Below are 45,328 nucleotides of genomic sequence, written 5' to 3' on the forward strand. Positions count from 1 at the left end.
GTAGTTTTCATTGCTTTTTCTATCTCAATTGGAATTGCAAATATATTATTTTTTTGTATATAAGCTAAAACTTTAACAAAATAATTTTTCTGCCGTTACTTTGTTTTTGAAAATTTTGACCTGAAAAATTAATTTGAAGAGCTAAGATGCTCAAAAAAATTGGGTCAGCACATAGATTAAAAGTCCCACCAATCCGCCAACCAACGTACCGTTGATGCGGATAAATTGCAGGTCTTTACCTACTTCGAGCTCTAATTTTTGGCTCAATTCACGCCCTTGCCAATTCCCTACGGTACGGCTTATGAGTCCGCCAACTTCATTTTTGTTTTTTATAATGAATTGATACAGCGTTTTTTGAGTCCACCCGTTGAGTTGGTTTTGTAACTTGGTGTCGGTTTGCAGTTGCGTGGCAAATCGTGAAATATTTTGTTTGAAATAGGTTTTCAAAACCGAATTTTCAGCGGGTTTGAGCAAATCGTCCGAAATGCTTTTTTTGATATATTGCCACAAGGTATCGGAATATTTTTGGAAATTTTCAGACTGCAACAGATTGGCTTTTAAAGCATTCATTTTATCTTGCCAATGAGGTTTGCTTTTCAAATCCGCAGCAAACTTTAAAAGCTCGGTTTCAATTTCTTGACGCACAGGATGTTCTTTATTTTCGGTAATTTCATTCATATAAGCAGCCAAACCGTTTGTGATTTTTTCTGCCAAAATTTTATCCACAAAATCAGGAATGAAAAAGGCGCTTTCCTGTGAAATCCGTTTGTGAATAAAGTCTTTATTTTCTAAAATATACGTTTCAATTTTTAAGGAAATAAAATCAATGATGTTGTGATGTTCTTTTTCTTTTAATAAATATTCTAAAATATTACTTGTTAGTTCATTAAGGTTTATTTCTTCAAGTAATGATTTAGCTTTTTCCGTGATAAAAAGCGAAATTTTTGTATCGTCAATATTTTGAATTATTTCTTGAAGTTTTACTTGAAAGTTGTTTGTTAAATTATTGATGTTCTTCTCTTTATTAATCCAGTTGGCGATAAAATCGGATACATTTATATTTTGAACATACGGACGAATATTTTCGGGTTTTAAAAAGTTTTCCACCACGAAATTCCCCAAATTATCCCCGATGTCTTTCTTGCGGTTTTCAATCAAGTTCGTATGCGGAATGGGCAACCCCAAAGGCTTGTGAAACAGCGCCGTTACGGCAAACCAATCAGCCAAAGCGCCTACCATTGCGGCTTCGGCAAAGGCTTTGATATAACCGGTTAGTTGCCATTCGGGTACTTTTTTTTGTAAGATAACCATCACGACATATAGCAGGGTCATCAGCAAAAACAAGGCTGTGGCTATGCGTTTGTGAAAACGTAGTTTTTTTTCTTTCATTTACCAATAATAAAAAAGAAATCAGCAGTTTAGTAGAATCATCTAAACTACTGATTTTCTATAAATTATAAATCTATTCAACCGTTACGGATTTTGCCAAATTTCGGGGTTGATCCACGTTACATCCTCGTTTTACGGCGATGTAGTAGGAGAGGAGCTGCAACGGAACCGAAGCCAACATAGGCGAAAGTGCTTCGCTAACTTCCGGAATTTCAATCACGTGGTCGGCAATGGCTGCCATTTGTGTATCGCCTTGCGTAACCACGGCTATAATTTTTCCTTTGCGCGATTTAATTTCCTGTGCATTTGAAACGATTTTGTCATAATGCCCTTTGAGAGGCGCAATGAAAATCACGGGCATATTTTCATCAATCAACGCTATGGGACCGTGTTTCATTTCGGCAGCCGGATAGCCTTCGGCGTGAATGTACGATATTTCTTTGAGTTTCAATGCTCCTTCCAATGCCGTTGGGAAATTAAACCCGCGCCCTAAATAAAGGCAATTAGCCGCATTTTTGTAATTTTCAGCAATTGTTATGGCTGTTTGGTGCGTATTTTTGAGCGTTTTTTCAATCAAACTCGGAATATTTGCCAAATCGTGCGTCAAACTTTGGTAAGTTTGTTTGTCAATCGTTCCTTTTCGTTGCCCCAGATGCAAGGCAATGAGTGTCAATACGGTTAATTGAGTGGTAAATGCTTTGGTTGAAGCTACTCCGATTTCAGGACCTGCGTGAGTGTAAGTCCCTGAATGTGTGATTCGTGCAATGGAAGAACCCACCACATTACAAATTCCGTAAATAAAAGCTCCTTTTTCTTTGGCGAGTTTCAAAGCTGCCAACGTATCGGCGGTTTCACCTGATTGTGAGATAGCTATGACGATATCATCTTTACGGATTATCGGATTTCGATACCGAAATTCCGAAGCATATTCCACCTCTACGGGAATTCGGGCAAACTCCTCAAACAAATATTCGCCTACCAACCCCGCGTGCCACGACGTTCCGCAAGCGACAATGATGATGCGTTGTGCGTTTAAAAACGTATCGATATGATTATCAACGCCTGACAGTTTTGTTGAACAATCATCAAGCAAACGACCGCGCATCGTATCTTGAACCGATTTGGGTTGCTCAAAAATTTCTTTAAGCATAAAATGGTCGTATCCGCCTTTTTCAATGGCTTCCAAACTGATTTTCAATTCTTGCATCAGTGGCGTAACCTGCTCATTTGTAATGATTTTACGAACGTTCAACGGTTTATCCAATCGGATAGTAGCCATCTCACCGTCTTCCAAATAGAGTGCGTTTTTGGTATATTCTACAAAAGGCGAAGCATCAGAAGCGATAAAATATTCATTCTCACCAATGCCAATCACAAGCGGACTACCCAAACGCGCCACCACGATTTCTTCCGGACGACCTTCTTCCATAACCGCAATGGCATACGCACCAACCACTTCGTTTAAGGCGTGCCTCACGGCGGTTTCTAATGATGCGTTTTCTTTCTCTTTGAAATATTCGATGAAATTCACCAAAACTTCGGTGTCAGTATCCGATGTAAAGGTAAATCCTTCTTGAATTAACCGCTGTTTGATGCTGTCGTAATTTTCAATGATTCCGTTGTGGATAATGGCAATTTTGCCCGAATTGGACAAATGCGGATGTGAATTTACGTCATTCGGAACACCGTGCGTTGCCCAACGCGTATGCCCCATTCCACAACCGAAAGAAGGCACTTTATCGCCCGCTTTCTTTTCCAAATCAGAGACTTTTCCTTTGGTTTTTACATTGAAAAATTGGTCGGCATTCAAAACAAAGCCGGCACTGTCATAACCGCGATATTCCAATCGCTTCAACCCGTCAATCACAACGGGAAAGGCAGCCCTGCTGCCCAAGTAACCTACGATTCCACACATAATTTTTGATTTTAATGTTTTATTTTATTATTTATCAATGAGTTATAAAACAACTCAAATTCACAAAGTTTTTTCAATAGGTAATTTATATTTTTTCAATTCGGACGCTTTTAGGCACTAAAACGGTGTAATCGCCGTTGTTTCGGATAACGTCGCGTACGATGGACGATGATATGAACGATGTGCCGGCAGCTGTCAATAAAAAAACGGTTTCGATTTTTGAAAGCGTTCGGTTGGTATGCGCAATAGCTTTTTCAAACTCAAAATCAGCCGGATTTCGAAGCCCCCGCAAGATGAATTGCGCATCAATTTCTTTACAATAATCCACCGTAAGCCCTTGATAAGTAGTTACTTTTACCTTGGGTTCATCGGCAAAGGCTTTTTCAATAAATTTTTTGCGTTCTTCAACCGAAAACATATAATTTTTGTCGTTATTCACCCCGATGGCAACCACAATTTCATCAAACAAATCCAATGCGCGATGAATAATGTCATAATGCCCCAGCGTAATAGGGTCAAACGACCCCGGAAATAATGCTCTTTTCATTTGTGCTGTGTGTTTTATCGTTGAAAAGCAAGCTCAATTTCAGAATCTAATAAATCCGAAAACTGCCAACCTTTGTGAACCACCTGTTGCGGAAAAATGCTTTGCGGTGAAAGCCCCGGATTGGTGTTTATTTCAATAAAATACGGAATTTCGTCCATTACAATGTAATCAATCCGCGAGAAACCACTCATATTCAACGCTTCATAAATTTTCACGGAAGTTTGGTTAATCCGTTGCTCAATGGCAGGGGAGAGGCTTGCCGGAGTGATTTCCTTTGATTTTCCTTCGTATTTAGCCTGATAATCAAAGAAATCGTTTTCCGAAATAATTTCGGTATGCCCCACAACAGTCGTTTTTCCGTTAAATTTAAAAACGCCCACCGAAATTTCACGTCCGTTTAAAAACGATTCGATTAAAATTTCGGTATCTACCTCAAAGGCAGTCCGTAAGGCTTGGTCAAATTCTGATGCGTGGTTTACTTTTGAAACCCCCAAACTGCTTCCTGAGCGATTGGCTTTTACAAACAACGGAAGCCCTAATTTTTGGATAACTTCTTCTTTATTAATGGTTTCGTTTTTTGAAGCGTACACCGATTCGGCTTTTTTTATTCCGAATTTTGCCAATACCGAAAGCGTATCGCGTTTGTTGAATGTCAATGCCGATTGATAGAAATCACAACCCGTAAACGGAATTTGGAGCAGTTTCCAATAGGCTTGTAGCTGTCCGTCTTCACCCGGCGTTCCGTGTATGGTATTGACAATCACGTCAAAAGTAATTTTTTGATTATTTTTCTGCACGGAAAAATCGCCTTTTTGAATCGGGAATTTGGTATCGTTTTCAACCAAAAACCAGCCTTCGGGCAGAATATGAACCTCAAAAATATCGTATTTTTGGGGGGCTAAACTATCTAAAATGAGCTGACCACTTCGTAAGGAAACCTCCCGTTCCCCTGAATATCCGCCCATAACAACAGCTACTTTTTTCTTCATTTTCAAATAATTATAAACTCAAAACAATAAATCACAACACAATGTTGTGATTTGCACGAGCCAAAAGTACTATTTTTTTACTTAAAGAAAAGTTAAAAGATAATTTTTTTAAATATACCTTTAATTTAAAATAAAAAAGTGCCTATAAAAATAGTAGGCACTTTTTGATGATTTTTCTGATGTTTTTTATTGATTACCTAAAACTTGTTACACCAAATTTGGCGGCTTCGGCTTTTGCCTGTGGCACCATTCGTTGTAGGTTGGCGATACGTGAGGCGTTTGAAGGGTGGGTGCTGAGCAACTCAGGTGTTGAATTGCCACTCAACGCCTGCATACGTTCCCAAAGTTTGGGTGCTTCTTCCGGATTGTAACCGGCAATAGCCATCAAACGAATTCCGATTTCATCGGCTTCGGTTTCGTGTGAACGGCTGAAAGGCAACATTCCCGCCATGTTGGTTGTCAGTCCGTAAGCCATATTAAATTCATTGGTGTAATTTTTGTATTTGCTGTTTTGAAGCGCCACGTTACCAACAATGGCTCCTAATTGCTGAATGGTACCCGCACTCATACGTTGCGCCCCGTGGTCAGCCAAAGCGTGAGCCACTTCGTGCCCCATCACCACTGCCATACCGGCTTCATTTTGTGTAACGGGCAATATTCCGGTGTAAAAAACGATTCCGCCACCGGGCATACACCACGCATTAACTTGCTTATTATCAACTAAATTATATTCCCATTTGTAATCTTTCAGGTAATCTTTATATCCGTTGGTATCGAGCCATAATTTAGCGGCTTTGGCGATGCGTTCGCCCACCCGTTTTACCATTTCGGCTTCGGGCGTTCCTTTAATTACCTTATTTTCCTTTAAAAAAGAAGAATACTGATTGAACGCCATCGGGAACAACGTGCTGTTGGGCGTGAAATTAAGCGTGCTTTTCCCCGTAAAAGGATTGGTTTTACACGAAAAAATAACTAACAAAAAAATAATCAAGCTTATTTTTCTCATAATTTTTTTTTTTGCAAAAATACTAATTAATTTGAATTTCATACTAAAAAAACAAAAAATAAAAGTCGAAAGTTTGAACATTCAGTACAACTTCCGACTTTTATCACCAAAATTTAATTATTTTATGAAAACATTTCTCTTACTTTTTCAAAAAAGGATTTGTCCGATTTTTGCGGTTGTGGTTTGAAATCGGCATCGTTTAGCATTTCTCTGAAAAATTCTTTTTGTTTTTCGGAAAGATTTTTGGGCGTCCATACATTTACGTGAACGATTAAATCACCTGAACCATAACCATTTAAACTCGGAACGCCTTTTCCTTTTAATCGGAGAATTTTTCCTGATTGAATGCCTTCTTCCAACTTAATGCGCACTTTGCCCGTTGCAGTTTCTATTTCTTTTGAAGCACCTAAAACGGCTTCTGAAAAGCTGATATACAGGTCGTAATGCAAATTTTCGCCTTCACGTTTAAGTGTTTCGTGTTCTTGCTCTTCAATTACTACGAGCAAATCACCCGCAATGCTATTTTTTCCGGGGGCTTCGTTACCTTTTCCGCTGACTTGCAGTTGCATACCTTCCATAATTCCTGCCGGAATTTTTACCGAAATGGTTTCTTCAACCACTTTTAAACCTTGATTATCAGCCTCTTCCGGGCGATGGTCAATGATTTGTCCGCTTCCTGAACAAGCCGAACAAGTGCTTGCGGTTTGCATCACGCCCAGCGGAGTGTTAATCTGGCGAACCACTTGTCCGCGCCCGTTACAGGTGGGGCAACTTTTGTAGGTAACGCCTTCGGCTTGTACTTTTCGTTTTACTTTTAGTTTCTTTTCTGTTCCTTTAACAACGTCTTCCAATGAAACTTTCAGGCGTACTCGCAAATTTTCACCTCGCAGGCGCGTTTGTTGGTGACTGCCGCCACCAAAACCGCCAAAACCTGAAAAACCGGAAAAATGCCCACCGAAAATATCACCGAAATGCGAGAAAATATCCTCCATTGTGGAGTGGTATCCGTGTCCGCCGTTATCAAAAGCAGCGTGCCCAAATCGGTCATACTGAGCACGTTTGTTTTCATCGCTCAGCACTTCATAGGCTTCGGCAGCCAGTTTGAAGTTTTCTTCGGCTTGCTTGTCACCCGGATTTTTGTCAGGGTGGTATTTTATGGCTTGTTGTCGGTACGCTTTTTTAATTTCGGCTGCGGTTGCCGTTTTTGGAACTCCTAATATTTCGTAATAATCTTTTTTCATTGAAAATAACTTACTGTCCTACAACTACTTTGGGGTAGCGAATAATTCTATCGGCTAATTTGTAGCCTTTTTCAACCACGTCAATAATTTTCCCTTTCAACTCATCGGAAGGTGCCGGAATTTGTGTGATTGCCTCGTGGATTTCGCTGTCAAAAGCATCGCCCGAAGCGGCTTCGACTTTTTCCAAACCTTTTGATTTCAAGGTGTTCATCAATTTGTTGTAAATGAGTTCAACGCCTTTAACCAAATTTTCGTCGCCCGATTTTGAAATTTCAACCAAAGCCCGATCAAAATCATCAACGATTGGCAACATTGCTGACAAAATGTCTTGCCCGGCGGTTTTGAACAACTCCATACGCTCTTTTGAAGTGCGTTTTTTGTAGTTTTCAAACTCGGCAAAGAGGCGTAAAAACTTATCTTTTTCTTTTGCCAATTCTTCCTCTAAATTATTTTGAGGATTTTCGTTGGTTTCTTTATTTTCGGATTCAAGCATAACTTCTTCTTTTTGAAGCTCTTCGGTTGTATCAAAAGTTTCGTCTATATTTTTTTTTGTACTCATAATCAAAATAATTAAATTAAAAAATCGCCTTATACACAGAGAAAACTGTGCCATTTTTGCAATTTATGTCAATCTGGCAGTTGAGATTACTCTAAATAAGCCGTGTAATTTCCGTCATCAAACGCCACGCAAACGTGTTCTTGCAATGAGGTTGAGAGCGAAATACCTTTAAAATCAGCCTTTACCGGAAAATTTTTATGATTTCGGTTTACTAAAACGGCTGTTGTTAATTTCTTTAACGGAACTTCTAAAAAATGTTTTACGCCGTAGATGAGCGTTAAGCCTGAATTTAACACATCATCTACCAAAACAACGGTTTTATTTTCGTAATCTGTTGTTTTTATTGAAGTTGTTACGGTTTCCAACGGATTTTTTTTGTTGATGTTTACCTTGCATAAAACCACCTCAATGGGACAAATTTCATCGAGCACGGCTTTTAATTTTTCGGCAAAAAGATAACCGTTGCCTTGAATTCCGGCTAAAATAATTTGAGCTTCATCAGCATTGGTTTCGTAAATCTGATAAGCTATTCGCTTGATTTTATGTTGAATATCTTGATGATTTAATATTAGCGTCATCGTTTTTTATGTTAAAATTCGGCTCAAAGATACAAAAAAGCATCACAAAATCGTAAAAAAAACGAATTATATCAAATTTTATTCGTACCTTTGAGAACTCGAAAAAATTGAAAACAGCAACGGATATGTACATAACGCTTAGCATTCTTTTAGTTTCGGCAGTGTTGTTTATGAGCGGTAAAATTCGCTCTGATTTAGTGGCTTTATGCTCGTTGGTTTGCTTGATTATTTTTGGTATTCTCACCCCCGAAGAGGCGCTTTCAGGCTTTTCTAACTCGGTGGTAATTATGATGATAGGGCTTTTTATTGTAGGAGGTGCTATTTTTCAAACAGGGCTTGCCAAAATGATTAGCAGTAAAATTCTTCAATTGGCGGGCGATAGTGAAATCAAACTTTTAATTTTGTTGATGCTCGTAACTTCGCTCATCGGGGCGTTTGTGAGCAATACTGGAACGGTGGCGTTGATGTTGCCCATTGTGGTAAGTATGGCGATGAGTTCCAACATCAATACGAGTCGTTTATTAATGCCGATGGCTTTTGCCAGCAGTATGGGTGGTATGATGACATTAATCGGTACACCTCCGAATTTAGTTATTGACGGCGTGCTTATAAAAGGTGGCTATCAACAACTTACGTTTTTTTCGTTTACACCCGTAGGCATTGTTTGTTTGGTGGTTGGTGTATTGTTTTTGATTCCCGCCAGTAAATTTTTACTTACAAAAAAAGAAAAATCAGCTTCTGAAAATCGAAAAAAAGGCAAATCACTACACGATTTGGTCAATGAATATCAGCTTTCTAAAAACTTATACCGAATACAAATCCGGAAAAATTCTCCGTTTGAAGGCAAAACTATTAAAGATATCGGCGTTTATGAAAAATACCAAATTTCGGTATTGGAAATTAGGCGTAAATCGCTCACTAACAATCCGTTTTTTAAAACCGGAAATCAAGAAGTGGTAAATGCCGAAACCACTGTTTTTGAGGGCGATATTTTGTACTTGCGCGGTGAATTTGAAAACGTTCAAAAAATGGTTTCAGAAAACGAATTGCTGTTGTTAGACACGCATCAAACCGAAGAAAAACAATCAGATGTGCTTAATTTTCAAGAAATTGGAATTGCCGAAGTGTTGATTATGCCGGCTTCAAAACTTGTAAATCTCCCCATAAAAGCCTCAAAACTCAGAGAACATTTCGGATTAAATATTTTAGGAATACAACGCAAAGACACCTATATATTACAACATCTGAAAGACGAAAAAATGCACTCGGGCGACATTTTATTAGTGCAAGGAACGTGGCAACACATTGCCCAATTGGATGCCGAACGCAGTCAGTTAGTAGTTTTGGGGCAACCGATGACCGAAGCCTCAAAAGTAACACTGACGCATAAAGCCCCCATTGCCGCTCTTATAATGGTAGCGATGGTTGGCGCGATGATGTTTGATTTTATCCCGATAGCTCCGGTAACGGCTGTGTTGATTGCCTCGCTGTTGATGGTGCTATCAGGAGCTTTACGCAATGTGGAATCGGCTTATAAAACCATCAATTGGGAAAGTGTCGTGCTGATTGCCGCTATGCTTCCGATGGCTCTGGCGCTTGAAAAAACAGGTGTTTCTCAATTGGTATCCAATACGTTAGTGAATAATTTGGGGCAACGAAGCCCTTATATACTTCTGGCAGGGATTTACTTTACCACCTCACTGATGACAATGTTTATCAGCAATACGGCAACGGCGGTGTTGTTAGCTCCGATTGCTTTTCAATCGGCAGTTTCACTGGGACTGAATCCGCAAGCCTTTTTGTTTGCCGTAGCTGTGGGGGCGAGTATGTGCTTTGCCTCTCCGTTTTCAACCCCGCCCAATGCACTGGTAATGTCCGCTGGACGCTATACGTTTATGGATTACGTGCGGGTGGGGCTTCCGTTGCAAATCTTGATGGGGCTTGTAATGATTTTTGTTCTTCCTTTATTATTTCCTTTTAAATAATTAATAATCAAATAAATAATATGCTAAAAATAGGCGACCAAGTAACCGACTTTTCATCAACCGACCAAAACGGAAAAACGTTAAAACTTTCGGATTTTCAAGGAAAGAAACTGATTATTTTTTTCTATCCGAAAGCAAGCACGCCGGGCTGTACAACACAGGCTTGTAATTTGCGTGACGGCTATCAACTTTTAAAGGAAAAAGGGTACGAAATTATGGGAATTAGTGCCGATTCGGTAAGTAAACAGACCAATTTCACGACTAAAAACAATCTTCCTTTTGTGTTACTCGCTGATGAAAATAAAGAAATTATCAAACTATTTGGCGTTTGGGGTGAAAAAAAATTTATGGGAAAAATCTTTGACGGAATCCACCGAACCACCTTTATTTTAGATGAAAATCACGTCATTACCCACGTTATACATAAAGTCAAAACCAAAGAACATACCCGGCAAATTCTGGAAATTATTGACAATTAAAAAATGTGAAAAATTGTTATTTTTTTTATAGTGAGTTAAATAAATACTAAATTTAATAGTAATAATTTGGATTTTAGACTTGTAATGTATACATTAGCCGACTAAATTAAAATACATAAAATATGAGAAGAACTATTAATTATGTAGTAATGCTGCTATTAGTGGTGACTACAATTGGTTGTGAGAAAGACAAACAAACAGAAAGTCTTAAAGTTAGTGTTACTAACTTAGAGGTTGAAGCAGATGACAAAGCAACCTTTGAGATTATTTCTGGAAGTGGTAATTATTCAGTAACTGTTACGGATACAAAAATAGCGACCGCTACTTTTTCAGAAACGACTGTTACCGTAAACGGGATTAAAGAGGGCGAAACAACAGTAATTGTTCTTGACAAAATAAGTCATCAACAGGTAGTTGTAAAAGTAAAAATACATCCATATATCCCTCTTTTCATTGATCCGATACCTGTATCTACTTCAAACGAATTTGTTAATAGTTACAGGCATACGGGGGGTGAAATTATAGTTAAAAATGCTATGGAAGAGCTTTACAGACCATATTCTATTTGTATTTTTAATAAAGGTACTGAAAAAGAATATCAATATTCTCACTATCAAGGAGGTAATGCATACAGATCATACGTCATCCTATCAGTTTCTTTGAATTCTTATTATACTTTGGCGTCTATAACCAAGTGGTTAGAAAAAAAATATACTCTTTTAAAAAGTTCTGATACAACAAATTTTTATCGAGTAAAAGACACTACTTTGCTAATTGAAGCAATACTTTCTTACAAAAAGGAAAATAATTCAGTAATTATCGAATTTCAGGTACCGTCTTATCCATTTTAATAAAAATAAAAAGAGATGCTTTTACGCACAATACTTCTAGCAGTAGTGGCAACAGTGCTCGTAAGTTGTGAGCAAGACAAACAAACAGAAAGTCTTAAAGTTAGTGTTACTAACTTAGAGGTTGAAGCAGATGACAAAGCAACCTTTGAGATTATTTCTGGAAGTGGTAATTATTCAGTAGCTGTTACGGATACAAAAATAGCGACCACTACTTTTTCAAAAACGACTGTTACCGTAAAAGGGATTAAAGAGGGAAAAAGTTCAGTTATAGTATTTGACAAGAATACGAATGAGCAGGCAATTGTTGAAGTTGATATAACTAAACTAATTCCAAGAATGACTTTTACAACCACTGAGCCCATAGGAAATACGTTAACATTAGGACTTTTTGGTTCCGAATACGAGGGGGGAGAGCTTCCTAATAATGTTTGGATTGACATCAATAACAATGGTATAAAAGAAAAAGGGGAAGACTTATCAGAAATTCAAAGGGAATATGAACATGACTTAGGATATGTTCTCGTAGACTATCCCAGAACTCATATTTACGCTTTTAAATTAGTATCACAAACGGTTACCATCTATGGAGATGTGGTTCATTTGGATTTTTTAAATTTAAGTGAAATTACAAAGCCTTATCATGAAAAAGGAGGCCCTACTATGACCTCTGGTTCTGTATACAAAAAAAAACCTACAAAACTTACCTCATTAGAAGTTAGAAAGAATAAAAAACTTAAAGTACTCCGATGTGGCTTAACAGGAATCTCTACCTTAAATGTAAAAGGAATGAGATTATTGCTGTTAGATTGTTCAAAAAATAACTTAAAATCACTAAATGTTAGTGGTTCAAGCATTTCTGTTTTACGTTGTTCTGATAATCAATTAACATCGTTGAAGTTAGGTCACGTAGAAAAACTTAATTGTAACAACAACCAGTTAACTGATTTAGGTAATTTAGGGTCAGTAAAAAGTCTGTTGTGCAGAAACAACCAACTAACATCTTTGGATTTCAAAGGTAGTTCTATTGAATATTTAGATTGTACTGAAAATAAAATAAATGCAGAGGCTATGACTAATTTGATTAATAGTTTACCTTTGGGAAAAATTGAGTATGAAAGAGTTGGATTGGACGGACTACTTTATCCTATACAAAGCACTATCGTCACAAATTCCAATTCGCCTACTGAAAAAAATCAAATTACGTCAGAAAATATTGCAACTTTGAAAAAGAAACAGTGGAGAGTAGATTGGATTGACTATACCGATGGTGAGAAATTTAAGGAATATTAGTAACTAATTCCCTTCAATTTTACAAACAAAAAATCTTGGTTTTTTCAAGATTTTTTGTTTTTTTTGTGGTTTCAAAATCCGTAATTTTATGAGAACAATTTTTTTTATTTTACTTATAGGTCTGATTTCGTGTAACGATTCAAAAACTACTGAAAATCAGATTAAAAAAACCGAAAACCTAATCGATTTTGTCAATCCGTTTATAGGCACGGACGGTCCCGGTAACACTTTCCCCGGTGCAACGCTTCCTTTCGGAATGGTGCAGCTCAGCCCCGATATCGGCATTCCCGGCTGGGACAGAATCGCGGGATATTTCTATCAAGACAGCATCATTTCGGGATTTTCGCACACCCACCTTTCGGGCACCGGAGCGGGCGACCTTTACGATATTTTGGTAATGCCCACCAACAGCCGATTCAGTGAACGCATCGCCGAGAATTCCTACAAGCCTTTTTCAAAATTCAGTCACGAAAACGAAACGGCTACGGCGGGTTATTACAGCGTTGATTTGCAAAGCTTTAACATCAAAGCCGAACTCACTGCCACCGAGCGGGTCGGTATTCATCGGTACACGTTTCCCGAAGATAGAAACACCAAAATCAATGTAGATTTAGGATTTTCAATGAATTGGGATGCTCCCACCGATACGCATATAAACGTAGTAAGCAACTCAAAAATAGAAGGTTACCGAAAATCAACGGGTTGGGCAAAAGACCAGCGGATTTATTTCGTGATGGAATTTTCAAAACCTTTTTCTGCCTACCTTCTTTTTAATGACGAAAAAGAAACCACCAATCCCACCAGCGGAAAAAACACACGTATTGAACTAATATACAGCACCCAAGAAAACGAACAAATCGTCGTAAAAACAGCCTTATCAACCGCCAATTTGGCAGGAGCTTACGCTTCAATGCAAACCGAAACGGACGATTTTGATTTCGACAAATATCGCAATCGAGCCAAAAATAGCTGGGAAAACGAATTACAAAAAATCAAAATCACAACCAACGACACGAACAAAAAAACGATTTTTTACACCGCTTTCTATCAATCGATGCTGTGTCCCACCTTGCTTAGCGACCCCAATAAAAACTACAAAAGTGCTGACAATCAGGTGAAAAATTCCGGAAAATTTCATCGTTACGATACCTTTTCTCTTTGGGATACGTTTCGGGCTACGCACCCGCTTTTTACCATCACACAACCCGAACGCACCAACGATTTTATTCATTCTCTTTTGGGACATTACCAAGAAACCGGCAGACTTCCCGTGTGGTCAATGCAAGGAAATGAAACCAATATGATGATTGGCTATCACGCTGTTCCTGTGGTAGTTGATGCGTATTTTAAAGGCTTCTCGATGGACTCGGAATTGGCGTACCGAGCCTGCAAAGAAAGTGCGATGGTTGATGAACGTCAAATTGATTTGTACAAAAAATTCGGTTATGTACCTACCGATGAACATCACGAAAATTGGTCGGTTTCAAAAACAGTGGAATATGCGTACGGCGATTGGTGTATCGCAATGTTTGCCAAGGCGTTAGGAAAAACAGCCGATTATGAATATTTTTTGAAACGCAGCGAAAATTGGAAAAATCATTACGATGAAAAATCGACTTTTTTACGTCCGAAAGATAAAAACGGAAAATTCGTAAGTCCTTTTATTCCAAAGGAATACACACCTTATTTCTGTGAAAGCAATGCGTGGCATTATTTCTGGTTCGTACCTCAAAACATTCCGAATTTGGTAAAAACCACCGGCGGCAACGAGCGTTTTGAACAGAAATTGGATTCGATGTTCAGTTATTATCCGCTTCCCGAAGATAAACTCCCGATTTTCAGCACCGGAATGATTGGGCAATACGCACACGGAAACGAACCGAGCCACCACGTGGGATATTTGTACAATTACGTTCAAAAACCTTCCAAAACGCAAGAAATCATACGCCAAATCCTTAAAAGTCAATACAAAAACCAACCCGATGGACATTGCGGAAATGAAGATTGCGGACAAATGTCGGCTTGGTTCGTGCTGTCGTCATTGGGTTTTTATCCGGTGAATCCGGCACAGGGCGTCTATCTATTTGGAACTCCGTATGTTGAAGAAGCAGAAATTCAACTTCCTGAAAACAAAACTTTTAAGATAAAAGCCCGTAATTTTTCGGACAAAAATAAGTATATCAAATCGATTTCTTTAAACGGAAAATCATATAAAAAGCTGTATATCAGTCATAAAGATATCATCAACGGAGGCAAACTTATTTTTGAAATGAGCGACACGCCCAACGACCAAGAACTCGGAACGTACGCCCTTCCGCAAGTAGATAAAATCTATTAAAAGGGCGTTTTGTGCAAACTCTTTTCCATTTTTGCTTAAAAAGAATTATCTTTGCCCACAAAATTAAGAAAATATGAGCGCTATTGTTGCTATTGTAGGTCGCCCAAATGTGGGAAAATCGACCTTTTTTAACCGATTGATAAAACGCCGTGAGGCGATTGTTGATTCCGTGAGTGGCGTTACCCGCGACCGACACTATGGGAAAACTGACTGGAACGGCGTGGAATTTTCCGTTATTGATACGGGAGGATACGTTATCGGGAGTGACGATACTTTTGAAAAAGAGATAGATAAGCAAGTAAATTTAGCCATTGATGAAGCCGATGCCATTATTTTTATGGTAAACGTTGAAGATGGCGTTACGGGTATGGACGAAACCGTAGCCGACTTGCTTCGTCGTGCCAAAAAACCGATTTTCGTGGCGGTTAATAAAGTGGATAGCAACAATCGTCTTGCCGATGCCAATGAGTTCTATGCCTTTGGTTTTGAGAATCTTTACACGCTTTCGAGCATCAACGGAAGCGGAAGCGGTGAACTTTTGGACGATTTGGTAAAAGCCCTTCCGGAGCGTGAAAATCAAACAAATGATGACGAGTTGCCTCGTTTTGCGGTGGTAGGTCGCCCCAATACCGGAAAATCGTCATTCATCAATGCCCTTATCGGGGAAGACAGATATATCGTTACTGATATTGCCGGAACCACGCGTGATGCAATCGACACCAAATACAACCGCTTCGGATTTGAATTCAATTTGGTAGACACAGCCGGAATCCGCCGAAAATCAAAAGTGAAGGAAGATTTGGAATTTTACTCAGTAATGCGTTCAATCAGAGCCATTGAGCATTCCGATGTTTGTATTTTGATGATTGACGCCACCCGCGGATTTGAAGGGCAAGACAGCAACATTTTTTGGCTGGCAGAACGCAACCGCAAAGGCATTGTTATTCTGGTGAATAAGTGGGATTTGGTTGAAAAAAATAACAACACCACTAAGGAATACGAAGCGATTATCCGCAAGGAAATTGCTCCATTTACCGATGTCCCCATTATTTTTGTGTCAGCATTGACCAAACAACGTATTTACAAAGCCATTGAAACAGCGGTTGAAGTTTACAAAAATCGTTCAAAACGTATCCCGACACACAAACTCAATGAGGTGATGTTGCCCATTATTGAGAATTATCCGCCACCGGCTATCAAAGGTAAGTACATCAAAATCAAGTACTGTACGCAATTACCTACGCCAATGCCGCAGTTTGTGTTTTTTGCCAATTTACCGCAATACGTAAAAGACCCGTATCGCCGTTTTGTGGAAAATAAATTGCGTGAAAACTTTGATTTTAACGGTGTTCCGATTGATGTGTATTTTAGGCAAAAGTAATATCCAAATTGTTGCAATTTTAAAATTGGAAAATTATAAGAAAAACATTTAAAGTTTAAAATCATTCAAATTTAAAAAATAACACAATGAGAACAATAAAACTGCAAAACGATATTACGCCAAAGCAATACAAAATGGTAGTTAATCTGTTAAAAGCCGTGAATATAAAAGTAAAAAAACAGAAAAAAGACGATACCAAAATGAGTAAGGAAGCCTTTTTTGCCAAGATTGATAAAGCAAGAAAACAGGAAGGAAAAACAATGAGTATCGAAAGTTTTGAAGCACGTTTTTTGAAATAACTAACAATGGAAGAATATTCACTGCAAGAAACAGAGGAATTTATAGAAGATATTAACAAACATCTGAAATCGGGACAAAAGAAAAACGTTCAAAAAGTAGGCTTGTTTTTAAAGGAGTTAGTTACAAATCCAACCACAGGAACAGGGCAAGTTGAGCCTTTAAAAGGTTATGGAGACCGCTCTGTATGGTCTCGGCGGATTGATAAAAAACACCGCCTTGTTTATGAAATTTTTCAAGATGAGAAAATAGTTAAGTTATTAAGTGCCTATGGGCATTATGACGAATAAATTAAATCAAGAAATTATAAAATAAATCACCTTAAATGCGTATCATTTCAGGAAAGAATAAAGGGAAACATTTGATTGCTCCGGCAAAATTGCCCGTGCGTCCCACAACCGATTTTGCCAAAGAAGCCCTGTTCAATATTTTGAACAATCATTATTATTTTGATGAAATTTCGGTACTTGACCTGTTTTCAGGCACCGGAAACATCAGCTATGAGTTTGCCAGTCGCGGTTGTGAAAATATAATTTCGGTTGATAATCACAAAGGTTGCGTGCAATTTATCACAAAAACGGCTCAGGAGTTGGATTATTCAATAATAGCCCTAAAATCAGATGTTTATGATTATCTGAAACGAACCACTCAAAAATTTGACGTTATTTTTGCCGACCCGCCCTATGATTTTACACAAGAAAAATTCACTGAAATCATCCGATTGGTTTTTGAAAATGAATTACTTACGGAAGAAGGCGTTCTCATTATCGAACATTCAAAACACACGGCGTTAGATGAAAATATTTATTTTTCATACGACAAGAAGTACGGCGGTAATATGTTTAGCTTTTTTGAATTAAACAATTCTGAAAATCAATAAAATATAAACAAAAAAGTTGCTCAAATTGAGCAACTTTTTTGTTATGAAAAAATTCCCATTATGGAAATACGCCTCGTTCTTTGTATACTTGTTCAATTCGTTCCAAAGCAACGATATAGGCTGCCGTTCTGTAATCAGCATTGTAACGCTCGGCACACGAAACTACCGAGTCAAAGGCTACTTCAATTTTCTGGCGCAGTTTGGTAAGCACTTCTTCAATTTCCCAAATTTCAGCGCGCTTGTTTTGAAGCCATTCAAAGTAAGACCCGATTACGCCACCGCTATTGCACAGAATATCAGGAATAATGTTGATACCTTTTTTCAAAAGCACCTCTTCTGCCGCTGCATCGGTTGGACCGTTAGCTCCTTCGGCGATGAGCGTTGCCTTGATGTCATTCACGTTGTCAGTGGTAATTTGATTGCCCAAAGCCGCCGGAACTAATAAGTAACAATCTGTTTTCCAGAATTCTGCATTGTCAATACTTTTAGCTTTGCCATAACCGCCCACGCCTCCTTTGCTTGTTTTGGTGTAAGCCAATAATTCTTCCGGATTGATGCCTTCCGCATTGGAAATTGACCCCGTATGGTCTTGAACAGCAATGAGTTTCGCTCCTAACTTATTAAGGAAATGCGCCGTCCAGTACCCGACATTTCCAAATCCTTGAACAATGTAGGTTTTTCCTTTTAAATCAACGTTGTTTTTCTTTGCCCACTTTTCGATTGAAACCACAACACCGTAGCCGGTAGCTCTGTCACGCCCTTGCAATCCGCCTGAAAGTACGGGTTTTCCGGTAACAACGTGTAAATTCACCGAACGATTGGCCGGCGATTTTGCAGAAGCATATGTATCTGAAATCCAAGCCATTATTTGTGCGTTTGTATTTACATCCGGTGCCGGAATGTCATAGTCAGGACCGATATTGTCTCCTAACGCATACGTGAAACGACGTGTGATTCGTTCCAGTTCGTTTTTTGAATATTTTGACGGGTCAATCTGTATTCCACCTTTTCCGCCACCATACGGAAGTCCTGCAATGGCTGTTTTCCACGTCATCCAAGTGGCTAAGGCTCTGGCAGCATCAATGTCCACCGTTGGGTGATAACGCAACCCGCCCTTGTAAGGACCCAAAGCGTTATTGTGCTGCACGCGATAACCGGTAAAAACCTCAATGGAACCGTCGTCCATTTTTACAGGGAAATGCACCACGATTTCATTTTGTGTGGTAGCTAAAATTTTGCGAACGCCTGCATCTAAATTCATTTTGTCAGCCGCTTTATTGAACTCGTGCATTACGTTTTCATACATACCCGTTCTTTTTTTCTGTTCTGAATTGTTGCTCATATTTGTGAATATAATAAAAATATGGGTAAAAGTATGTATTAAAATTGATATATCCAAAATTTATGCTAAACTTTTTTTTCATATTCGTAAAAATTAATCGGTATTCATCAGATTGTCAGTTGATTATATTTTTGTTTATTCGAAGTAAATCGAAAATAAATATATTGAAAACGAAGTGTTTTTACGAGTTATTTTTTTATTTTCGAAAAGAAATAACGCCTCGTGAATAGAAATAATTTATTTTTTTGCAAAATTTTATGACTTGGGAAGTACAATTTGGTATAGATTTTGCGGTTATTCTCTTATAAAAGAATAATTATATAACTAATAACAAATTGAATATGAAAAATTTAGCATCTTTTATCGCACTTGTATCGGTTGCCTTATTTTCTGTTTCGTGCGCAACTGTTTCGGTAGCAGTAGATTATGACCGTCAAGCGGATTTTTCTACCTACAAATCGTATGCCTTTTTTAAGGAAGGACTTGATCGCGTTCCCATTTCGGACTTGGACAAAAAACGTATTTTGCGTGCCATCGAGCAAAATTTAAACGCAAAAGAAATGAATTTATCCGAAAATCCTGATTTTTTGGTAAGTATTTTCACCAAAGAACGTGAAAATATCAATGTTTACAACAATAATTTTCATTATCACCCGTACTACTGGGGTTGGGGATTTGGCTGGGGACCTTTCTATGGCGGAAATTACTATAACGTGAGTTCAAACACCGAAGGAACGCTTTACATTGAGCTTATTGATGCCAAAAGCAAAGAATTGGTCTGGCAAGGAAAGGGTACAGGATATATTCCTCAAAATGTGAATAATAAGGAAGAAGCGATTGCCAATTTTGTAAATAAAATATTAGAAAAATACCCGCCTATGAAATAATTTATGTCATATTTAATTTAGAAAAATGAGGCAGTTTGAACGTTTCAAATTGCCTCATTTTGTTCGATTACACAACACTAATTTTTGTGATAAATAGGCAAAATAACGAGGAAAATCTCAAATTTATTACTACTTTTGCACTCATTTTAAGATTTAAAGAAAAAGACTAATGATAAAATGGTTTAAAGCGGCATTTTGGACAACCATTGCTCGTTTGATACTGCGAAACAGAATTACGATTCTCACCTCTATAATACTGATTACCATCTTTTTGGCAATTCAATGGAAAAATATTCGCTTCACGTTTACCGAAGCAAATATGTTGCCTAATGACCACCCCGTGAATTTGGAATACAGGGAATTTCTTTCCCAATTTGGCGAGGAAGGGAACCTGATTTTACTTGCCATTAAAGACAAAAATGTTTTCACGCCCGAAGTGCTTAATAAATGGAATGACCTGAGCCGAAAGCTCAACGATTTTCACGAAATTAAGGCCGTTATTTCGGTTGAAAACCTTCCCGTTTTAGTAAAAGACACCGCCTCAGAACGTTTCGTTACACATTCACTTCTGAAGGGAAAAATCGAAACCCAACAACAAGCGGACAGCCTCCAAAATGTGCTTGCCGAAAAACTTCCGTTTTATGAAGGATTGATATACAACAAAGAAACACAAACCTTGCAAACGTTGGTGTATATGGATAAAAAAATCATCAACACCAAAGCACGTAAGGAGTTTATTATCAATGAGTTTATCCCAATAATCAAACGTTTTGAGCAACAAACAAGCCTAAAAGTTCACACTTCGGGAATGCCTTATATTCGTACGTTGAGTGCACAGAGCATCATTGACGAAATCGGGTTGTTCATCGGGGCGGCATTGTTTGTTACTTCGCTGATTTTCTTTTTGTTCTTCCGTTCGTTTCGGGCGATGTTCATCTCAATGACGGTGGTTTCCGTGGGTGTGATGTGGACTTTCGGTTTTCTTGGTTTGTTCGGTTATGAAATTACGATTTTAACGGGACTCATTCCGCCGTTGGTTATTGTAATCGGAATTCCGAATTGTATCTTCTTGATTAACAAATATCAACAAGAAATTAACAAACACGGCAATCAAGCCAAATCACTGCAACGCGTTATCCGAAACATCGGGAACGTAACGCTTCTGACCAATTTGACCACCTCCATCGGGTTTGCCACGTTTATTTTCACGGCAAGCGATTTGCTGAAAGAATTCGGTATAATTGCCTCAGTCAGCGTAATTTCCATATTTTTCTTATCACTGCTCATCATTCCGATTATTTACAGTTTTATGCGGATTCCGAAAGCCAAACATTTGCGTCATTTGCAACGTAATTGGATTGGCGGACTCATTCGCTGGCTTGAAAATACGGTAAAACACCATCGGTTTGCGGTATTTTCGGTGGCGATTGCAATGCTCGTGGCAAGCATCATCGGGATTTATAAAATTAAAATTTCCGGAAGTTTGATTGAAGATATGCCTAAATCGGCGGCTTTTTTTGATGATATTCTCTTTTTTGAAAAGGAATTCGGAGGCATTATGCCATTGGAAATCACCGTTAATACCAAACAGAAAAACGGCGTGATGCGTCTGCCGAATCTCAAACGTTTGGAAACGCTTTGTGAACATATTGATGAGATTCCTGAAATTTCAAAACCAATTTCTGTTTTAGATTTGGTAAAATACGCAAAACAAACCTATTACAACGGAAATCCGGATTATTTTGCCCTGCCAACGGCTCAGGAACAGAACTTTATAATGAGTTATGTTCGCAATTCAAAAGGAAACGCCCAAATGCTTTCGGCTTACGTGGATTCACTGGGACAAACGGCTCGGATTACGACTTTTATGAAGGACATCGGCACAGAAAAAAAGATGCAGGAAATCGAGGAGAGCATTTACACCAAGGCTCGGAAGTTATTCCCCGAAGATAAATACGAAGTTAAAATAACCGGCAAGGCATTTTTATTTTCAAAAGGAACTACTTACTTGGTTACCAATCTTATATACTCGTTATCGTTGGCTATTTTTTTGATTGCTTTGATAATGTCGTATATGTTCCGTTCGTTTAAAATGATTTTGGTTTCATTAGTACCGAATTTGCTTCCGCTGTTGATAACCGCCGGAATGATGGGCTTTTTGGGCATTCCGCTTAAACCTTCTACCATATTGGTTTTCAGCATTGCATTCGGAATTTCGGTGGACGATACGATTCACTTTTTGGCAAAATACCGACAGGAATTGGTTGCCCGCAAATGGAAAATCAGTAAATCGGTATACGCCGCTTTGCGCGAAACGGGTGTGAGTATGTTTTACACTTCAATGGTGTTATTCTTCGGATTTTCAGTGTTTTTACTCTCAGGATTTGGCGGTACGAAAGCCCTCGGTGGGTTGGTTTCCGTAACACTTCTTTTTGCGATGGCTACCAATTTATTACTTTTGCCGAGCCTGCTTTTGAGCTTGGACAGAAGCATCGCCAACAAAGAAACGCTGAAAGAACCTCAGATTGAAATATTCCCTGATGAGGAAGAAGAGGATGAAAAAGTGCGCTAAAACCTTTCATTTTTATTGCCGAAAACTGTTAAAAAAGCATTTCTTGTTTGGTTTTTCGTATTCTTTTGTTACCTTTGGCGGGTAATCAAAATTTAATATACCGGTATGAAAACAAATGCAATAAACAGCAAGAGCATTATGCTCAAAAACGGATTGTATTACGGATTGGCCCTCATTGCCGTATCAGTGGTGGTGTATGCAATGGGCTTAACGTTCAGTGGCGATACTGCCGTTGGGCTTAGTGTAACAGTATTGAGCTTTTTGGTAATGATTCTTTTCGTGATTTTGGGAATTAACCAATATAAATCAGTTAATTCGGGTTATATCACGCTGGGTCAGGCATTTAAAATAGGTGTCGGAGTGGTGCTTGTGGGGGCTCTTGTCTCCGGAGTTTACAATCTTATTTTTATGACCCTTATCGAACCGGATTTTACCGAAAAAATGCTGAATCTGCAACGGGAAAAAATGGCTGAATCGGGCAACTTAACCTCCCAACAAATCGACCAATCCGTTGAAATGATGCGCAAATTTATGTCGCCTTTATCTTCGTTTTTAATGTCAATAGGCGGAACGTTATTTTTCGGTTTTATTATTTCATTAATTGCCGGCGCCGTGATGCAAAAGAAAGAACAATCCTTTTGATTAATAGGCTTTCATTCAGCTATAAATTTAAAATATCCCTTTGTTAGAGTATGTCTTTGGCAAAGGGTTTACTCATTATGATGAAACGATATACAACTGCTACCGACAGTAATTTTCCGGTATGAGCTATGTAGATTTTGTTTTATTTCGTTCTTTTCTGTTGCATTACCTACATAATTACAAAAAACTTCAAGCATTTCATCAAGATGAATGTGCATTTTTGTGCGCTTGGCGCTTCACTGGTAAAAAAGATTTCGGTATTTAAAAGCCGTTACACATAAAAATAAATGGTGCGTTTTGTCATTCAACTTTTTTTCATACCTTTGTCCATTCTAAATTTGATAAAAAAATGTTTGATAATTTAAGCGATAAGTTAGAAAAAGCCCTGCATAACCTCAAAGGGCACGGAAAAATTACCGAAATTAACGTTGCCGAAACACTCAAAGAAGTACGTCGTGCCTTACTTGATGCCGACGTAAACTACAAAATAGCCAAAGACTTTACCAGCAAAGTAAAAGAAAAAGCACTCGGGCAAAGCGTGCTTACCACCTTGCAACCCGGTCAGTTGATGGTCAAAATCGTTAAGGACGAACTCACCGAACTAATGGGGGGCGATGCCTCGGGGGTGAATCTCTCGGGCAATCCGTCGGTTATTTTGATGTCGGGCTTGCAGGGTTCGGGAAAGACAACTTTTTCGGGCAAACTGGCTAACTTCCTTAAAAAGAAAAAAAATAAAAAACCATTACTCGTAGCGTGCGACGTGTACCGACCCGCAGCCATCGACCAGCTTCACATTGTGGGCGAACAGGTGGGCGTGGAGGTCTTTTCCGACAAGGGAAATAACAACCCCGTAGACATCGCCCAAAAGGGAATACAGCACGCCAAATCAAACGGTTACAACGTGGTGATTGTCGATACGGCGGGGCGTTTGGCCGTTGATGAGCAGATGATGAACGAGATATCGAACATCCACAAAGCCATCAATCCGCAAGAAACCCTTTTCGTGGTTGATGCAATGACCGGGCAAGATGCCGTGAACACCGCCAAAGCCTTTAACGATGTGCTTAATTTTGACGGAGTTATCCTCACGAAATTGGACGGGGATACCCGCGGCGGGGCTGCCATCACCATTAAATCGGTGGTGAACAAACCCATTAAATTCATCGGTACGGGCGAAAAGATGGACGCCATCGATATTTTCTATCCCGAGCGTATGGCCGACCGTATTTTAGGGATGGGCGATGTGGTATCGCTCGTGGAACGCGCTCAGGAACAGTTCGATGAAGAGCAAGCCCGCAAGTTACACAAAAAAATTGCCAAAAACCAATTCGGCTTTGATGATTTCTTGGAGCAAATCCAGCAAATCAAACGAATGGGAAGTATGAAAGACCTGCTCGGGATGCTTCCCGGTGTGGGCAAAGCCGTGAAAGACCTCGACATTAACGACGACGCTTTCAAACACATCGAAGCCATTATCTACTCGATGACCCCCAAAGAACGCAGTACGCCTGCCATTATCGATATGAATCGCAAAAAACGAATCGCCAAAGGTAGCGGTCGTGACATTCAGGAGGTGAATCAATTAATGAAGCAGTTCGACCAGATGAGCAAAATGATGAAGATGATGCAGGGCGGCGGCGGCAAAAAAATGATGCAAATGATGCAGGGAATGCGTAGGTAATCGCCTCCAAACAATCCGTTTAAGTAAAACATTAAAATTGTGGCTAAGAATATTTCAATAGTGCTTGAAGATTATTTCAGTGCGTATGTCAATGCACAGATAGAGTCGGGAAAATTCGCTTCGGCAAGTGAAGTCGTGCGGGCTGCCTTGCAATTATTTGAGTATGAAGAAGCCAAAAAAAACGCACTTGTTGCTGAACTCAAAAAGGGAGAGGCATCGGGCTTTGTGGCGGACTTTAATCGGGAAACGTTTTTGAAAGAGCTTCACAATAAACATATTACAAAGTAATGGATTACAAAATAAGCCGAGAAGCTCAAAACGATATGGAGCACATTTGGCTTTATACGCTCAAAACTTGGTCTGCCAAGCAAGCCGACCTTTATTATAATTTGCTAATTGATGCCATCGAGGATTTGGCACAAAATCCCTCGCAGGGAATTGATTACAATCGTGTTCGTGAAGGATATTATAAGGCTAAAATGAAATCGCATTTTATCTTTTACAGAATAAAAGAAGATGAAAATTGCATTGAAATTATCCGAATTCTTCATCAACGTATGGATATTGACACACATTTGCGTAGCGAATAGCCCAAAAAGGAATAAAATTGCGTCGTTCACCAAAACGAATTTGCTCAAAACACCCCAATTTAGTTCATTCGTCGAGGCGAATTTGACAAAAATGCAGATTTTTAACCAATTCGTGCCGACGAATTTCATAAACAGGCTAAATTTTGATGCGTTCGTCGCGACGAATTACTCAAAATAACAAAAAAACAAGCAATTCGTTAAGGCGAATTTGACAAATAAAACATAGGGAGCCAATTCGTCGAGACGAATTCGGCAGGGAGAAAAAATAGAGCAAATTCGTCTCGACGAATTTTGTAAAATAAAAATGAACAGGCAATTCGTGTTAATGAATTGGATAATCTCATAAAGGTTTACATAATTCGTACTGATTTTTTAGTAAATTTTTCTGTTTAGGGGATTATTCGTCCTGTTTATTCTTGTAATTCGGATAAAATATTTGGTTTTATTCCTGCCGAAATTGAAAATTCGTCCGAAAAGGAACTTTATAAGGAACAAAAATGCTAATAGACTCAAAAATAATAGAAGAGCGATACGAACGCTTTGTGGAAAAAGTGGTTGAAACAGGCGTTGTTTACACATTGAAAGACAAAAAAGGCGTTGCCGTTTGTCCGTCAAATCACTTTTTTTACGACGAAGCGGAAGAAGAGGCGTGTCCGACACTGCTTTTTTGGAGCGAGGAGAAGCGTGCCCAACTTTGCCAAGCGGAAGAATGGGCAAAGCATCGTGTTGAGCAAATTCCGTTGGCTGAATTTATGGAACTTTGGTGCTTAGGGATGTATGATGACGGCGTAGTGGTCGGGCTTGATTTTGACCATAATTTATTTGGTTATGAACAACTTCCGATTGATTTAGTAACAGATTTAATTCGCCAAGCAGAAGCTGCCAAAACCCGATTTTCGTTCAGAAATTTTAAATCGCTTGCTGACTTAAAAACCTATTTGGAAGAAATTGAAGAGGAATAGGCGATTTATTTTGAAAAGCGATACAATCGTGAAGACGAAAGAGCAAATTGTTCGGCTTATTTGACAAAAAAGAAGAAAAATGCACACATTTATTCATAAAATACTAGCAACCCAAAAGGTTTTTTACCTGAAAAACAAAAAGGAGGTGGCGGTTTGCCCGTCTAACACTTTTTTTATATAAAGAGAAATATAAAAAATCATATCAAAACAATTATTTAACAATGTATTTGCCTAAATATGCCCTAAGTGCCAGCGAAAAAATGATGACCTTTGAGTTCACAAGTGAAGGAACGAAAGGAGCTATTCGAAAATTGGTCAAATATCAAGAAACAAATCTAAAAGATTTATACAATTTAGCGTTTGGTGATAAAAATATTCAAACGGGTGATATTGATGATACAGTTATTTCAAACAATGGTGATAGTGAAAAAGTTTTAGCAACTGTTGTGGCGACACTTTATGCCTTTACAGATAAATATCCGCACGTTTGGGTCTATGCAACAGGAAGTACCAAAGCAAGAACAAGGCTTTACCGAATGGGAATAACCAAGTTTTTAGATGATGTAAAAAACGATTTTGAAATTTATGGAGAATTAGAAAATGAATGGGATATTTTTAAAGTCGGGGTTGAATATGAAGGTTTTTTAGTGAAACGAAAATGAATATGATTATGAAAATTGAAAAAGAATTAAAACAACGAAAAATACCGATTGTTGCTATTAACAAATCGCTGAATACGTTAGATGAGAAAATTATATTCCCTGACAAACTGGATAAAGCCAACCAAATGTTGAAGCGTATCGGCTTGCCAAAAGTTAAAACGGTAAAGTAGCTTTTTGCCATACAACACATTCACAATATGTTATTCTTTTTGCTGAATGACGTTTCGCAATTAAATAGCAAGTAATTTGAGAGAAAAATGCACACATTTATTCATAAAATACTAGCAACCCAAAAGGTTTTTTACCTGAAAAACAAAAAGGAAGTGGCGGTTTGCCCATCTAACACTTTTTTTATTGAAGAAACGGGACAGCCCATTTCGGTTTTTCCGTTTTGGTCTGACAAAAAGACCGCCGAAAGCTGTATGAAAGAGGAGTGGCAACACTATGCAGTGGACGAAATCACGCTGACGGACTTTATGGAGTTCTGGTGCCTCGGAATGTATGAAGACGGCGTGGCGGCGGGTATTGATTTTGACGAAAATTTGTGCGGAGAAGAGCAAATCCCTACCGAGCTGTTGCTCAAAATTATTGACGAAGCCGAGAAATCAGACACCAAACTGATTTTTAAGAACTTCGTATCGCTCAAACAGCTGAAAAATTATTTAGAAACGGACGAATAATCCCACAAAACTGACAACAAAAAAATAAGAAATATGAGACTATTAGACGGAAAAAAAACATCCGAGCAAATCAAACAAGAAATTGCCGAAGAAGTAAAACAAATTAAAGCCAAAAACGGAAAAGTACCTCACTTGGCAGCCGTTTTGGTGGGCAACGACGGAGCCAGTTTAACCTACGTGGGCAGCAAGGTAAGAGCCTGTCAGCAAGTAGGTTTTGATTCCACCTTGGTAGAGCTTCCTGCTGACATCAGCGAGGCGGAACTGCTCAAAAAAATTGACGAACTCAACCACGATGAAGCCATCGACGGATACATCGTGCAGTTACCGCTCCCGAAACATATTGACAGTCAGAAGGTTTTATTAGCCGTTCACCCCGACAAAGACGTGGACGGGTTTCATCCTGCCAATTTCGGGAAAATAGCCCTTGATATGGAGGCTTTTATCCCCGCTACGCCCTTCGGAATTATGGAACTTTTAAAACGCCACAACGTCGAGACCAAAGGCAAGCACGTGGTGGTGGTGGGTCGCTCGCACATTGTGGGTCGCCCGATGAGTATTTTGCTGAGCCAGAAAGGAAATCCGGGCAACGCTACCGTAACCCTTACGCATAGCTATACGCCTAATCTTAAAGAGATTACCTGTCAGGCTGACATTATCATTATGGCGTTGGGAATTCCTGAATTTTTAAAAGCTGATATGGTTAAGGAAGGCGTAACGGTGGTTGATGTGGGCATTACGCGTCTAAGAGACGAAAATGCACCGAAAGGCTACCGAATTGTAGGTGATGTTGATTTTGAGCAGGTTAAAGAAAAAGCGGATTACATCACGCCCGTTCCCGGAGGTGTTGGCCCGATGACTATTGCGATGCTCTTGAAAAACACGCTTTTAGCAAGAAAATGGAAAGCTGAAAAAGGAATCAATTAATGATATGTGGCAACACATTTTGAAATAAAAAAACGCCTCTTTTAAAGCAAAATTAATGGAAATCAATCGATTAATTTGAATTAATTATTGATTTCCATTGTTTTGCACGATTTTCGGAGGGCATACACAATAAATAAGAAAAAGAATAAAAATGATATATAAATTTAGAGTTATACTTGATGTTAAGGAAGATGTTTTCCGCGACATTGCCATCGAAGGCGAAGCCACTTTGGAAGATTTTCACAACGTGATTGTGCAATCGTTCGGGTTTGAGGGTAGTGAAATGGCGTCGTTTTACCTCACTGATGACGATTGGAATCAGGGCGAGGAAATTACGCTTTTTGACCTCTCGGAAAGCGGTGAAATTCGGTTGATGGAAGAGACTTCCATTGATTCGGTGGTAAGAGAAGAAGAACCTAAGTTGCTGTATGTGTACGACTTCTTCTCGATGTGGACGTTCTTCGTGGAGCTTGTGGAAATTGCCGATACGGAAGATACCACGGCGTATCCGTCTTTGCTTTTTGCACACGGTTCCATTCCTGCCGAAGCCCCCGAAAAATCGTTCATCGCCGATGATTTCAACGAATTTGAAGACGAATTCAATGATTTTGATATGGACGACGAAGATTACGATAATTTCAGAGAAGAGGATTATTATTAATCGTTTTTTTGTGGGATTAGACTAAAAAACTCATTTTCCGTAAAAAAGAATCGTTATCTTTGCAAAAAAATAAAGTTATGAATGCAATTCCTTTAAAGAGAAATTTAAGTTTCAGAGAATATCAATTAGCCGTTAAAGCATTGGAAGATATTGGTATTGAAGTAGCTGAACCTCAATCTGTTTCTGAAATAACGGAAGAAGACGTTCGTTGTATTGAATTGGCTCGGCAAGACATTAAAGAGAAAAAATTGAAAAATAACGAACAAGTTTTTCAGGAAGCAAAATAATATTATGAAAGTTATTTGGTCAAATAGGGCTGAATTTGAGTTTAAGGAAACTCTCAAATATTGGGTAATTCTTAATAAATCAGCAATTTATTATGAAAAAATATACAACGAAACTGAAAAACAATCCGAGAAGTAGAAGAAAATCCGTATTTTTTAGCTCAGTATATTGAAAAGTTGGATGCATATCGAAAAATATTTTTTAAAGGTAAGTTTTCAATTTTTTATGAGATAAAAGACGATGAAATTTATATTTTACGATTCCGAAGTAACGTTCAAGAACCATTACATTTATAATAAAAAATGCTAAATCTTTACACCACACATATTGATAGTTTATCTATCCATCGTATTGGAAATCAGAGTAAAAGCGAGCCTTTGTTTTTGTCACAACAGCCTTATTCGCTCAACGACGAAATCGTAGGATTACTCAAAGAATATTTCTTTAAACCTTTCCGTGAGAAGGAAGAAAATTACTTCCGATTTTCACACGATGCCGACGTGGAGTTTAACGAACTCTATCAGTTGGTTTCCGAAATTTTTGAGAATGAAAACAACATTCATTCCGTTTCCAAAAAAATAGCACAACATCTTTATAATCAGTCCAATCACCCGCATATCAAAAGCGGAGAATTGTACGTTACGTTGTTGCACGACATCTATTTGGACAATGAAAAAGTTACCGCCGTGGGGATTTTCAAATCAGAAATGAAACACAGTTTTCTGCAATTTGAGGAAAACCAAAATCAGCTGGACATTATCATTCAAGAAGGCGTGAACATTCACAAACTCGACAAGGGTTGTATCATCTTCAACGTCAATAAGGAAGACGGATACAAACTGCTTTCGGTGGACAGCAATCGATACGACACCAAATATTGGTTGGAGAATTTCTTGGGCGTAGATGCCTTAATCGACGAGAACTTTTACACTAAAAAATACCTGAAATTCAGTCAAGATTTTGCCAAAGACGTGATTCTTCCTGCCGAAGATAAAAAGCAAGAAGTGATGTTTATGAATCGGGCTATCAATTATTTTGCCAAGAACGATGAGTTCGAGGAAACGGCGTTTATGAACGAAGTAATTGATAATCCGGAACTTATACCCGAATTTAAACATTACAAAGTAGAGAAAGGACCCAAATATCAAATCGAAGACGTTTCAAACTTCCAGATTGCCAACAAAGCGGTTTCGGACGCTCGTAAAAAAATCAAAAACGTGATTGATTTGGATACGAATATTCAAATCCGAATGGATTTCGTAAATCCGGAATCGGCTGAAAAGTTCATCGAAAAAGGCTGGGACGAAGAAAAACAAATGTACTACTATTTGGTGTACTTCAATCGGGAACAGAAAAATTAAGTATTTGATTTTTAAATAAATATACCCCAATGAAATCATTGGGGTATATTTATTATAACACATTTGCAATTATAAATTAAATGCTTTTTTTATGGTATCCACAAAATCTAATTTTTCCCACGTAAATAACTCTACCTCAATGGTTTTTGTTTCATTGTAAGGCGAAGTAAAAACTTTGGTTACGGTTTGTGGCGTGCGTCCCATATGTCCGTAAGCGGCTGTTTCACTGTAAATCGGGTTGCGAAGTTTAAGTCGCTGTTCGATGTCATACGGGCGTAATTTAAAAATTTCTTGAACTTTTTTGGCAATTTCGCCGTCGGTAAGGTTCACTTTTGACGTTCCGTATGTATTGACATACAGCCCCGTAGGTTCGGCAACCCCGATGGCATAACTCACTTGCACCAAAATTTCATCGGCAACTCCGGCGGCTACCATATTTTTGGCAACGTGTCGCATTGCGTACGCGGCACTTCTGTCCACCTTGCTGGGGTCTTTACCTGAAAAAGCGCCTCCACCGTGCGCTCCTTTTCCGCCGTAAGTGTCCACGATAATTTTTCTTCCCGTGAGCCCCGTATCGCCGTGTGGCCCGCCAATAACGAAAATTCCCGTCGGGTTGATGTGATAAATAATGTTATCATCAAAGAAAGGAGCGTACTGCGGATATTTTTTAACAACCCTTGGAATTAAGATAGTTACAATATCGTGTTTGATTTTTTGTAACATTTTTTCTTCCGAATCGAAATCATCGTGCTGAGTTGAAATTACAATCGTATTGATGCGAATAGGTTTGTTATCATCGCTGTATTCCAACGTAACTTGACTTTTTGCGTCGGGGCGAAGGTAGGTAATTTCCTTATTTTCACGACGTAATTCGGCTAATTCTTTCAACAAAGCGTGCGACAGATCCAGTGCCAAAGGCATATAATTTTCGGTTTCGTTTACCGCATAACCGAACATCATTCCTTGGTCGCCGGCACCTTGCTCTTCCGGATTGCCTCGTTCAACACCTTGGTTGATGTCGGGCGACTGCTCGTGAATGGCTGAAAGGATTCCGCAAGAATTTGCTTCAAACATATATTCGCTTTTGGTGTAACCGATTTTACGAATTACGTTGCGTGCAATTTGCTGAACGTCAATGTACGTGTTTGATTTCACTTCGCCTGCCAAAACCACTTGCCCTGTGGTTACGAGCGTTTCACAAGCCACTTTTGAACTTGGGTCGAAGGCTAAGAAGTTGTCAATCAGTGCGTCACTGATTTGGTCGGCAATTTTGTCAGGATGCCCTTCTGATACGGATTCTGATGTAAATAAATATCCCATTTCTATAAAATTATTTTTTAGAAAGGAAGATTTTGATGCTGTGTGCCATTAAAGTAAAAGCAGAAACATTATTAAAATAATGTAAATCACTGTTTTAGCATTTTTTTGGAAGTTCCAAAAAGAGGTTGCAATCAGTCCAAATCTTTCCTCTTGTTAGTAATCGGCTGCAAAGGTACGAAAACAACAAGAAATAGAAAAACAAAATCCTGAAAAAATTATAACCCAATGATAATCCCTACGTTAGGTACAAATCCTGTTGAAAAAATACTTTTATCCTTGTTATACAGCACATTATATGAAAATCCTAATTGCAGATACGAGTTTCCGCCCAAATATTGCATATAACCGCCCCCCACATACAACGCATTTTCATTCACCTTAAACGTATTTCCGCTTCGCTTGTGCTTTTGCGATACGAAATAATGTTCAAATGAGGAACTTACATAAAAATTCCGTTGAATGTAATAGTTGATTGAAGGACCAAATCCGAAAAGGTTATTTCTGTAAAATTCAGTGTTTTGCAAGGTGTAATTCACACTCATAGCGGCTTCTAAATTTTCAGTAATTTTATAACCTACCCGTGGTGTTAGTAAAAAACCCCAACCGTAACTTCCTCCTGAAATACCGATATTTCCGCCAAACGTCCAACGATTCGGAACCGGCGCATTAGGTGCCAAAACGTTGCCTTGTTGAGCGAATGACCACGCACAAATTGAACATAAAATAAATGTTAAAAAAATCTTTTTCATAAACTACCAATTTTTAGGGCAAATGTAATAAAAAAAGGTAACACGGCGTTTTTTTAATCCTTAACTAAATGTTAATTAACATTTTTTTTGGGCAAAATTTTTGTCTATTAAATTATATAAGCATAGCTTTGCAACTCATTTCGCATATTACCATTGAATCCAAACTAATTGATTTATGAACAAAGTATTTTTTCGCATTGCTTGTTTGTTTTTTTTGCTGATTTCAGCCCAACTATCAAAAGCAGAAAACGTTACTACTGATGCTGCCAAAGATTCGGTACGCACAAAAGAGTATGTTTCATTGGCGTTAAAGAAAATGGAAACAAGCATCAGAGATGTTTACGATGAAATTGGGGGAGAAGAAAACAACTTAAATTTTGAGGCTTTCCGATATGCTTACATTGGGTATCAATCACTTCGCAAACAACAACGCTTGAATGAAAAAGAAATTTTTTCGATTATCGATTTTTCAAAAGATTGCGATACAAAACGATTTTACACCATTGATTTAGAAAATAAACGAATCATTTATCACACCTATGTAGCGCACGGAAAGAAAAGTGGCGAGAAAACGGCAACTTCTTTTTCAAACGTTAAAGAATCAAACAAAAGCAGTCTTGGTTTTTACATCACAGGTGATACATATATGGGAAGTAAGGGATTCAGTTTGAGGCTTCACGGCGATGAAAAAGGATATAACAGCAATATGGCTGAACGCGGTGTGGTTATTCACACAGCCGACTATGCAAGTGAAGATTACATAAAACGAAACGGGCGTATGGGGCGTAGTTTGGGTTGTCCGGTGCTTCCGAAAGATATTTACAAAGAAGTTATTCAAACAATTAAAGACAAAACAATGATTTTTGCTTACTACAATCACCCTAAATATTTGAGTACTTCTAAATATCTGAATGTATTGAAATTAATCGAACTTTCGGTTTTCTAAATGTTTCATAAATTTGAAAAGCCTAAACACCAGTGGCGTTTAGGCTTTTTTGTTTACTCATAGCGTTTCAATTCTTTAAGTTGCTCTTGGTCAAAGCCATAGATATCATTCTTAATAATGAGTTTGTCATTTTCATCAACCCAAGCCGTAATGTAGAGAATATTGACCAAATATTTTGTTTTCAGAGCAATACGGCGTTGGTTACGCCCTGATTGCATTGCTTCTTCCACTTTTTCACGCGTCCAATCACCCTCTTGATTTTTTAGAAGTAAATAGGCGAGTTCCACGGGTTGTTCCACACGCACGCAACCGTGACTCAGTGCACGATTTTCCCTTGCAAAGAGGCGGGGCGAGGGCGTGTCGTGCAGATAAATACTCATATCGTTGGTTAAAATAAACTTTACCAATCCCAAAGAATTTCGTGCCGAAGGAGCTTCTACAAACCTGAATGTCCGTTTTTTAATGTCGGGGCTTGACCAATCCACCGTTTTCGGGTCGATTTTTTTGCCGTTTTCATAAAGCGTATAACCTCGTTTTTGGTATTTCTCGGGGTCGGATTGAGCAACCATCTGCGGAATCATTTCATTTTTTATGATGCTTTGCGGAACCGTCCACGTAGGGCGAAATTCAACATATTTAAGCGTATCCACAAAAACGGGAGTTGCCGTATATTCCCTGCCTACAATCACATTCATTTGGTGAATTACCGAATCTTTATGATATACAAACAATTTAAAATCAGGGATATTCACGATGATGTAATCATCTCCTAAATTATTGTTTAACAGCCTGATACGTTCCATATTAAGCCGAAGCAATTCCCGTTGTTGTGAAACGTTCATATTTACGTAATAAAGCGTTGATTTTCCGGGAATTCCGTCGGGGTACAAACCGTTATCTTTTTGAAAATGCATCAAAGCCTTCAACAATGAGTTATCTACTTGATTTTCTGACTTTTCGGCTATTGCTTCATATCCTTTTTTCAGCAAATTATAACGCAAATCACCCACCGATTTATCTTTGTAGCCCATCAAAAATTCTTTGGCATTTTCAATCACAACATTGCGTAAAGTATCGTCAGGCTTGTTTTTCAACGATTTATATTTTTCACTCATTCGCTGATAAAGTGTGTGTTGCGGATGCAGCACGTCCATTATTTCAGATAAATTTTCATCATCTTTCATTTTCAAAAGAATTTCCACATCATCTCGATTTTTTTTCGAGCGCCTCCAAATGTGTTTGCCGTGTGCCAATTTTTTGATACGCCCGCTTTCTAAATGTCTGGTTAATAGCAAAAAAGAAGCCGTAATTTCTTTATCCAATTTTTCAATGGCCGGCAAAGTAGGGGAGGAGGCATAAAGTGAATCTACCTGATTTTTAAGCGATTGATAACGATACGTTTGCGGATTTAGTCCGTAGTTTTCTGAATTTTCCAAAACGTTCATATAATCATAAAACAATTTCGTTGCTTTGCGCTCATACAACCAACGCGTTTGAAAATTGTTTTGTTTGTAAAAACTTTTCGTTTCGGAAATAATCGTTTTTCGGAATACCGAATCTACGATAATTATCTGATTAAAAGACTTTTGTGTGGTATCTGAAATAGAAATCGTTCGGAAATTTTCATACGTTTCTCTTGATTTTATTTCCTCAACCAACTGCTCAGGACTGCCGGTATTTTTACAACTTTGGAAAGCAATCCCTACCAAAAGGACAAAAAAATACTTTTTTGAGTTCATTAACTTGAGTTTCGTAATATAATTATGCATAATTGATTATTTTTTCAATAGAAATACTAAAAAAATTCGTTTTCATTAAAAAATTGTACTGTTTTTTGAATATTTTTCTTTAAAATAGACTCATTTTCGTTGTTTAGGTTTAAAAATTGCATATATTCTTTGATAATATCCGATTCAAAAGTGATTTTTTCTTCCGAAATAAGCAACGTTGCCACAAGAAGTTCTATGGCTAAAATCTGTTCAATATTTTTAATCACTTGACTGCATTTTACAGCAGAACTGCCTCCCATTCCTTTAATATCCGTCATTTTTTCACTAAAAATAGGACTTTCAACACTCACAGGAACAGATAATCGTTTATTTTCAGCCAAAATTCCTTCGGTGATTCGCTGAAAAACGGATAAATCCAGTAAAACCCTTGCATTTTTAGCCATTTTTTCATTATTTAAGGCTGAAATAAGGTAAAATATACGTCGTTCTGAAATATTTCCGAGACTTGTCAGCGCAATTGAAAGAAAATCCAAACCTAATGACAGTGGCAAGGTATGCGAATTTCCGCCCGTGATTACTTGTTTTAAGTGCGGAAACACCAAAAAATTATCGGTTGTTGAATTTACTTCGGTTTTGATAATGCGCCGAACGTATGAAATCGTATCCTTCACTGCCCCGTGAACTTGCGGAATGGCGCAAAAAGCCTCCGGCGCGCAACAAGATGCGTTTTTATCAAAATATTTTTGTAATCGATTGTTTTTTATGATTTTAGATAATTGTTCGGCAGTTTGTATTTGTCCTTTGTGTGGACGAACCACTTGCACTTGCTCTGAAAAATAAAGCGGATTTGTACCGAAAACCTGCACGGAAATAGACGACACAAAATCTGATACTTTGTTTATTTTCAGCGATTTAATTAAATTAAAAACACCATAAGCCGTAGTGAGTTGTGTACCGCCGAGCAAGGCTTCGGCTTCTTTATCCTTCATTTTCAGCGGCTTCCAACCGAATTTACTTTCCAATTCACAAGCCGAAAACACTTTTTTGTCAATTCGTACTTCGCCCTCACCAATGAGCGGTAACGCCAAGTGTGCCAATGCAATACGGTCATCAGGAGCATCTTGTGAATACACCACCGGCAAAACATCATTATTATAAAAATCCAAAAAACGTTCAATAATTTCCAACCGAACGCCACTAAATCCGTAACAAAGCGATTGTATTTTTAAGAACAACATCAATTTCACTATCGTGTCAGGCACGGGATTACCAATGCCACAGGCATACGATTTTAATAAATTATGCTGATTTTCAGAAGCAAAATCAGTTCCCGTTCGGGTTAAAATTTCATCATTTAAAAAAGAACTGCACCTTTTGGCGTTCAAAATAGCTTCTTCCGATAATTTTAGTTTTATATCATTGACTATCAGTGCTTCAATATGTTCTAGCACCAATGTTTCATTTGATATGTAATGAATCATAATTTCGTTGTTTGAATTACAAAGATATGAAAAAAATGAAAAATACCAAATGATTTACCGAGTTTTAGCCAATACAAACCTCGTTGTTTTCAAACGAAATTGTTTTTTTTCGGTAAAAAATCATATATTTGCTCCACCAAACCAGAAATTAACCTTTAAAATGGCGCATTTTCCGCGTGGACATAAAAAACTGCTACGAGCTTGGATTTTTTACGATTGGGCAAACTCGGTGTACAGTTTAACGATTGTTTCGGCTGTTTTCCCGATTTTTTACGGACTTTTATTCAAAATAGCCGGCATCACGCACATTCATCTTTTTGGCATTGAGTTCAAAAACACGGCGGTTATCGCTTTTGTTACGGCATTGGCTTTTTTGGCAGTGGTAATTCTTGCTCCTATTTTAAGCGGAATAGCTGATTATCTGGGTAATAAAAAAACTTTTATGAAGTTTTTTTGTTATTTGGGTGCCATTTCGTGCATCGGGTTGTATTGGTTTTCGTTGGAAAATATATACGTCGGGCTTTTGGCATATTTTGGCGGAGTTGTTGGTTTTTGGGGGAGCATCGTGTTTTACAACTCATATCTTCCGGATGTGGCGCTACCCGAACAATATGATGATGTCAGCGCTAAGGGATTCATAATGGGATATTTAGGCTGTACATTGCTTTTGATTTTCAATTTAGCGATGGTGATGTATCCGTCGTATTTCGGTATCGGAGGCGATGAAGTGGCGGCAACGCAAAAAGCAATGCGAATTTCATTTGTAACCGTCGGGATTTGGTGGATTGCGTTTAGCCAATATTCATTTTGGTATCTCCCGAAATTTGAAAAAGAACGCGGAAAAATCACAAAATCAATCGTATTTAACGGACATAAAGAACTGCGTGAAGTCTGGAAAAAACTCAAAAACTCAAACCGATTGAAAGCCTATTTGTTTGCCTTTTTTGTTTACAGTATGGGAGTGCAAACCGTAATGCTTGTGGCAGCTTATTTTGGCGAACAAGAAGTGCAATGGAAAACCGATGATGAAAAAACTATTGGACTGATAGTAAGCATTTTAATCATTCAATTGGTTGCCATACTCGGCGCCAAACTCACTGTTTTGTGTGTCAAAAAAATAGGAAAAATTCCGGTACTTATCGTTTTAAATTGCATTTGGATAAGTATCTGTATTATAGCCTATTTCGTGATTTTCCCGACGCATTTTTACATCACGGCGGTGCTTGTTGGGCTGGTAATGGGCGGCATTCAAACGCTTTCGCGTTCCACCTACTCGGCATACCTTCCCGAAACCAAAGACACGACCTCTTTTTTCAGTTTTTATGACGTGACCGAAAAAATTGGCATTATTATTGGTATGGGAATATATGGTATCATCGACCAACTGACAAACAGTATGCGAAATTCGGTTGTTTTTTTGATTTTTTTCTTTGCGGCAGGCGTTTTTTTACTCATTAAAGTATTGAAATTAGAGCGTTTGCATAAAAAAAATCAAGAATTACAAACTGAACATAACAATCATTCCGTTTAAAATTTTGAACATTTCAGTAGTATGAAAAAAATATTTTTTACTTTATTTTTCGGATTTTTTGCCACTATGATGGTTTTTGCACAGCCTTTTGAAACCTCCAAAAGGAAAATTCCGGTGGTTGTTCCGCTTGAAGAGGCACCCGAAACTGAAATACCTGAAAATTCGTTTTCAACGCCGTTTTCCATTAAAAAAGACGAAGCCAAACCTTTGTTAAAATTACCCGAAAAAGAAATTAATTTTACCGGAAAAAGCAATTTAGTACGCCGAAAAGTGGATTTTAAACCCAATTACGGTGTGCTGAACGACCATAAACGTGAAGATTACGACGCCCCAAAAGGGAATCAGTTTTTTGGTGATTTTGCAAGTGATGGCGGCTATGTGAATGTGTACTGTCGCGACCATCAAGCCATTGACGGCGACCGAGTTAGCATTTTAATAAACGGAAAAGTGGAAGTGCAAGATGTTTTTTTAACGGGCGAATATCGGGGCTTTCAAATCATACTCAAACCGGGATTTAATAACATAGAATTTTTAGCGCTAAACCAAGGAGAATCCGGTCCTAACACAGCCGATTTCAAGGTTTTAGATGATAAAGGTAGGGTCATCGCCCAAAATCAATGGAATTTGGCGACAGGCTCAAAAGCACAGTTTGTAATCGTTAAAAATGTTCAAAATCAAGAAGAACAAAAATAATTTTTGAATTTTTTCTAACAGAAGTAAAACTCTCTTTATCAGAAGATTCGTTTTTTGATAAAGAGAATTTATTTTAAAAAATATTTACTTCAAATTCCAAATCGATGCCAAATTTTTCTTTTACTGTATTTCGCACAAAATGAGCCACTTCAAGGATTTCTAATCCGGTAGCCTTGCCGTAATTTACCAAAACGAGTGCTTGTTTTTCGTGTACGCCGGCGTCGTCTTTTCGGTAGCCTTTTAGTCCGCAAGTGTCAATGAGCCAACCCGCCGGAATTTTTACAAATTCTTGATTTACTTCATAAAAAGGCATTTGTGGAAATTGCTGTTTAACTTTTTCAAAATCAGCTTGTTTTACAATCGGATTTTTAAAAAAACTACCGCTGTTGCCTATTTTTTTAGGGTCGGGGAGTTTGCTTTCTCGGATAGAAATAACGGCTTGCGAAACATCGGAAGGAGTGGGATTTGTAATTCCTTTTTCGGATAAAACTTTCTGAATATCACCATATTCGGTTCGTAAAATATGATTTTTTTTGGTGAGTTTAAACGTTACCGAAGTGATGATGTAATTTTTTTTTTCTTCGTTTTTAAAAACCGATTCGCGATAGGCAAACTTACAATCTTGATTGGTAAATGCTCGTTTTATATGTGTTTGGATGTCAACGGCTTCACAATTTTCCATAACATCTTTAATTTCAACACCGTAAGCCCCGATATTTTGCACGGGAGCGGTTCCTACGTTTCCGGGAATGAGGGATAAATTTTCAAGTCCGCCCCAACCGTTTTCCAACGTAAAAAGCACAAAATCGTGCCAATTTTCGCCCGCCATTGCCTTAACCCACACAAAATCATCCGTTTGCCTTTCAACAGAAATTCCTTTAAGCCGAATATGAAACACCGGTTTTTCGATATTTTTGGTCAAAAGCATATTGCTTCCGCCGCCCAAAACAAACGGATTCGGATATTTTTTTAACGCCTGCACCAAATCGTTTTCCGAAAGAATCTCTATGTATGTATCAGCTTGAATATCAATTCCAAAAGTGTTGTGTATTTTCATAAAACATTCTTTTTCATATGTAAAACTACATCTGTTTTTTACTCAATTATTATTAATATTACAAAATTGTATAATTCCCCGCAAATATACGATGATTGAAGAAATTACGCCACAATTTGCGGGCAAGAATACAAAAAAATAAACCGTTACTTTTTAATTTTCTGATATACAATTGTTTTTCTGAAAATTGCAACTCACTTTTTGGAATGATTTTTTTTGAAACTTGTTACTTCAAAAAAAATGCTTACTTTTGTCCACACGAAAAATTAAGCAGATATGTTTGGAGACCTTATGGGAATGATGGGGAAACTCAAAGAAACCCAACAAAAAATAGAAGATACAAAACAGCGTTTAAACCACGTTTTGATTGACGAAACATCGCCTAACGGAGCAGTGAAAGTAACCGTGACAGCAAATCGTGAAATAAAATCCATCGAAATTGATGAAAAATTGCTTTCTGATAAGGAAGAATTAGAGGATTATTTGGTACTGACCTTAAACAAAGCCATTGCAAAAGCTACGCAAATCAATGAAAATGAGTTAGCTGCCGTAGCCAAAGAAGGTATGCCGAACATTCCCGGACTTTTTTAAAAAATAAAAACAATCGCACCTCGTATATAATTAATAAAATAGGAAACTTATGGGCAAAATCATTGCTGTTGCAAATCAAAAAGGCGGAGTAGGGAAGACCACCACTTCGGTTAATTTAGCCGCTTCATTGGGCGTACTGGAAAAAAAAGTATTGCTCATTGACGCTGACCCTCAGGCAAATGCAACCTCCGGCTTGGGCATTGATGTCGAGTCTGTTGAACACGGAACATATGAACTTTTAGAGCATACGGTTGATATTACCGATATGATTATCAAAACCGATTCTCCTAATTTGGATTTAATCGCCGCTCATATTGATTTGGTAGCCATTGAGATAGAACTGGTTGATAAAGAGCAACGTGAGTTTATGCTTAAAAAAGCGTTGGAACCCATTAAAGACCAATATGATTACATCTTGATTGATTGTGCACCGTCATTGGGGCTTATCACGTTAAATGCCTTAACGGCAGCCAATTCGGTTATTATCCCGATTCAATGCGAGTATTTTGCACTTGAAGGATTGGGCAAATTGCTCAACACGGTAAAACAAGTTCAAAAAGTTTTCAACCCGAATTTGGACATTGAAGGATTGTTACTGACGATGTACGATGCACGCCTTCGCCTTTCAAATCAAGTAGTTGAAGAGGTTCAGAAGCATTTCAGCGATATGGTTTTCAAAACGATTATCCAGCGTAACGTGCGTTTGAGCGAGGCTCCGAGCTTCGGCGAAACCATTATTAATTACGATGCCACCAGTAAAGGGGCTACCAACCACATCAATTTGGCACAAGAAATTATCGATAAAAATAAAGTTTAAAAACATAAATGGCAAAAGCGTTTAAAAAACAAGCCTTGGGGCGGGGAGTTTCGGCTATTTTCGGGAATAATCCGGAGAATGACATCAATTCGGTCAATGACAAAAATGCCGAAAAGGTTGTTGGCAATATCATTGAGCTGGAACTTGACTCCATTGAAGTAAATCCGTTTCAGCCCCGAACTTCATTTAATGAAGACGAACTAAAAGGATTGGCGTCATCCATTGAAGAATTGGGCGTTATCCAACCCATTACCGTACGCAAAATCGGGTTCAATAAATTTGAATTGATTTCGGGCGAACGCCGTTTCCGTGCATCGAAATTGGCGGGACTTAAAACCGTTCCTGCGTATATTCGTATTGCCGATGACAACGAGTCGCTCACGATGGCTTTGGTGGAAAACATTCAGCGTCAGGACTTAGACCCCATCGAAATCGCCCTTTCATACCAACGCCTTATTGAAGAAATAAACCTCACGCAAGACCAAATGAGTAAGCGTGTGGGCAAAAAACGCTCCACAATCACCAACTATTTGCGATTGTTGAAGTTAGCTCCCGTAATCCAAACCGGAATCCGTGACGGATTCATCACAATGGGGCACGGACGGGCAATCATCGCCATTGAAGATTCGGAACAGCAAGTGGATATTTATCAGCGTATTATATCTGAAAACTTGTCCGTTCGCGATACCGAAGAATTGGTGCGCGACATTCAAAATCCGCAGGCGGTTGTACAAAACCCGACCGTAACGCCTGAAATCGGGAAGAAATCGAATGAAAATTTCACATCTGCTTATATTCAAGAAAATGTGGAAAACCTAAATCGGTTCTTCGGAGCAAAAGTTTCCGTGAAAGTCGCCAAAAACGGAAAAGGAACGCTTACCATTCCGTTTTCATCGGAAGAAGATTTTAAACGCATTCAACGATTGTTACAACAAGATGTTTAAATCGGTTGTTTTCATACTGGCCTGCTTGCTGAACCTGTGTTATTTATACGGGCAGGAAGAGGCACGCACCGATACTTTGCACGTGAAAACAACGGAAGGCAAAACTGCCGAACCGCAAAAAATCACTTGGAATACCGACCCGCTCTCACCGGCAAGAGCGGCTTTCTATTCGGCAATTTTACCCGGACTGGGGCAGGCTTACAACAAAAGTTACTGGAAAATTCCGCTAGTGTACGGTGCTATCGGTACGGGGATTTACTTTTACGTTCGCAACACAAAAGAACTCAATCGATACCAAACCGCCTACAAACGCAGGCTTTCGGGCTTTACCGATGACGAATTTTACGGCAACCGCAGTGACGGGCAACCGCGTTTAAGCACCGACGGACTTCAACGGGCGCAACAGTTTTACCGCCGAAATCAAGAGCTTTCCCTACTGATAACCGTAGGTTTATACGCCTTAAACATCATCGAAGCCAACGTAGATGCGCATCTGAAACAGTTCAACGTGGACGAGCGTCTCTCGGTCGAGCCTTTTTTTAACAGCAACGAAATGAACGCCGCACCGCAGTTCGGTATTTCAATGCGATACAGGTTTTAGTAAACCGCACCGCAATATTAGTCAAAACAGACAGCTAATCAGTACAATAGAAATGAGACCCATAGCCTTACTTATCGTTTTTTTAATCGCTTTTATGCGAATATCTGCTCAGAATAACGAGCCGAAAGTAAAGCGTATTGAAATCATTTACGGCGGGGAGTTCACCATCGACAATGTAAAATACCCCGGCGCCACCATCTTTAAAACAGATGGGAAAAAAGTACAGTTCCGTCACCAAGGGCTGGACGTTTGGTGTGATTTGGCGGTGCTGTACGAAGAAAAAAACGAAGTCATCGCACACGGTGATGTTTTGGTACAGCAGGGCGATACCTTGCAGATGAACAGCCAGTACATTTCGTATAACGGAAACCTCAAAACCGCCATTGCCAAAGAGAGCGTGGTGCTGCGCAACGAAACGATGACCCTCGAAACCGAAGAACTTTTTTTAGACCGAAACACCCAAGAAGCCTACTATAACAATTTCGGAAAAATCACCGACGTTGAAAACGAACTTACCAGCAAAACCGGAAAATACTTCATCGAAAAGAAAAAAAATCAGTTTACCAATTCGGTAAAGATTGTTAATAAAGATTTTGTGGTGGACTCGCAAGTGCTTGATTATTATCACCCGACGGGCAACGCTTACTTCTATGGAGCAACGACCATCACGGGGAAAGATTACAAAGTATACTGCGAACGCGGTTTCTACGACACCCGCCAAGAAGAGGGCTACTTCAAGAAAAACGCCGTCATTGATTACGACCTGAAAACCCTCAAAGGCGATAGCCTCTATTTTGACAAAAAGCGAAATTTTGCATCGGGGACTAACAATATCGTCGTTATCGATACCGTAAATCAAACCATCGTGAAGGGACATTACGGCGAAATCCACAAAGCCAGAGACTCGATGTTCATCACCAAAAAGCCCGTCATCATATCACTCGTTGAGAAGGATTCAATGTATATGCACGGAAAGAAAATACTCGTTACGGGCAAGGAAAAGAGCCGCGTGATACGTGTGTACCCCGATGCGCGCATTTTTAAATCGGATATGCAGGCAAAATGTGATTCCATTCATTCCGTCGAGCTAAACGGACTTACCCAGCTCATCGGCAAGCCCGTAGTTTGGACGGGGGAGAGCCAAATGACCGGCGACAGTATCCATCTGATAGCCAATACCAAAACCGAACAGCTCGACTCGCTCAAAGTGTTTCACAATGCCTTGGTAGTGGAAAAAGATACACTGGGCGACGGTTACAATCAAGTAAAAGGAAAAACACTTTACGGCAAGTTCAAGAAAAATCAGCTTAAACAAATCGATTTTATGCAAAATACCGAATCGATTTATTATGTATACAACGATAAAAACGAGCGTATCGGCATTAATAAGCTCACGTGTAGCCACATAAAATTGTATCTGGACGACAAGCAACAAGTGGAGCAGGTGGTTTTCATCACCCAACCGTCGGGAAATTTATATCCGGAAGACAAACTCGACAAAAACGACCGCAAGTTTCGGGAATTTATCTGGCGGGGCGATGAACGTATCCACAGCAAAGACGAAATTTTTAGTGAGGAAGAAAAAAATCAACCGCTGATAAAAATCCAAGAACCCAATACGCCCGAAGAAAACGATTTGGAAGAGGCAAAACGAAATGCCCAACAAGCCGAAGAAAAATCCACCACGGAAGAATTATAACTTCACGTACGGGCATATTACACCTACCCACTATTTATCCAAAAACGTACTAAAAAACCTTTGTCAAAGTTTTAGAACTTTGACAAAGATTGACGTGCGGGTGAAAAATTTTTCGCCTACATAATTAAAATGCAATCGGGGGCAGGCGTATGCAATACGCCCCTACAACGGGAACGCCACTCGTACGGGCGTATT

Annotated in this window: 44 protein-coding genes and 1 pseudogene; 31 read left to right on the forward strand and 14 right to left on the reverse strand. The window is 38.7% G+C overall.

Features of this window, described 5'->3' with window-relative positions; genetic code table 11:
* Positions 1-150: 150 nt before the first annotated feature.
* The 8 genes from Q4D72_RS07930 to Q4D72_RS07965 form a co-directional block, all read right to left on the reverse strand.
* Positions 151-1,389 (reverse strand): DUF445 domain-containing protein, encoded by a 1,239-nt coding sequence (locus Q4D72_RS07930; protein WP_303077267.1) that lies wholly within the window; start codon positions 1,387-1,389, stop codon positions 151-153.
* Between the two features lie 73 nt (positions 1,390-1,462).
* Entirely contained in the window at positions 1,463-3,304 is a 1,842-nt protein-coding gene (glmS, locus tag Q4D72_RS07935) for a glutamine--fructose-6-phosphate transaminase (isomerizing) (protein ID WP_303077268.1), read from the reverse strand.
* Positions 3,305-3,389: 85 nt separating this feature from the next.
* Entirely contained in the window at positions 3,390-3,851 is a 462-nt protein-coding gene (coaD, locus tag Q4D72_RS07940; protein ID WP_303077269.1) for a pantetheine-phosphate adenylyltransferase, read from the reverse strand.
* Between the two features lie 14 nt (positions 3,852-3,865).
* Positions 3,866-4,840 (reverse strand): D-alanine--D-alanine ligase, encoded by a 975-nt coding sequence (locus Q4D72_RS07945; protein WP_303077270.1) that lies wholly within the window; start codon positions 4,838-4,840, stop codon positions 3,866-3,868.
* Between the two features lie 193 nt (positions 4,841-5,033).
* Entirely contained in the window at positions 5,034-5,846 is an 813-nt protein-coding gene (locus tag Q4D72_RS07950; protein WP_303077271.1) for a M48 family metallopeptidase, read from the reverse strand.
* Between the two features lie 122 nt (positions 5,847-5,968).
* Positions 5,969-7,087, reverse strand: coding sequence for a molecular chaperone DnaJ (gene dnaJ / locus Q4D72_RS07955; RefSeq protein ID WP_303077272.1), 1,119 nt, complete (start codon positions 7,085-7,087; stop codon positions 5,969-5,971).
* Positions 7,088-7,097: 10 nt separating this feature from the next.
* Positions 7,098-7,580 (reverse strand): nucleotide exchange factor GrpE, encoded by a 483-nt coding sequence (locus Q4D72_RS07960; protein WP_303077330.1) that lies wholly within the window; start codon positions 7,578-7,580, stop codon positions 7,098-7,100.
* A gap of 152 nt (positions 7,581-7,732) precedes the next feature.
* Positions 7,733-8,224 carry a phosphoribosyltransferase family protein gene (locus Q4D72_RS07965; protein WP_303077274.1) on the reverse strand — a complete coding sequence of 164 codons (492 nt, stop codon included), beginning with the start codon at positions 8,222-8,224 and terminating at the stop codon, positions 7,733-7,735.
* 125 nt (positions 8,225-8,349) lie between these two features.
* Between Q4D72_RS07965 and Q4D72_RS07970 the strand changes: the two genes are divergently transcribed.
* From Q4D72_RS07970 to Q4D72_RS08010, 9 genes are all read left to right on the forward strand, one after another.
* Positions 8,350-10,209, forward strand: coding sequence for an SLC13 family permease (locus Q4D72_RS07970; RefSeq protein ID WP_303077331.1), 1,860 nt, complete (start codon positions 8,350-8,352; stop codon positions 10,207-10,209).
* Between the two features lie 20 nt (positions 10,210-10,229).
* Positions 10,230-10,688, forward strand: a complete 459-nt coding sequence (gene bcp / locus Q4D72_RS07975) for a thioredoxin-dependent thiol peroxidase (RefSeq protein ID WP_303077276.1) — start codon at positions 10,230-10,232, stop codon at positions 10,686-10,688.
* 122 nt (positions 10,689-10,810) lie between these two features.
* A complete protein-coding gene (locus Q4D72_RS07980; protein WP_303077277.1) occupies positions 10,811-11,539 on the forward strand; it encodes a hypothetical protein in 729 nt (242 codons plus the stop codon).
* 15 nt (positions 11,540-11,554) lie between these two features.
* Positions 11,555-12,829, forward strand: coding sequence for a hypothetical protein (locus Q4D72_RS07985; protein WP_303077279.1), 1,275 nt, complete (start codon positions 11,555-11,557; stop codon positions 12,827-12,829).
* Between the two features lie 88 nt (positions 12,830-12,917).
* Complete coding sequence (locus Q4D72_RS07990; RefSeq protein ID WP_303077281.1) at positions 12,918-15,167, forward strand: GH92 family glycosyl hydrolase; 2,250 nt, start codon at positions 12,918-12,920, stop codon at positions 15,165-15,167.
* 73 nt (positions 15,168-15,240) lie between these two features.
* The gene (der, locus tag Q4D72_RS07995) at positions 15,241-16,548 is read left to right on the forward strand and encodes a ribosome biogenesis GTPase Der (protein WP_303077282.1); all 1,308 of its coding nucleotides are present in this window, start codon (positions 15,241-15,243) and stop codon (positions 16,546-16,548) included.
* An 86-nt stretch (positions 16,549-16,634) separates the two neighbouring features.
* The gene (locus Q4D72_RS08000) at positions 16,635-16,847 is read left to right on the forward strand and encodes a hypothetical protein (RefSeq protein ID WP_303077284.1); all 213 of its coding nucleotides are present in this window, start codon (positions 16,635-16,637) and stop codon (positions 16,845-16,847) included.
* Positions 16,848-16,853: 6 nt separating this feature from the next.
* Positions 16,854-17,135: a Txe/YoeB family addiction module toxin gene (locus Q4D72_RS08005; protein WP_303077286.1), complete on the forward strand. Its 282-nt coding sequence runs from the start codon at positions 16,854-16,856 to the stop codon at positions 17,133-17,135.
* Positions 17,136-17,170: 35 nt separating this feature from the next.
* Positions 17,171-17,725: an RsmD family RNA methyltransferase gene (locus Q4D72_RS08010; protein ID WP_303077287.1), complete on the forward strand. Its 555-nt coding sequence runs from the start codon at positions 17,171-17,173 to the stop codon at positions 17,723-17,725.
* A gap of 58 nt (positions 17,726-17,783) precedes the next feature.
* On the opposite strand, the gene Q4D72_RS08015 is transcribed toward Q4D72_RS08010, so the two are convergent.
* On the reverse strand, positions 17,784-19,067 hold the full coding sequence (locus Q4D72_RS08015) for a Glu/Leu/Phe/Val dehydrogenase (RefSeq protein ID WP_303077289.1): 1,284 nt from the start codon (positions 19,065-19,067) through the stop codon (positions 17,784-17,786).
* A 341-nt stretch (positions 19,068-19,408) separates the two neighbouring features.
* On the opposite strand from Q4D72_RS08015, the gene Q4D72_RS08020 reads away from it, so the two are divergent.
* From Q4D72_RS08020 to Q4D72_RS08085, 14 genes are all read left to right on the forward strand, one after another.
* Positions 19,409-19,954 carry a DUF4136 domain-containing protein gene (locus Q4D72_RS08020; RefSeq protein ID WP_303077291.1) on the forward strand — a complete coding sequence of 182 codons (546 nt, stop codon included), beginning with the start codon at positions 19,409-19,411 and terminating at the stop codon, positions 19,952-19,954.
* A gap of 169 nt (positions 19,955-20,123) precedes the next feature.
* Positions 20,124-22,526, forward strand: coding sequence for an RND family transporter (locus Q4D72_RS08025; RefSeq protein ID WP_303077292.1), 2,403 nt, complete (start codon positions 20,124-20,126; stop codon positions 22,524-22,526).
* A gap of 105 nt (positions 22,527-22,631) precedes the next feature.
* Entirely contained in the window at positions 22,632-23,168 is a 537-nt protein-coding gene (locus Q4D72_RS08030) for a DUF4199 domain-containing protein (protein ID WP_303077294.1), read from the forward strand.
* Between the two features lie 349 nt (positions 23,169-23,517).
* Positions 23,518-24,849 (forward strand): signal recognition particle protein, encoded by a 1,332-nt coding sequence (gene ffh, locus Q4D72_RS08035; protein WP_303077296.1) that lies wholly within the window; start codon positions 23,518-23,520, stop codon positions 24,847-24,849.
* A gap of 39 nt (positions 24,850-24,888) precedes the next feature.
* Positions 24,889-25,137: a type II toxin-antitoxin system ParD family antitoxin gene (locus Q4D72_RS08040; protein ID WP_303077298.1), complete on the forward strand. Its 249-nt coding sequence runs from the start codon at positions 24,889-24,891 to the stop codon at positions 25,135-25,137.
* Positions 25,137-25,439, forward strand: coding sequence for a type II toxin-antitoxin system RelE/ParE family toxin (locus tag Q4D72_RS08045; protein WP_303077299.1), 303 nt, complete (start codon positions 25,137-25,139; stop codon positions 25,437-25,439). The genes Q4D72_RS08040 and Q4D72_RS08045 overlap by 1 nt, the downstream gene beginning before the upstream one ends.
* A gap of 497 nt (positions 25,440-25,936) precedes the next feature.
* Positions 25,937-26,401, forward strand: a complete 465-nt coding sequence (locus Q4D72_RS08050; RefSeq protein WP_303077300.1) for a DUF2750 domain-containing protein — start codon at positions 25,937-25,939, stop codon at positions 26,399-26,401.
* Between the two features lie 221 nt (positions 26,402-26,622).
* On the forward strand, positions 26,623-27,063 hold the full coding sequence (locus tag Q4D72_RS08055; RefSeq protein WP_303077301.1) for a hypothetical protein: 441 nt from the start codon (positions 26,623-26,625) through the stop codon (positions 27,061-27,063).
* Between the two features lie 8 nt (positions 27,064-27,071).
* A complete protein-coding gene (locus tag Q4D72_RS08060; RefSeq protein WP_303077302.1) occupies positions 27,072-27,233 on the forward strand; it encodes a hypothetical protein in 162 nt (53 codons plus the stop codon).
* A gap of 87 nt (positions 27,234-27,320) precedes the next feature.
* The gene (locus tag Q4D72_RS08065) at positions 27,321-27,743 is read left to right on the forward strand and encodes a DUF2750 domain-containing protein (protein ID WP_303077304.1); all 423 of its coding nucleotides are present in this window, start codon (positions 27,321-27,323) and stop codon (positions 27,741-27,743) included.
* 33 nt (positions 27,744-27,776) lie between these two features.
* The gene (folD, locus tag Q4D72_RS08070; protein ID WP_303077306.1) at positions 27,777-28,667 is read left to right on the forward strand and encodes a bifunctional methylenetetrahydrofolate dehydrogenase/methenyltetrahydrofolate cyclohydrolase FolD; all 891 of its coding nucleotides are present in this window, start codon (positions 27,777-27,779) and stop codon (positions 28,665-28,667) included.
* Positions 28,668-28,818: 151 nt separating this feature from the next.
* Complete coding sequence (locus Q4D72_RS08075; protein ID WP_303077308.1) at positions 28,819-29,328, forward strand: hypothetical protein; 510 nt, start codon at positions 28,819-28,821, stop codon at positions 29,326-29,328.
* A 77-nt stretch (positions 29,329-29,405) separates the two neighbouring features.
* Positions 29,406-29,615, forward strand: coding sequence for a toxin-antitoxin system, antitoxin component (locus tag Q4D72_RS08080; RefSeq protein WP_303077311.1), 210 nt, complete (start codon positions 29,406-29,408; stop codon positions 29,613-29,615).
* A 300-nt stretch (positions 29,616-29,915) separates the two neighbouring features.
* Complete coding sequence (locus Q4D72_RS08085; protein ID WP_303077313.1) at positions 29,916-30,974, forward strand: nucleoid-associated protein; 1,059 nt, start codon at positions 29,916-29,918, stop codon at positions 30,972-30,974.
* Between the two features lie 69 nt (positions 30,975-31,043).
* Here Q4D72_RS08085 and metK read toward each other — a convergent pair whose 3' ends face one another.
* Both metK and Q4D72_RS08095 read right to left on the reverse strand, forming a co-directional pair.
* Positions 31,044-32,294, reverse strand: coding sequence for a methionine adenosyltransferase (gene metK, locus Q4D72_RS08090; RefSeq protein WP_303077315.1), 1,251 nt, complete (start codon positions 32,292-32,294; stop codon positions 31,044-31,046).
* A gap of 215 nt (positions 32,295-32,509) precedes the next feature.
* The gene (locus tag Q4D72_RS08095; RefSeq protein ID WP_303077316.1) at positions 32,510-33,043 is read right to left on the reverse strand and encodes a hypothetical protein; all 534 of its coding nucleotides are present in this window, start codon (positions 33,041-33,043) and stop codon (positions 32,510-32,512) included.
* A 175-nt stretch (positions 33,044-33,218) separates the two neighbouring features.
* Between Q4D72_RS08095 and Q4D72_RS08100 the strand changes: the two genes are divergently transcribed.
* Positions 33,219-33,989 carry a murein L,D-transpeptidase catalytic domain family protein gene (locus tag Q4D72_RS08100; protein ID WP_303077317.1) on the forward strand — a complete coding sequence of 257 codons (771 nt, stop codon included), beginning with the start codon at positions 33,219-33,221 and terminating at the stop codon, positions 33,987-33,989.
* A 53-nt stretch (positions 33,990-34,042) separates the two neighbouring features.
* On the opposite strand, the gene Q4D72_RS08105 is transcribed toward Q4D72_RS08100, so the two are convergent.
* Positions 34,043-35,728, reverse strand: coding sequence for a murein L,D-transpeptidase (locus Q4D72_RS08105; protein WP_303077319.1), 1,686 nt, complete (start codon positions 35,726-35,728; stop codon positions 34,043-34,045).
* A gap of 56 nt (positions 35,729-35,784) precedes the next feature.
* Positions 35,785-37,200, reverse strand: coding sequence for an aromatic amino acid ammonia-lyase (locus Q4D72_RS08110; RefSeq protein WP_303077320.1), 1,416 nt, complete (start codon positions 37,198-37,200; stop codon positions 35,785-35,787).
* 160 nt (positions 37,201-37,360) lie between these two features.
* Between Q4D72_RS08110 and Q4D72_RS08115 the strand changes: the two genes are divergently transcribed.
* Positions 37,361-38,731: an MFS transporter gene (locus tag Q4D72_RS08115; RefSeq protein WP_303077321.1), complete on the forward strand. Its 1,371-nt coding sequence runs from the start codon at positions 37,361-37,363 to the stop codon at positions 38,729-38,731.
* A 21-nt stretch (positions 38,732-38,752) separates the two neighbouring features.
* Positions 38,753-39,424, forward strand: coding sequence for a hypothetical protein (locus Q4D72_RS08120; RefSeq protein ID WP_303077322.1), 672 nt, complete (start codon positions 38,753-38,755; stop codon positions 39,422-39,424).
* Between the two features lie 73 nt (positions 39,425-39,497).
* Here Q4D72_RS08120 and murB read toward each other — a convergent pair.
* Positions 39,498-40,496 (reverse strand): annotated as a pseudogene (murB, locus tag Q4D72_RS08125) (UDP-N-acetylmuramate dehydrogenase); the annotation flags it as partial.
* Positions 40,497-40,757: 261 nt separating this feature from the next.
* On the opposite strand from murB, the gene Q4D72_RS08130 reads away from it, so the two are divergent.
* From Q4D72_RS08130 to Q4D72_RS08150, 5 genes are read left to right on the forward strand one after another with little or no spacing between them, the layout of a single operon-like run.
* Positions 40,758-41,072 carry a YbaB/EbfC family nucleoid-associated protein gene (locus Q4D72_RS08130; protein WP_303077324.1) on the forward strand — a complete coding sequence of 105 codons (315 nt, stop codon included), beginning with the start codon at positions 40,758-40,760 and terminating at the stop codon, positions 41,070-41,072.
* Between the two features lie 49 nt (positions 41,073-41,121).
* Entirely contained in the window at positions 41,122-41,889 is a 768-nt protein-coding gene (locus Q4D72_RS08135) for a ParA family protein (RefSeq protein WP_303077325.1), read from the forward strand.
* A gap of 8 nt (positions 41,890-41,897) precedes the next feature.
* Positions 41,898-42,833: a ParB/RepB/Spo0J family partition protein gene (locus Q4D72_RS08140; RefSeq protein WP_303077326.1), complete on the forward strand. Its 936-nt coding sequence runs from the start codon at positions 41,898-41,900 to the stop codon at positions 42,831-42,833.
* Positions 42,826-43,434 carry a DUF5683 domain-containing protein gene (locus Q4D72_RS08145; RefSeq protein WP_303077327.1) on the forward strand — a complete coding sequence of 203 codons (609 nt, stop codon included), beginning with the start codon at positions 42,826-42,828 and terminating at the stop codon, positions 43,432-43,434. Before Q4D72_RS08140 ends, Q4D72_RS08145 begins: the two co-directional genes overlap by 8 nt.
* A 52-nt stretch (positions 43,435-43,486) precedes the next feature.
* The gene (locus tag Q4D72_RS08150) at positions 43,487-45,133 is read left to right on the forward strand and encodes an OstA-like protein (protein ID WP_303077328.1); all 1,647 of its coding nucleotides are present in this window, start codon (positions 43,487-43,489) and stop codon (positions 45,131-45,133) included.
* Positions 45,134-45,328 lie beyond the last annotated feature (195 nt).

The sequence above is a fragment of the Capnocytophaga sp. genome, assembly GCF_030532915.1.
Taxonomy (GTDB): domain Bacteria; phylum Bacteroidota; class Bacteroidia; order Flavobacteriales; family Flavobacteriaceae; genus Capnocytophaga.

Excerpts from the sequence above, each read along its gene's own strand:
- Q4D72_RS08075 (WP_303077308.1), top strand. The coding sequence starts at position 28,819 with ATGATATATAAATTTAGAGTTATACTTGATGTTAAGGAAGATGTTTTC.
- Q4D72_RS07960 (WP_303077330.1), bottom strand. The coding sequence starts at position 7,580 with ATGCTTGAATCCGAAAATAAAGAAACCAACGAAAATCCTCAAAATAAT.
- Q4D72_RS08145 (WP_303077327.1), top strand. The coding sequence starts at position 42,826 with ATGTTTAAATCGGTTGTTTTCATACTGGCCTGCTTGCTGAACCTGTGT.
- Q4D72_RS08120 (WP_303077322.1), top strand. The coding sequence starts at position 38,753 with ATGAAAAAAATATTTTTTACTTTATTTTTCGGATTTTTTGCCACTATG.
- coaD (WP_303077269.1), bottom strand. The coding sequence starts at position 3,851 with ATGAAAAGAGCATTATTTCCGGGGTCGTTTGACCCTATTACGCTGGGG.
- Q4D72_RS08000 (WP_303077284.1), top strand. The coding sequence starts at position 16,635 with ATGAGAACAATAAAACTGCAAAACGATATTACGCCAAAGCAATACAAA.
- Q4D72_RS08025 (WP_303077292.1), top strand. The coding sequence starts at position 20,124 with ATGATAAAATGGTTTAAAGCGGCATTTTGGACAACCATTGCTCGTTTG.
- Q4D72_RS08010 (WP_303077287.1), top strand. The coding sequence starts at position 17,171 with ATGCGTATCATTTCAGGAAAGAATAAAGGGAAACATTTGATTGCTCCG.
- Q4D72_RS08140 (WP_303077326.1), top strand. The coding sequence starts at position 41,898 with ATGGCAAAAGCGTTTAAAAAACAAGCCTTGGGGCGGGGAGTTTCGGCT.
- Q4D72_RS08050 (WP_303077300.1), top strand. The coding sequence starts at position 25,937 with ATGCTAATAGACTCAAAAATAATAGAAGAGCGATACGAACGCTTTGTG.
- Q4D72_RS08015 (WP_303077289.1), bottom strand. The coding sequence starts at position 19,067 with ATGAGCAACAATTCAGAACAGAAAAAAAGAACGGGTATGTATGAAAAC.
- Q4D72_RS08045 (WP_303077299.1), top strand. The coding sequence starts at position 25,137 with ATGGATTACAAAATAAGCCGAGAAGCTCAAAACGATATGGAGCACATT.
- Q4D72_RS07950 (WP_303077271.1), bottom strand. The coding sequence starts at position 5,846 with ATGAGAAAAATAAGCTTGATTATTTTTTTGTTAGTTATTTTTTCGTGT.
- Q4D72_RS08020 (WP_303077291.1), top strand. The coding sequence starts at position 19,409 with ATGAAAAATTTAGCATCTTTTATCGCACTTGTATCGGTTGCCTTATTT.
- Q4D72_RS08060 (WP_303077302.1), top strand. The coding sequence starts at position 27,072 with ATGAAAATTGAAAAAGAATTAAAACAACGAAAAATACCGATTGTTGCT.
- Q4D72_RS07980 (WP_303077277.1), top strand. The coding sequence starts at position 10,811 with ATGAGAAGAACTATTAATTATGTAGTAATGCTGCTATTAGTGGTGACT.
- Q4D72_RS08065 (WP_303077304.1), top strand. The coding sequence starts at position 27,321 with ATGCACACATTTATTCATAAAATACTAGCAACCCAAAAGGTTTTTTAC.
- Q4D72_RS07970 (WP_303077331.1), top strand. The coding sequence starts at position 8,350 with ATGTACATAACGCTTAGCATTCTTTTAGTTTCGGCAGTGTTGTTTATG.
- Q4D72_RS08130 (WP_303077324.1), top strand. The coding sequence starts at position 40,758 with ATGTTTGGAGACCTTATGGGAATGATGGGGAAACTCAAAGAAACCCAA.
- Q4D72_RS08105 (WP_303077319.1), bottom strand. The coding sequence starts at position 35,728 with ATGAACTCAAAAAAGTATTTTTTTGTCCTTTTGGTAGGGATTGCTTTC.
- Q4D72_RS08095 (WP_303077316.1), bottom strand. The coding sequence starts at position 33,043 with ATGAAAAAGATTTTTTTAACATTTATTTTATGTTCAATTTGTGCGTGG.
- Q4D72_RS08055 (WP_303077301.1), top strand. The coding sequence starts at position 26,623 with ATGTATTTGCCTAAATATGCCCTAAGTGCCAGCGAAAAAATGATGACC.
- Q4D72_RS08085 (WP_303077313.1), top strand. The coding sequence starts at position 29,916 with ATGCTAAATCTTTACACCACACATATTGATAGTTTATCTATCCATCGT.
- Q4D72_RS07930 (WP_303077267.1), bottom strand. The coding sequence starts at position 1,389 with ATGAAAGAAAAAAAACTACGTTTTCACAAACGCATAGCCACAGCCTTG.
- Q4D72_RS08080 (WP_303077311.1), top strand. The coding sequence starts at position 29,406 with ATGAATGCAATTCCTTTAAAGAGAAATTTAAGTTTCAGAGAATATCAA.
- Q4D72_RS07990 (WP_303077281.1), top strand. The coding sequence starts at position 12,918 with ATGAGAACAATTTTTTTTATTTTACTTATAGGTCTGATTTCGTGTAAC.
- metK (WP_303077315.1), bottom strand. The coding sequence starts at position 32,294 with ATGGGATATTTATTTACATCAGAATCCGTATCAGAAGGGCATCCTGAC.
- Q4D72_RS07945 (WP_303077270.1), bottom strand. The coding sequence starts at position 4,840 with ATGAAGAAAAAAGTAGCTGTTGTTATGGGCGGATATTCAGGGGAACGG.
- Q4D72_RS08110 (WP_303077320.1), bottom strand. The coding sequence starts at position 37,200 with ATGATTCATTACATATCAAATGAAACATTGGTGCTAGAACATATTGAA.
- Q4D72_RS08005 (WP_303077286.1), top strand. The coding sequence starts at position 16,854 with ATGGAAGAATATTCACTGCAAGAAACAGAGGAATTTATAGAAGATATT.
- Q4D72_RS08135 (WP_303077325.1), top strand. The coding sequence starts at position 41,122 with ATGGGCAAAATCATTGCTGTTGCAAATCAAAAAGGCGGAGTAGGGAAG.
- glmS (WP_303077268.1), bottom strand. The coding sequence starts at position 3,304 with ATGTGTGGAATCGTAGGTTACTTGGGCAGCAGGGCTGCCTTTCCCGTT.
- Q4D72_RS08030 (WP_303077294.1), top strand. The coding sequence starts at position 22,632 with ATGAAAACAAATGCAATAAACAGCAAGAGCATTATGCTCAAAAACGGA.
- bcp (WP_303077276.1), top strand. The coding sequence starts at position 10,230 with ATGCTAAAAATAGGCGACCAAGTAACCGACTTTTCATCAACCGACCAA.
- folD (WP_303077306.1), top strand. The coding sequence starts at position 27,777 with ATGAGACTATTAGACGGAAAAAAAACATCCGAGCAAATCAAACAAGAA.
- Q4D72_RS08100 (WP_303077317.1), top strand. The coding sequence starts at position 33,219 with ATGAACAAAGTATTTTTTCGCATTGCTTGTTTGTTTTTTTTGCTGATT.
- ffh (WP_303077296.1), top strand. The coding sequence starts at position 23,518 with ATGTTTGATAATTTAAGCGATAAGTTAGAAAAAGCCCTGCATAACCTC.
- Q4D72_RS07965 (WP_303077274.1), bottom strand. The coding sequence starts at position 8,224 with ATGACGCTAATATTAAATCATCAAGATATTCAACATAAAATCAAGCGA.
- dnaJ (WP_303077272.1), bottom strand. The coding sequence starts at position 7,087 with ATGAAAAAAGATTATTACGAAATATTAGGAGTTCCAAAAACGGCAACC.
- der (WP_303077282.1), top strand. The coding sequence starts at position 15,241 with ATGAGCGCTATTGTTGCTATTGTAGGTCGCCCAAATGTGGGAAAATCG.
- Q4D72_RS08150 (WP_303077328.1), top strand. The coding sequence starts at position 43,487 with ATGAGACCCATAGCCTTACTTATCGTTTTTTTAATCGCTTTTATGCGA.
- Q4D72_RS08115 (WP_303077321.1), top strand. The coding sequence starts at position 37,361 with ATGGCGCATTTTCCGCGTGGACATAAAAAACTGCTACGAGCTTGGATT.
- Q4D72_RS07985 (WP_303077279.1), top strand. The coding sequence starts at position 11,555 with ATGCTTTTACGCACAATACTTCTAGCAGTAGTGGCAACAGTGCTCGTA.